General features: G+C 68.1%; 60 protein-coding genes and 1 tRNA gene (1 of these 61 cut by a window edge). 25 read left to right on the top strand and 36 right to left on the bottom strand.

Translation table 11 applies throughout. The features are described from left to right. Positions 1 to 7: 7 nt before the first annotated feature. A complete protein-coding gene (locus GM656_RS16945; protein WP_162414878.1) occupies positions 8 to 454 on the top strand; it encodes a DUF5799 family protein in 447 nt (148 codons plus the stop codon). On the opposite strand, the gene GM656_RS19190 is transcribed toward GM656_RS16945, so the two are convergent. Next, the gene (locus GM656_RS19190) at positions 451 to 600 is read right to left on the bottom strand and encodes a DUF7557 family protein (RefSeq protein WP_174243005.1); all 150 of its coding nucleotides are present in this window, start codon (positions 598 to 600) and stop codon (positions 451 to 453) included. The two genes, GM656_RS16945 and GM656_RS19190, sit on opposite strands and share 4 nt — an antisense overlap. Before the next feature lie 117 nt (positions 601 to 717). Here GM656_RS19190 and GM656_RS16940 point away from each other — a divergent pair, with 117 nt between their 5' ends. Beyond that, positions 718 to 1,500, top strand: a complete 783-nt coding sequence (locus tag GM656_RS16940) for a class I fructose-bisphosphate aldolase (protein ID WP_162414877.1) — start codon at positions 718 to 720, stop codon at positions 1,498 to 1,500. A gap of 2 nt (positions 1,501 to 1,502) precedes the next feature. Then, positions 1,503 to 2,618, top strand: coding sequence for a hypothetical protein (locus tag GM656_RS16935; RefSeq protein ID WP_162414876.1), 1,116 nt, complete (start codon positions 1,503 to 1,505; stop codon positions 2,616 to 2,618). Between the two features lie 66 nt (positions 2,619 to 2,684). Here GM656_RS16935 and pfkB read toward each other — a convergent pair whose 3' ends face one another. From pfkB to GM656_RS16880, 11 genes are all read right to left on the bottom strand, one after another. Continuing rightward, a complete protein-coding gene (pfkB, locus tag GM656_RS16930; RefSeq protein WP_162414875.1) occupies positions 2,685 to 3,593 on the bottom strand; it encodes a 1-phosphofructokinase in 909 nt (302 codons plus the stop codon). After that, entirely contained in the window at positions 3,590 to 4,351 is a 762-nt protein-coding gene (gene glpR, locus GM656_RS16925) for an HTH-type transcriptional regulator GlpR (protein WP_162414874.1), read from the bottom strand. The genes pfkB and glpR overlap by 4 nt, the downstream gene beginning before the upstream one ends. Positions 4,352 to 4,438: 87 nt before the next feature. After that, positions 4,439 to 5,422 (bottom strand): isocitrate/isopropylmalate dehydrogenase family protein, encoded by a 984-nt coding sequence (locus GM656_RS16920; protein ID WP_162414873.1) that lies wholly within the window; start codon positions 5,420 to 5,422, stop codon positions 4,439 to 4,441. A gap of 368 nt (positions 5,423 to 5,790) precedes the next feature. Continuing rightward, entirely contained in the window at positions 5,791 to 6,531 is a 741-nt protein-coding gene (locus tag GM656_RS16915) for an HFX_2341 family transcriptional regulator domain-containing protein (protein WP_162414872.1), read from the bottom strand. A gap of 164 nt (positions 6,532 to 6,695) precedes the next feature. Then, entirely contained in the window at positions 6,696 to 7,340 is a 645-nt protein-coding gene (gene leuD, locus GM656_RS16910) for a 3-isopropylmalate dehydratase small subunit (protein WP_162414871.1), read from the bottom strand. Continuing rightward, positions 7,337 to 8,758 (bottom strand): 3-isopropylmalate dehydratase large subunit, encoded by a 1,422-nt coding sequence (gene leuC, locus GM656_RS16905; RefSeq protein ID WP_162414870.1) that lies wholly within the window; start codon positions 8,756 to 8,758, stop codon positions 7,337 to 7,339. The genes leuD and leuC overlap by 4 nt, the downstream gene beginning before the upstream one ends. Next, positions 8,755 to 8,979 (bottom strand): hypothetical protein, encoded by a 225-nt coding sequence (locus GM656_RS16900; RefSeq protein WP_162414869.1) that lies wholly within the window; start codon positions 8,977 to 8,979, stop codon positions 8,755 to 8,757. Before GM656_RS16900 ends, leuC begins: the two co-directional genes overlap by 4 nt. Beyond that, positions 8,972 to 10,003 (bottom strand): ketol-acid reductoisomerase, encoded by a 1,032-nt coding sequence (ilvC, locus tag GM656_RS16895; RefSeq protein ID WP_162414868.1) that lies wholly within the window; start codon positions 10,001 to 10,003, stop codon positions 8,972 to 8,974. The genes GM656_RS16900 and ilvC overlap by 8 nt, the downstream gene beginning before the upstream one ends. Further along, positions 9,996 to 10,583, bottom strand: coding sequence for an acetolactate synthase small subunit (gene ilvN, locus GM656_RS16890; protein ID WP_162414867.1), 588 nt, complete (start codon positions 10,581 to 10,583; stop codon positions 9,996 to 9,998). The genes ilvC and ilvN overlap by 8 nt, the downstream gene beginning before the upstream one ends. Positions 10,584 to 10,597: 14 nt before the next feature. Further along, the gene (ilvB, locus tag GM656_RS16885) at positions 10,598 to 12,358 is read right to left on the bottom strand and encodes a biosynthetic-type acetolactate synthase large subunit (RefSeq protein WP_162414866.1); all 1,761 of its coding nucleotides are present in this window, start codon (positions 12,356 to 12,358) and stop codon (positions 10,598 to 10,600) included. Positions 12,359 to 12,697: 339 nt separating this feature from the next. Further along, positions 12,698 to 13,945: a LeuA family protein gene (locus GM656_RS16880; RefSeq protein WP_162414967.1), complete on the bottom strand. Its 1,248-nt coding sequence runs from the start codon at positions 13,943 to 13,945 to the stop codon at positions 12,698 to 12,700. Positions 13,946 to 14,074: 129 nt separating this feature from the next. On the opposite strand from GM656_RS16880, the gene GM656_RS16875 reads away from it, so the two are divergent. Then, a complete protein-coding gene (locus tag GM656_RS16875; protein ID WP_162414865.1) occupies positions 14,075 to 14,377 on the top strand; it encodes a DUF5779 family protein in 303 nt (100 codons plus the stop codon). A 51-nt stretch (positions 14,378 to 14,428) separates the two neighbouring features. On the opposite strand, the gene GM656_RS16870 is transcribed toward GM656_RS16875, so the two are convergent. Next, the gene (locus tag GM656_RS16870; protein WP_162414777.1) at positions 14,429 to 14,707 is read right to left on the bottom strand and encodes a hypothetical protein; all 279 of its coding nucleotides are present in this window, start codon (positions 14,705 to 14,707) and stop codon (positions 14,429 to 14,431) included. A 113-nt stretch (positions 14,708 to 14,820) separates the two neighbouring features. After that, positions 14,821 to 15,510 (bottom strand): VOC family protein, encoded by a 690-nt coding sequence (locus GM656_RS16865; RefSeq protein ID WP_162414864.1) that lies wholly within the window; start codon positions 15,508 to 15,510, stop codon positions 14,821 to 14,823. Positions 15,511 to 15,619: 109 nt separating this feature from the next. On the opposite strand from GM656_RS16865, the gene GM656_RS16860 reads away from it, so the two are divergent. Then, complete coding sequence (locus tag GM656_RS16860) at positions 15,620 to 16,300, top strand: hypothetical protein (RefSeq protein WP_206673731.1); 681 nt, start codon at positions 15,620 to 15,622, stop codon at positions 16,298 to 16,300. 46 nt (positions 16,301 to 16,346) lie between these two features. Then, a complete protein-coding gene (locus GM656_RS16855; RefSeq protein ID WP_162414863.1) occupies positions 16,347 to 16,757 on the top strand; it encodes a hypothetical protein in 411 nt (136 codons plus the stop codon). 4 nt (positions 16,758 to 16,761) lie between these two features. On the opposite strand, the gene GM656_RS16850 is transcribed toward GM656_RS16855, so the two are convergent. The 3 genes from GM656_RS16850 to GM656_RS16845 form a co-directional block, all read right to left on the bottom strand. Next, on the bottom strand, positions 16,762 to 16,971 hold the full coding sequence (locus tag GM656_RS16850) for a ribbon-helix-helix domain-containing protein (protein WP_162414862.1): 210 nt from the start codon (positions 16,969 to 16,971) through the stop codon (positions 16,762 to 16,764). Between the two features lie 81 nt (positions 16,972 to 17,052). Continuing rightward, the gene (locus GM656_RS19185; protein ID WP_174243004.1) at positions 17,053 to 17,223 is read right to left on the bottom strand and encodes a hypothetical protein; all 171 of its coding nucleotides are present in this window, start codon (positions 17,221 to 17,223) and stop codon (positions 17,053 to 17,055) included. A 227-nt stretch (positions 17,224 to 17,450) separates the two neighbouring features. Continuing rightward, positions 17,451 to 18,626: a M24 family metallopeptidase gene (locus tag GM656_RS16845; RefSeq protein ID WP_162414861.1), complete on the bottom strand. Its 1,176-nt coding sequence runs from the start codon at positions 18,624 to 18,626 to the stop codon at positions 17,451 to 17,453. 120 nt (positions 18,627 to 18,746) lie between these two features. On the opposite strand from GM656_RS16845, the gene aroA reads away from it, so the two are divergent. Both aroA and GM656_RS16835 read left to right on the top strand, forming a co-directional pair. Further along, on the top strand, positions 18,747 to 20,036 hold the full coding sequence (gene aroA, locus GM656_RS16840) for a 3-phosphoshikimate 1-carboxyvinyltransferase (RefSeq protein WP_162414860.1): 1,290 nt from the start codon (positions 18,747 to 18,749) through the stop codon (positions 20,034 to 20,036). A 108-nt stretch (positions 20,037 to 20,144) separates the two neighbouring features. Next, positions 20,145 to 20,345 (top strand): dodecin, encoded by a 201-nt coding sequence (locus GM656_RS16835; RefSeq protein ID WP_162414859.1) that lies wholly within the window; start codon positions 20,145 to 20,147, stop codon positions 20,343 to 20,345. A 1-nt stretch (position 20,346) separates the two neighbouring features. Here the strand turns inward: GM656_RS16835 and GM656_RS16830 are convergent, their stop codons facing one another. From GM656_RS16830 to GM656_RS16820, 3 genes are all read right to left on the bottom strand, one after another. Then, a complete protein-coding gene (locus tag GM656_RS16830) occupies positions 20,347 to 20,721 on the bottom strand; it encodes a HesB/IscA family protein (RefSeq protein ID WP_162414858.1) in 375 nt (124 codons plus the stop codon). A gap of 62 nt (positions 20,722 to 20,783) precedes the next feature. Continuing rightward, positions 20,784 to 22,055 carry a histidinol dehydrogenase gene (gene hisD / locus GM656_RS16825; RefSeq protein ID WP_162414857.1) on the bottom strand — a complete coding sequence of 424 codons (1,272 nt, stop codon included), beginning with the start codon at positions 22,053 to 22,055 and terminating at the stop codon, positions 20,784 to 20,786. A 51-nt stretch (positions 22,056 to 22,106) separates the two neighbouring features. Next, positions 22,107 to 22,793: a DnaJ domain-containing protein gene (locus GM656_RS16820; protein ID WP_162414856.1), complete on the bottom strand. Its 687-nt coding sequence runs from the start codon at positions 22,791 to 22,793 to the stop codon at positions 22,107 to 22,109. Between the two features lie 134 nt (positions 22,794 to 22,927). Here GM656_RS16820 and GM656_RS16815 point away from each other — a divergent pair, with 134 nt between their 5' ends. From GM656_RS16815 to GM656_RS16805, 3 genes are all read left to right on the top strand, one after another. Next, complete coding sequence (locus GM656_RS16815) at positions 22,928 to 23,473, top strand: DUF1684 domain-containing protein (RefSeq protein ID WP_162414855.1); 546 nt, start codon at positions 22,928 to 22,930, stop codon at positions 23,471 to 23,473. A gap of 70 nt (positions 23,474 to 23,543) precedes the next feature. Beyond that, on the top strand, positions 23,544 to 24,398 hold the full coding sequence (locus GM656_RS16810; protein WP_162414854.1) for a CPBP family intramembrane glutamic endopeptidase: 855 nt from the start codon (positions 23,544 to 23,546) through the stop codon (positions 24,396 to 24,398). 198 nt (positions 24,399 to 24,596) lie between these two features. Next, on the top strand, positions 24,597 to 26,243 hold the full coding sequence (locus GM656_RS16805) for a PAS domain-containing response regulator (protein WP_162414853.1): 1,647 nt from the start codon (positions 24,597 to 24,599) through the stop codon (positions 26,241 to 26,243). A gap of 205 nt (positions 26,244 to 26,448) precedes the next feature. On the opposite strand, the gene GM656_RS19390 is transcribed toward GM656_RS16805, so the two are convergent. The 3 genes from GM656_RS19390 to GM656_RS16790 all read right to left on the bottom strand — a co-directional run bounded on the left by GM656_RS19390 (position 26,449) and on the right by GM656_RS16790 (position 28,040). After that, on the bottom strand, positions 26,449 to 26,868 hold the full coding sequence (locus GM656_RS19390; protein WP_241692809.1) for a hypothetical protein: 420 nt from the start codon (positions 26,866 to 26,868) through the stop codon (positions 26,449 to 26,451). Further along, complete coding sequence (locus GM656_RS16795; RefSeq protein ID WP_367397970.1) at positions 26,849 to 27,130, bottom strand: winged helix-turn-helix domain-containing protein; 282 nt, start codon at positions 27,128 to 27,130, stop codon at positions 26,849 to 26,851. The genes GM656_RS19390 and GM656_RS16795 overlap by 20 nt, the downstream gene beginning before the upstream one ends. 370 nt (positions 27,131 to 27,500) lie before the next feature. Next, positions 27,501 to 28,040, bottom strand: a complete 540-nt coding sequence (locus tag GM656_RS16790; protein ID WP_162414851.1) for a winged helix-turn-helix domain-containing protein — start codon at positions 28,038 to 28,040, stop codon at positions 27,501 to 27,503. A 159-nt stretch (positions 28,041 to 28,199) separates the two neighbouring features. Here GM656_RS16790 and GM656_RS16785 point away from each other — a divergent pair, with 159 nt between their 5' ends. The 5 genes from GM656_RS16785 (at position 28,200) to GM656_RS16765 (ending at position 33,899) form a co-directional block, all read left to right on the top strand. Next, the gene (locus tag GM656_RS16785; RefSeq protein ID WP_162414850.1) at positions 28,200 to 28,415 is read left to right on the top strand and encodes a heavy-metal-associated domain-containing protein; all 216 of its coding nucleotides are present in this window, start codon (positions 28,200 to 28,202) and stop codon (positions 28,413 to 28,415) included. An 18-nt stretch (positions 28,416 to 28,433) separates the two neighbouring features. Beyond that, positions 28,434 to 30,329: a heavy metal translocating P-type ATPase gene (locus tag GM656_RS16780; RefSeq protein ID WP_162414849.1), complete on the top strand. Its 1,896-nt coding sequence runs from the start codon at positions 28,434 to 28,436 to the stop codon at positions 30,327 to 30,329. Positions 30,330 to 30,362: 33 nt separating this feature from the next. Continuing rightward, positions 30,363 to 31,004 (top strand): hypothetical protein, encoded by a 642-nt coding sequence (locus tag GM656_RS16775; protein WP_162414848.1) that lies wholly within the window; start codon positions 30,363 to 30,365, stop codon positions 31,002 to 31,004. Positions 31,005 to 31,167: 163 nt separating this feature from the next. Continuing rightward, entirely contained in the window at positions 31,168 to 31,596 is a 429-nt protein-coding gene (locus GM656_RS16770; protein ID WP_162414847.1) for a universal stress protein, read from the top strand. Between the two features lie 125 nt (positions 31,597 to 31,721). Next, a complete protein-coding gene (locus GM656_RS16765) occupies positions 31,722 to 33,899 on the top strand; it encodes a heavy metal translocating P-type ATPase (RefSeq protein ID WP_162414846.1) in 2,178 nt (725 codons plus the stop codon). Between the two features lie 410 nt (positions 33,900 to 34,309). On the opposite strand, the gene GM656_RS16760 is transcribed toward GM656_RS16765, so the two are convergent. Continuing rightward, complete coding sequence (locus tag GM656_RS16760; protein ID WP_162414845.1) at positions 34,310 to 35,668, bottom strand: NAD(P)/FAD-dependent oxidoreductase; 1,359 nt, start codon at positions 35,666 to 35,668, stop codon at positions 34,310 to 34,312. A 90-nt stretch (positions 35,669 to 35,758) separates the two neighbouring features. After that, a complete protein-coding gene (locus GM656_RS16755) occupies positions 35,759 to 36,280 on the bottom strand; it encodes a response regulator (protein ID WP_162414844.1) in 522 nt (173 codons plus the stop codon). A 182-nt stretch (positions 36,281 to 36,462) separates the two neighbouring features. On the opposite strand from GM656_RS16755, the gene GM656_RS16750 reads away from it, so the two are divergent. After that, positions 36,463 to 37,443: a D-2-hydroxyacid dehydrogenase gene (locus GM656_RS16750; protein ID WP_162414843.1), complete on the top strand. Its 981-nt coding sequence runs from the start codon at positions 36,463 to 36,465 to the stop codon at positions 37,441 to 37,443. 3 nt (positions 37,444 to 37,446) lie between these two features. Here GM656_RS16750 and asd read toward each other — a convergent pair whose 3' ends face one another. The 4 genes from asd to GM656_RS16730 form a co-directional block, all read right to left on the bottom strand. Beyond that, on the bottom strand, positions 37,447 to 38,484 hold the full coding sequence (gene asd / locus GM656_RS16745; RefSeq protein WP_162414842.1) for an aspartate-semialdehyde dehydrogenase: 1,038 nt from the start codon (positions 38,482 to 38,484) through the stop codon (positions 37,447 to 37,449). Between the two features lie 68 nt (positions 38,485 to 38,552). Then, positions 38,553 to 38,990 carry a hypothetical protein gene (locus GM656_RS16740; protein WP_162414841.1) on the bottom strand — a complete coding sequence of 146 codons (438 nt, stop codon included), beginning with the start codon at positions 38,988 to 38,990 and terminating at the stop codon, positions 38,553 to 38,555. A gap of 44 nt (positions 38,991 to 39,034) precedes the next feature. Beyond that, a complete protein-coding gene (locus GM656_RS16735) occupies positions 39,035 to 41,263 on the bottom strand; it encodes an AAA domain-containing protein (RefSeq protein ID WP_162414840.1) in 2,229 nt (742 codons plus the stop codon). Between the two features lie 83 nt (positions 41,264 to 41,346). After that, positions 41,347 to 41,709, bottom strand: a complete 363-nt coding sequence (locus GM656_RS16730; protein ID WP_162414839.1) for a hypothetical protein — start codon at positions 41,707 to 41,709, stop codon at positions 41,347 to 41,349. A gap of 216 nt (positions 41,710 to 41,925) precedes the next feature. Between GM656_RS16730 and GM656_RS16725 the strand changes: the two genes are divergently transcribed. The 3 genes from GM656_RS16725 to GM656_RS16715 all read left to right on the top strand — a co-directional run bounded on the left by GM656_RS16725 (position 41,926) and on the right by GM656_RS16715 (position 43,854). Beyond that, a complete protein-coding gene (locus GM656_RS16725; RefSeq protein WP_162414838.1) occupies positions 41,926 to 42,966 on the top strand; it encodes a tyrosine--tRNA ligase in 1,041 nt (346 codons plus the stop codon). A gap of 10 nt (positions 42,967 to 42,976) precedes the next feature. Beyond that, positions 42,977 to 43,651 carry a class I SAM-dependent methyltransferase gene (locus GM656_RS16720; RefSeq protein WP_162414837.1) on the top strand — a complete coding sequence of 225 codons (675 nt, stop codon included), beginning with the start codon at positions 42,977 to 42,979 and terminating at the stop codon, positions 43,649 to 43,651. 132 nt (positions 43,652 to 43,783) lie between these two features. Next, a tRNA-Gly gene (locus GM656_RS16715) sits at positions 43,784 to 43,854 on the top strand. A gap of 325 nt (positions 43,855 to 44,179) precedes the next feature. Here GM656_RS16715 and GM656_RS16710 read toward each other — a convergent pair. Further along, complete coding sequence (locus GM656_RS16710) at positions 44,180 to 44,494, bottom strand: hypothetical protein (protein ID WP_162414836.1); 315 nt, start codon at positions 44,492 to 44,494, stop codon at positions 44,180 to 44,182. A gap of 384 nt (positions 44,495 to 44,878) precedes the next feature. Between GM656_RS16710 and dinB the strand changes: the two genes are divergently transcribed. After that, positions 44,879 to 46,222, top strand: coding sequence for a DNA polymerase IV (gene dinB / locus GM656_RS16705; RefSeq protein ID WP_162414835.1), 1,344 nt, complete (start codon positions 44,879 to 44,881; stop codon positions 46,220 to 46,222). Positions 46,223 to 46,257: 35 nt separating this feature from the next. On the opposite strand, the gene GM656_RS16700 is transcribed toward dinB, so the two are convergent. Beyond that, positions 46,258 to 46,605, bottom strand: coding sequence for a hypothetical protein (locus GM656_RS16700; RefSeq protein ID WP_162414834.1), 348 nt, complete (start codon positions 46,603 to 46,605; stop codon positions 46,258 to 46,260). A 151-nt stretch (positions 46,606 to 46,756) separates the two neighbouring features. On the opposite strand from GM656_RS16700, the gene GM656_RS16695 reads away from it, so the two are divergent. After that, entirely contained in the window at positions 46,757 to 48,541 is a 1,785-nt protein-coding gene (locus GM656_RS16695; protein ID WP_162414833.1) for a helicase HerA domain-containing protein, read from the top strand. Positions 48,542 to 48,568: 27 nt separating this feature from the next. Here GM656_RS16695 and tpiA read toward each other — a convergent pair whose 3' ends face one another. Continuing rightward, on the bottom strand, positions 48,569 to 49,216 hold the full coding sequence (tpiA, locus tag GM656_RS16690; RefSeq protein WP_162414832.1) for a triose-phosphate isomerase: 648 nt from the start codon (positions 49,214 to 49,216) through the stop codon (positions 48,569 to 48,571). Between the two features lie 150 nt (positions 49,217 to 49,366). Here tpiA and GM656_RS16685 point away from each other — a divergent pair, with 150 nt between their 5' ends. Then, on the top strand, positions 49,367 to 49,927 hold the full coding sequence (locus GM656_RS16685) for a response regulator (RefSeq protein WP_162414831.1): 561 nt from the start codon (positions 49,367 to 49,369) through the stop codon (positions 49,925 to 49,927). A 28-nt stretch (positions 49,928 to 49,955) separates the two neighbouring features. Here GM656_RS16685 and GM656_RS16680 read toward each other — a convergent pair whose 3' ends face one another. The 4 genes from GM656_RS16680 to hisC are packed head-to-tail and all read right to left on the bottom strand — an operon-like array spanning position 49,956 to position 52,719. Further along, a complete protein-coding gene (locus GM656_RS16680) occupies positions 49,956 to 50,486 on the bottom strand; it encodes a multiprotein bridging factor aMBF1 (protein ID WP_162414830.1) in 531 nt (176 codons plus the stop codon). Positions 50,487 to 50,528: 42 nt separating this feature from the next. Further along, positions 50,529 to 51,137, bottom strand: coding sequence for a CDP-alcohol phosphatidyltransferase family protein (locus tag GM656_RS16675; RefSeq protein ID WP_162414829.1), 609 nt, complete (start codon positions 51,135 to 51,137; stop codon positions 50,529 to 50,531). Beyond that, on the bottom strand, positions 51,134 to 51,640 hold the full coding sequence (locus GM656_RS16670; RefSeq protein WP_162414828.1) for an adenylate kinase family protein: 507 nt from the start codon (positions 51,638 to 51,640) through the stop codon (positions 51,134 to 51,136). Before GM656_RS16670 ends, GM656_RS16675 begins: the two co-directional genes overlap by 4 nt. Next, positions 51,637 to 52,719, bottom strand: coding sequence for a histidinol-phosphate transaminase (gene hisC, locus GM656_RS16665; RefSeq protein WP_162414827.1), 1,083 nt, complete (start codon positions 52,717 to 52,719; stop codon positions 51,637 to 51,639). Before hisC ends, GM656_RS16670 begins: the two co-directional genes overlap by 4 nt. Positions 52,720 to 53,009: 290 nt before the next feature. On the opposite strand from hisC, the gene GM656_RS16660 reads away from it, so the two are divergent. Then, on the top strand, positions 53,010 to 53,708 hold the full coding sequence (locus GM656_RS16660; protein WP_162414826.1) for a chemotaxis protein CheC: 699 nt from the start codon (positions 53,010 to 53,012) through the stop codon (positions 53,706 to 53,708). Positions 53,709 to 53,781: 73 nt separating this feature from the next. Further along, on the top strand, positions 53,782 to 54,107 hold the 5' portion of the coding sequence (locus GM656_RS16655; RefSeq protein WP_162414825.1) for a transporter. Its footprint extends 127 nt past the window's final position; 326 of the gene's 453 nt are visible here — the first part of the coding sequence; it begins with the start codon at positions 53,782 to 53,784; its stop codon lies off the right edge, out of view.

Below are 54,107 nucleotides of genomic sequence, written 5' to 3'. Positions count from 1 at the left end.
TCCCGCCATGAGCGATTCAAACTGGACCGACCGCATCGCCGGCGAGCGGATGGCGGTCGATCAACTGTTCAACGACCAAGTGCAGGCGTCGTCGTTCTCGAGCCAGCAGTGGGGCCTCGTCATGACGGCCGTGGAGTTCGAGATCGAGGACCCCGACGACCCCGAGGAGGCACACATCGTCGCCGACACGTCGAAGCTCTCCAGCGTCATGCCGGAGATGGAACGCGTGGCGAATCAGAGCCCGATGGGCGGTCCGGGCGGCGACAGCTCGGGCGGCTCCGGCGGACTCCTCTCGGGCGTCAAAGACGCGCTGGGGCTCGGGGGCTCCGGCGGCGGCGACAAACAGAAAGAGGAGGAAGCGGCGAAGCTCGCACAGGCGTACGCGGAGAAGCTTCAGGAGAAACTGGAGTCCAACGGCCGCTGGGACACGATTCGCGAGCAGGCCCAGTCCTAGTACTCGTCGCCACCGTGAAACAGCGTTAGCTCCTCTGCCTCGTAGATGTTGATGAGTTCGGTGACGATCTCGTCGTAGGACTCGTCTTCGACACGGAGCTCGTCGAGTCGCTCGATTGTCTCGTCGTCGAGTTCGATCGATGACATGCCCGGACGTTCCCGTGGGACGCACTTAATCCCCATCCCCGATCAAAAGCGAACACGAACAGTAGTAACAAATCAAAACCGAAAACGGTTAATGGTCGTTCTCGGTACCAACACCACATGCGACCACTGGGTGACTCACCGCTCGTACGGAACGACAAGACGCTCGTCCTGGCCCACGATCACGGGCTGGAACACGGCCCCAAGCAGTTCAGCGGCGTCGAGGAGCGCCTCGACCCGCGCGAGGTGTTCGAGATGGCGACCCACGACGCCGTGACGGCGCTGGCCGTCGGCAAGGGCCTCGCCGAGACGTACTACCCGAGCTACGAGGACGACGTGAACCTGCTGGCGAAGCTCAACGGCGGGTCGGACCTCTGGATGGGCGACCCGTACTCGCCCCAGAACTGGTCGGTCGAGTACGCCGCGGAACTCGGTGCCGACGCCATCGGCTACACGATCTACCCCGGAGTCAACCGCGAGACGGACATGTTCGAGGACTTCCGCCCGGTCCAGGAGAACGCCCGCGACCACGACCTCCCGATCGCCATGTGGTCGTACCCGCGCGGACAGGCCATCAAGGAGCACCGCAGCCCCTCGACTATCGCCTACGCCGCCCGCATCGGACTCGAACTCGGCGCTGACTTCACGAAGGTGAAGTACCCCCGAGACAAGGAGGCGATGGCCCACGCCGTCCGCTCGGCCGCCGACAACCGCGTCCTGCTCTCGGGCGGGTCGAAGACCTCCGACCGCGACTTCCTCGAACTCGTCGAGGACTGCATGGACGTGGGCGTGGCCGGCCTCGCCGTCGGCCGCAACGTCTGGCAGCGCGACGATCCCTACGACATCCTCGACAAGCTCGAGGGCGTCATCTTCGAGGACGCGACGGCCGACGACGTGCTGTAGGCATGGACGAGGAGACGCGCCGAGCCGTCGACGCCGCCGCCGAGCAGTTGCCGGCGACGGACGAGTTCGCCCGCGGCCGGGTCGTCTTCGGCTTCGACGGCTACCTCGACCGCGTGCGCGAGGTCGTCGCCGACCGGAGCGACCCGGAGCACTACGACCGGCTCGACACGCTCGCCGGCTTCGGCGACCGCATCGAGCGCTCCGTGGCCGCCGACAGCTCGCTCTCCTTCGAGTGGCTGCAGGACGGCAACCGCACCGGCGGCCACACCAGCCACCTCGCGCGCGCCTTCGGCGTCTGGTCGTTCGACCCCGTCATGATCGGCATGTACGGCGACCCGGTCCACGAGGCCTTCGAGGCGGAGTTCGGCGCGTACGACCTCCACTCGCTGGGCGACCCGGGCGTCACCGACGCCGTCGAGTTCGACGACGGCAAGCTCATGCTGACCGAGATCGGCGACACCATGTCGCTGGACTGGGCGGCGCTGGACGACGCGTTCGGCCACGACCGGCTGGCCGAAAAACTGGACGGCGCGCGCCTGCTCGGGACGGGCTACTGGTCGGAGACGCCCGACCTGCCGACGGTCTTCGACGGCCTGTGTGACCTCTGGGGAGCCATCGACGACCCGCCCGAACGCGTGCTGGTCGACCCCGGCGACGTGCGGAAGCTCGACGCCGACCGCCTGCGCGCCGGCCGCGAAGCCATCGGTCGGCTGGACGAGGTGACCGACGTGGTGGTCTCCTCGAACCGCGCCGAGACGGACGTGCTCGCGGACGCCTACGCCGGCGAGGCCGAGCGCTCCTTCGAGGCGGCCGCCGAAGCCGTCGCCGAGGCGCTCGACCCGACGTGGTTCGTCGGTCACGGCGTCGAGCGCTCCGTCGTCGTCTCCGGCGATGGAACTGACAGCGTGGCCGTGCCCGCCGTGTCGGACCCCGAACTGACGACCAGTTCCGGCGACCACTTCAACGCCGGTCTCGGCCTCGCGCTCGTCGCGGGGCTCTCGCCCGCCGCCGCCGTCGTCGTCGGCAACGCCGTCGCGGGCTACTTCGTCCGCACGGCCGACCAGCCGTCGCTGGCGGACGTTCGTGCGTTCGTCGACGACTATATCGAGAAGTTCTGAGCGAACGGCGCTCGCGCGGGTCGAGGCGCTCGCCTGTTTTCGACGCCGCGCTCCAAAATTGACTGTCTACAGCCGTTCGACCGACACGCGCTCTCGCACCGACTCGATTTCGCTCAGGTCGGGGACCGCCGTCCCGGCCTGCTGAACGACCTGCGAGGAGACGGCGACGCCGGTCCTGAGCGCGGTCTCGTCGTCCGCGCCGGCCTCCCACGCGCCGAGCACACCGGCGAGCAGCGCGTCACCCGCGCCGACGGTGTCGACCACGTCCACGTCGAGCGCGCGGGCGAACAGCAGGCCGTCCTCGCTCGCGAGCACCGCGCCGTCGCCGCCCATCGAAGCCAGCACGCGGTCGAAGCCGCGGGCTCTGAACCGGTCGGCCGCGCGGGCACAGCCCTCCACGCTCGAGACGTCCGCGCCGGTGGCCTCGCCGAGTTCCTCGCGGTTCGGTTTGCACAGGCCGTAGTGGGCGTCGAGTTCGCGAAGGAGGTCGCCGCCGGTGTCGACGACAGTCTCCCAGTCGCCGCCCGCGGCGATTCGGTCGATGGCGTCGGCGGACAGCCCCGGCGGCAGGCTCCCACCGACGAGCACGCGGTCGGGGTCCTGGGCCGCGACGCGGTCGAGCAGGGCGTCGACGACGGACGCGTCGACCGCTGGGCCGGACTGGTTCAGCTTGTACTCCTCGGCGTCGGCGATGGCGGTCGTGTTGAGCCGCGTCGTCCCGCCCACGTCGGCGAACGCCGTCTCGACGCCGTCGGCCCGGAGTTCGTCGCGGATGAACGCACCGGTGAAGCCCCCGAGCAGGCCGGTCGCGACGCACGGGCGGTCCATGGCTGTGAGCAACTGGGCGGCGTTGATCCCCTTGCCGCCGGCGTCGAAGTGCGCGTCGGTCGCGCGCAGCACGCGGTCGGGGGCCATCGGCTCGTCGAACTGGACGGTCTGGTCGACTGCTGGGTTGTAGGTGACTGTGACGATCATGGGATGACTCCTGCGACGGTGACGTCTGCCTCTTCGAGGGCCGCGGACAGGGACTCGGACGGGCGGGCGTCGGTGACGAGCAGGTCGACGGCCGACAGGTCCGCGAAGGTCATGAAACTGCGCTCGCCGAATTTCGTCGCGTCGGCGACGAGCACGACGCGGCTCGCCTGCTCGACCATCAGCTCCTTGATCGACGCCTCGCCCTCGTTGGGGGTCGACAGCCCGGCGACGCCGTCGAGCGCGTTGGTCCCCAGAAAGAGCAGGTCGAAGTTCGTCCGCTCGATGAACCGCTCCGCGGTCGGGCCGACGAGCGCGCGGGTCCGCGGCCGGAAGCTCCCGCCGGTGAGCTTCGTCTTCACGTCCCGGTCGGCCAGTTCGGTGGCCAGTTCGGGCATGTTCGTGGCCGCGACGTAGTCGGTGTCCGTGATGGCGCGCGCGACCTCCATCGTCGTCGAGCCGGCGTCGAAGAAGACGACCTGCCCCTCGCGGACCTCCTCTGCGGCCCGGTCGGCGATGGCCTGCTTCTCCGCGAGCTGTTCGACCTCGCGCTGCCCGTAGGGGCGCTCGGTCCCGACCGAGGTGGCCGGCACCGCACCGCCGTGAGACCGCTCGATGCGGCCCTCGGCCTCCAGATCGCGGAGATCCCGTCGGATCGTCGCCTTGGAGAACTCGAGTTCAGCGGCCAGTTCCGACACCGAACAGCCGTCCCGCTCTGTCACCAACTCGACGATAGTGCGCTTTCGCTCGGCCGGGAGCATTCTCTCGCTCGTGATTGTTTCGCTTCGGATTTACCTCTTTCTATCGAGAAGATGCTTGTTTCTGCTCGAAGTCGAGGAGAGAAACCGTTACAGTTCGTCGATGACGGCGGCCGTCACGTCCCCGGTGGAGGCGTCGCCGCCGAGGTCAGGGGTTCGGGGTCCGTCGTCGAGGACCTGTTCGACGGCCGCTCGGACGGCGTCGCCCTGCTCGTCGTAGCCGAGGTGATCGAGCAACATCGCGGCCGAGAGAATCATCGCGGAGGGGTTGGCGATGCCCTCGCCGGCGATGTCGGGCGCGGAGCCGTGGACCGGTTCGAACAGCGCGTTGTCCTCGCCGACGTTCGCCGACGGGAGCAGGCCGAGGCCGCCGACGAGGCCGGCGGCGAGGTCCGACAGCATGTCCCCGGCGAGGTTCGGGCAGACGACGACGCCGTAGTCCTCGGGCGACATGACGAGGTGCATCGCGAGCGCGTCCATCAGCGCCGTGTCGTAGTCAGCGCCGCGGTCCTGGCCCACGGCCTCCGCGGTGTCGAGGAACAGGCCGTCGGTGGTGCGCATGACGTTTGCCTTGTGGGCGATGGTCACGTCGTCGTAGCCGTTTCGCTTCGCGTAATCGAAGCCGTACTCGGCGATCTTCTCCGAGGCGTCCTCGGTGATGACCCGCGTGCAGGTCGTGACGCCGTCGGCGATCTCGCTCTCGATGCCCTTGTAGACGCCCTCGGTGTTCTCGCGGATGAACACGATGTCGGTGTCCGGCTGGACGGCGTCCAGGCCGGGATACGACCGCGCCGGGCGGACGTTGGCGAACGAGCCGACGACCTGCCGGAGCGGCAGGATCACGTCGGCGGCGGTCTCGCCGGCCGCGCCGAACAGCGTCGCGTCGGCGTCGGCCGCCAGGTCGCGCGTCTCCTGCGGGAGCGCCTCGCCCGTCTCCGCTTCGACGGCGTCGCCGGCCTCGCCCTCGACGAAGTCGAAGTCGACGGCGTCGAGCGCCTCCAGTACCTCGACGGCGGCGGGCGTGACCTCCTGTCCGATCCCGTCGCCGGGGATGACGGCTATCTCGTGTGTCATGGCGGGAGGGACGTGGGCGGCCGGTGAAAGTGGTTCGGTTCGCCGTCGCGCGTTCGAACAGCGTCAGCGGGGACCGTCTCGAACGGGGGGACCGCGGGGTCGCCCCGGAAACGTCAGGGACGACAGCAAGATGGCACGGGCCGCGACGACGGCGTCGACTCGATGGAGGGCCGAAGCGGGGGAGGGCAGCGACGCGTCGCCGGGGACCGTGCGCACCCGAGTATTTCGGGGGTTGATATGTAGCTACTATCACGTTACTATCGATACCGAAGATACTATCAAAACAATCTATACTATCGACACAGCGTACGCTATCGCAACCGAAGGGACAGTCGAGAATCAGGTAACTGGCACGGGTCGCTCGTCGTTCAGAGCTTGTGCCGGAAGGCGTGGAGCACGTTCTCGCCGGTTTCGGTCAGTTCCACCTGCTTCGTTCGGCCCACGTCCCGGACGGTGATGTAGCCGTCTTCGACCAGCGGGTCGACGACGTTCGCGTTCAACAGCGCGAACTTCGCCTTGTCGTTGGCCGGGTCCACGTCGTCGATGAACGCCAGGCCCGCGTCCTCGGCGAACTCGATGAGGTCGGACTTCTTCGCGGTGTAGCGCTCGCTGTTGGTCCGCTTCAGGTAGTCGAGGACGGCCACCTGATCGCGGGAGATGGCTTCGATGGGGTACGACGGGAGGACCTCCGCCTCGTCCATCCCGCTGGTAAGCGGTTCCTCTGACACCGCCGGAACGTGGCGCTCCGGGTGGACGTAGTAGGCGGTCGCCGGCGTCGCCATGCACGCGATTGCGCTCCCGATGGCGGCCACCTTCGGCCCGCTGGAGACGTTGACCCGCACGATGTCCTGGGGGTGGTCGGCGGTGAGCGTCGTGACGACCGCCAGCACGTCGTAGAGGTCGTGGAGGTCCGTCCGGCGCATCTCCACCGTGACGCCGTCCGCGTCGAGGTCCTCGATCAGCGCCTGCTGGTAGGGCGTCAGGCGCGCCGGCTCAGCCCTCTCGGAGAGCAGGTACACCTCGTCGGCGTTGTGCGTGCGTATCGGCTCGGCGATACGGTCGCGCTCGTGGCCGAGCGGCGCGATGTGGATCTCCCGTATCTCTTCCATGCGCCATGACGCGACGCGCAGGCGCATTGCTCTTGGCATCTCGCGGGACGACCCGGCCGCCGCTCGTGGGTCGACCGCTCACGGCTCGAAAATGTATGTCTCGCGGCTACTCGTCCGCTTCTGCGAACCAGATGCTTACGCCGGAGAGATAACACTCTCCGCAGCTAATCGTCCGCTTCGATGTCCGACCGCGTCTGGTCGAGATACGGCAACTGCGCGGCCGTCTCCTCGATGGCGTTGCGGTTGGCCTTCATCAGCGCGGTCGTGTCCCAGATGCCCTCGACGAGGGCCTGACGCTGGGCGTCGTCCACGGAGACGTTGGCTTCGTTGCCGCCGTAGCGAACCGTCTCGGCCGCCACGTCGACTTCGATTTCCTTGCTGGGGTTGTCGTCGACCCACTGCTGGAGCGCGTTGATCGTCTCGTGGTCGGCCGTGACGGTCGGGATGCCCAGCGCCAGGCAGTTCCCGGCGAAGATTTCGGCGAAGCCCTCGCCGATGATGGCGTCGATGCCCCAGCGCATGAGCGCCTGGGGCGCGTGCTCGCGCGAGGAGCCACAGCCGAAGTTGTTGTTGACCACCATGACGTTGGCGTCCTGGAAGCGCTCCTCGTTCATCGGGTGGTCCTTCTGGTTGTCGTCGTCGTCGAAGCGGACGTCGAAGAACGCGAACTCGCCCAGGCCGTCGAAGGTGACGACCTTCATGAACCGCGCGGGGATGATCTGGTCCGTGTCGATGTCGTTCCCGCGGATGGGGATGCCGGTCCCCTCGACGTAATCGACCTCGGGGATGTCCTCGGTCGCGTCGCTCATTGCAGCGCCACCTCCTTCAGGTCGCGCACGTCAGCGACCTCGCCGGTGATCGCCGCGGCGGCGACCATCCGGGGGTTCATCAGGACGGTGCGGCCGTCCTTGCTCCCCTGCCGGCCGACGAAGTTCCGGTTCGAGGAGGAGGCACAGGCCTCGTCGCCCTCCAGTTGGTCCTCGTTCATGCCCAGACACATCGAACAGCCGGCGTTGCGCCACTCGAAGCCGGCTTCCTCGAAGATGTCCTTCAGGCCCTCCTCCTCGGCGGCGCGCTGGACGCGCTGGCTGCCGGGGACGACGAACGCGCGCACGTCGTCGGCGACCTGTCGGCCCTTGACGATGCGGGCCGCCCGTCGCAGGTCGGGCATCCGAGCGTTCGTACACGAGCCGAGGAAGGCCACGTCGATGTCGTACCCTTCCATGCTCTGGCCGGGCTCGACGCGCATGTGCTCCTGGGCGCGTCGCGCCGTGTCCTGCTTGTCTTCGGGCAGGTCCTCGGGGGCCGGAATCGGGTCGTCGATGCCGATGCCCTGGCCCGGGGTGGTCCCCCAGGTGACGACCGGGTCGAGTTCGCTCGCGTCGATCTCGACCACGTCGTCGTACTCGGCGTCGTCGTCCGAGCGGATGGACTCCCAGTACGGCTTGAGGTCCTCGAATTTCTCGGGATGTTCCTGGAAGTAGTCGGTCCCCTCCAGCCACTCGTAGGTGGTCTCGTCGGGGTTGACGTAGCCCGCGCGAGCGCCGCCCTCGATGGACATGTTACAGATGGACATCCGTCCCTCCATGTCGAGGTTCTCGATGGTCTCGCCGGCGTACTCGTAGACGTAGCCGACGCCGCCCTCGGTGCCGAGCCGGCGGATTATCTCGAGGATGATGTCCTTGGCCTCGACGCCCTCGTCGAGTTCGCCGGTGACCTCGATCTTGCGGACCTTCTGTTTCTCCATCGCGATGGTCTGGGTGGCCAGCACGTCGCGAATCTGGCTCGTCCCGATCCCGAACGCGAGCGCGCCGAACGCGCCGTGGGTGGAGGTGTGGCTGTCGCCACAGACGATGGTCTTGCCGGGCTGGGTGATGCCCTGCTCCGGCCCGATGACGTGGACGATTCCCTGATCGCCCGTCGTCGGGTCCGAGAACTGGATGCCCGCGTCGCGGACGTTCTCTTCCAGTTCGGCCATCATGCGCTCGGCCGCGTCGTCCGCGTACGGCCGGTCCTGGTTCGCCGTCGGAACGATGTGGTCGACCGTCGCGTGGGTCAGGTCCGGTCGCGCGACCTCGAGACCGCGCTCCTGGAGCATCCCGAACGCCTGCGGGCTGGTGACCTCGTGGATGAGGTGGAGCCCGACGAAGAGTTGGTCCTGGCCGTTGGGCAGGGTGGTGACTTTGTGCCGATCCCAGACCTTGTCGTACAGGGTGCCTCGACTCATACTGTCTCGTCCCGTCCCTCGGTCCCGCGCTCGTAGGCGCGGGTGACGCCCTCGCCGGGCGCTTCGTGGTCTACGTCTTCCATCGTCTCGTCGGCCTCGGGGTCGCCTCCGTCGGCGGCCACGACCGGGCCGCGCCGGAACGCCGCGCCGAAGGTGGCGTTCGTCTCCGGGTGGGTGTGGTCGACGCTTCGCATCGTCTCGTGTGTGTCGTCGTCAGTCATCTGCTGGTGCTTCCTCTTTCTGCTGGTCGGCCTGCTCGCCCCACGCGAACAGTTCGCGCAGACGACCGCCGACCTCCTCGATCTGGTGGGTCTGTTCGGCGTCTCGGTACTGCTTGTAGGCGGGCCGGTTGGCCTGGTTCTCGTTGATCCACTCGCGGGCGAACTCGCCGTTCTGGACCTCTTCGAGGATCTTGTCCATCCCTTCGCGGTCGATGACGTCCTCACCGCGGGTCAGGCCGCCGTACTCGGCGGTGTCGGAGACGGAGTTCCACATCTCCATGTGGCCGCCCTCGTACATCAGGTCGACGATGAGCTTGAGTTCGTTCAGGCACTCGAAGTAGGCCATCTCCGGCGCGTAACCGGCGTCGACCAGCGTCTCGAAGCCGGCCTTGACCATCTCGGTGACGCCGCCACAGAGGACGGCCTGCTCGCCGAAGAGGTCCGTCTCGACCTCCTCCTGGAAGGTCGTCTCGATGACGCCGGCGCGGGTGCAGCCGACGCCCTTCGCGTAGGCCAGCGACTCCTCTTTCGCGTCGCCGGTCGCGTCCTGGTAGATCGCGATGAGGCCGGGCGTCCCCTCGCCGCGCTCGTAGGTCCGGCGCACGAGGTGGCCGGGCGACTTCGGCGCGACCATCGTCACGTCCACGTCCTCCGGCGGCTCGATCTGGCCGTAGTGGATGTTGAAGCCGTGCGCGAACTGGAGCGTGTCGCCGGCGTCGAGTTCGTCCTCGATGGCCTCGTACACAGCGGGCTGGACCGTGTCGGGGACGAGCATGACGACGCGGGCGGCCTCTCGGGCCGCCACGTCGGGCGTCTCGACGCGCAGACCGGCCTCTTCCGCGGCGTCGCGCGAGGAGGAATCCTCGCGGAGCCCGACGACAACGTCCACGCCGGATTCGTGGAGGTTCAGCGAGTGAGCGTGGCCCTGTGACCCGTAGCCCAGCACGGCTACGGTCTCGTCGTCGAGTGTCGATACGTCGGCGTCGTCGTCGTAGTAGACGGTGGTGGTGAATTCGTCAGACATCTTTATCGAGTGTCGTGGGGCCGCGTTCCAGTGCGGCGGCCCCGGTCCGCACGATCTCCTGCACGTCGAACTGCTCAAACGCCTCGACGGCAGCGTCGATCTTCTGTTTGCTGCCCGTGATCTCGACGGTGACGGAGTCGGTCGACGCGTCGACGGCCTGACCGTCGTACATGTCGGCGACGGCGTTGACGTCGTCGGGCTTCTCGCCGCTGACCTTCACCAGCGCGAGTTCGCGCCGCACCGACTCGCCTTCGAGTTCGGTGACCGAGATGACGGGCACGAGCTTTCGCAGTTGTTTCTTCGCCTGGTCGATTCCCGGTTCCGGTTCCTCGATGAGGATCGTCATCCGGGCTATGTCCTCGTCGACAGTCGGGCCGACGGTGAGGCTTTCGATGTTGAACTGCCGGCGACTGAACAGCGCCGACACCTCCGAGAGGACCCCGGGTCGGTGCTTGACCAGCGCCGAGAGCACCGCCTGTCGGGGCTCGTGAGTCACTTCTGCCTCGGGGTCGACGCGGATACCCTGCGTGTTGCGTCGGCCCGCGGGGCGCATCCGTTCGTCCGGCGCGGGGCCTGGCATTCCTCCTGTCATAGTTAGATCATGTCCAGATGGTCTTCTTCGAGCGCGAACAGGCCGTTGTCACCGCCGCTGGGGACCATCGGGAAGACGTTCTCCCCGGGGTCGATGTGGGCGTCGATGACGCTCGGGCCGTCGTAGTCGCGCGCTTCCTGAATCGTCTCCTCGACGTTCTCGTAGGACTCCAGCGTGAACCCGCGAGCGCCGAAGGCCTCGGCGAGCTTGTCGAACTGCGGGATCCACGGGTACTCCGAGGCCATCCGGCGGCCCTCGTAGAAGCCGTCCTGCCACTGGCGGACCATCCCGACGGCCTCGTTGTTGAGGACGACGTAGGTGATGTCCAGTTGCTCGCGGACGGCGACCGAGAGGCCCTGGACGGTCATCAGGAAGGAGCCGTCGCCGTCGAAGCAGACGACCTCCTGGTCCGGGGCGGCGAGCTTCGCGCCGATGGCGGCCGGCACGCCGTAGCCCATGGTCCCCAGGCCGTGGGAGGAGACCCACGTCCGGGGCTCGGTGAACTCCCAGAACTGGGACGCCCACATCTGGTGCTGGCCGACGCCGGTACAGACGATGGTGTCGTCCGGCGTCACGTCGGAGAACGTCTCGACGACGTACTGGGGCTTCAGCGGCTCGTCGTCGGGCGTGTCGTAGCTCATCGGGTACTCCGACTTCCACGCCTGGCACTGGTCGCGCCACTCGTCGGCGTCGGGCGCGCTCGGCATCGCGTCGAACAGTTGGCGGAGCACCTCGCGGGCGTCGCCGACAAGCGGGTAGTCGGCGTAGATGTTCTTGCTGATCTCCGCGGGGTCGATGTCGACGTGAACGACCTCCGCGTCGGGCGCGAAGGAGTCGACGCCGCCGGTCAGGCGGTCGTCGAAGCGCGTCCCGACCGCCAGCAGGCAGTCGGTGTTCGTGATGGCCATGTTGGCGTAGCCCGTGCCGTGCATCCCCGCCCACTCCAGCGAGAGTTCGTGGTCCTCGGGGAAGCTCCCGATGCCGGGCATCGTCGTGACGACCGGGACCTCGTACTCCATCGCGAACTCCCGCAGCGCGTTCGAGGCGTTGGCCTTGATGACGCCGCCGCCGGCGAGGATGACCGGGCGGTCCGCCGCGGCCACCGCGTCTGCGGCCTCCTGGACGGCCGCGTCGTCGGCCTCCTCGGGCACGTCGTACGTGTCCGGCGTCTGGGGTGCCTTCGGTTCGACCTCGGTGCCGCCCTGCGTCACGTCCTTGGGCAGGTCGACGAGCGTCGGGCCCTGCCGGCCGGCGTTGGCCAGCGCGAAGGCCTCGCTCACGTTGTCGCCGACGGTATCGGAGTCGGCGGCGAAGTAGCTCTCCTTCGTGATGGGCTGGGTGATGCCCACCGTGTCTGTCTCCTGGAAGGCGTCGTTACCGACGAATTCGGTGGGGACCTGGCCGGTCAGCGCGATGACCGGATCGGAGTCCATGTTGGCGTCGGCGATGCCGGTCACGAGGTTCGTCGCGCCCGGTCCGGAGGTGGCGAAACAGATACCCGGGTCGCCGGTGACGATTCCGTAGGCGTCAGCAGCGTGCGAGGCCCCCTGTTCGTGGGCCATCGTCACGTGCGTGATATCGGAGTCGTACAGCGCGTCGTAGACCGGCATGATGGCCCCGCCCTGGACGCCGAAGACGTAGTCCGCGCCAGCGTTTTCGAGCGCCCGGATGACCGACTGCGCCCCCGTCGTGACGGGAGACTGCTCGTCGGTCGACTCGGTCGATTCTTCGTCCTCTTTCGGAACGGACGCACGCTCGCTCATGCGTTCGTCCCTCCCTGCGTTCGCGTTCGATACGTCGGTGCGGTGTGTGCTGTATGCATGACTCGTGACTCTGTGGTGTTGTTGCGAAACGGTTCGACCGGGGGTGAAAATGGGAAGTGAGGGGCTATACGGCCCCTACAATACCCGTGCCGAGAATAGCGAACGCGGCGCTGTCGGAGGAGCGAACCGCCGATCCAGCGCTCGCGGGCATCACGTCCGATAGCTGTTCGTCCCCGATAATAAACGTTCTGTGATAGCTGCTGACGGGCGACGCGGGGGGAGTCCGTGCTCACCCGCCGCTGGCGGCTCACGGTGTCGACCGGAGACGAGGACATCGGCCTACGCGCGGACCTCCTCGGTCTCCTCGGTCACGCCGACCTCCTCGGCGAACCGTTCCAGCACGCTCATGGTGACCTGTTCCTCCGCGCCGTACTCCTTGACGCGGCGGGTCACCTCCCGGACCTCGGCGTCGGTCGGGTCGTAGCCCGCGTCGACGAGGCGCTCGCGTACCGAGTGCGCGCCGGTGTGTTTCCCGAGCACCAGTTCGCGCTCGGCACCCACCATCTCCGGCGTCATGACGCCCGGTTCGAACGTGTCGGAGTTCTCGATGACGCCCGCGGCGTGGATGCCGCTCTCGTGGGAGAAGGCGTTGCGCCCGACGACGGGCTTGTTCGCCGGCACCGGGATGTCGGACTTCTCCTCGACGATGCGGGAGAGCTCGGTGATCCGGGTCGTGTCGATTCCGGTGTCGACGTCGTACAGCGACTCCAGCGCCATCACGACCTCCTCGTAGGCCGCGTTGCCGGCCCGCTCGCCGATGCCGTTGACCGACACCTGCGCCTGGCTCGCACCGGCCTCGAAGCCGGAGATGGCGTTGGCCGCCGCCAGCCCGAAGTCGTCGTGCGCGTGCACGTCGATGTAGGCGTCGGTGCTGTCGTCCACGATCTCGATGAGGTCGTAGAAGCGCCGCGGCGTCGCCACCCCGCAGGTGTCCGGGATGTTGATCCAGTCCGCACCCGCCTCGGACGTGGCCTCGATGACCTCGACGAGGAAGTCCTCGTCGGTCCTCGTGGCGTCCATCGGCGAGAACATGCACTCGACGCCCGCCTCTTTGATCATCTCGACGCACTCGACGGCGGTGTCGAGCGCCTCCTGACGGGTCGCGTGCATGGAATCCTGCAACTGTACGTCCGACGTCGAGACGAAGGTGTGGACCATGTCCACACCCGAATCCAGAGCCGCCTCGATGTCTTTCTCGACCACGCGCGCCAGCCCGCATGTCGTCACTTTCGTGGACTCGGCGATGTCGCGCACTGCCTCGAACTCCGCGTCGGAGTTGACGGGGAACCCGGCCTCGATGACGTGGGTGCCCATCTCGTCGAGCAGCGCGGCTATCTCGCGCTTGTCCTCGTAGTTGAACGACGTGCGTGGTGACTGCTCACCGTCGCGCAGCGTGGTGTCGAAAATCCGTGCGTCTGTTATCTCAGACGTGGAATCCAGTGTGCCCTGGAAGAACTCGATCCGCCGGAGATCCCGACGTGCCCTCGTTGTTGGACATAAGCACCTGTATCTGGACGCTTCCGATATTTATAGTTGTCCATGAAACCGGTGGCACGTGGACACGGCACACGCCCGGTGCCGTGCGGTTCCGGCGCGCGACTGCCGCGCGTCAGACGGGGAGACAGGGTTTTTGCGGTGGACGCGCATGGGTAGCCCATGAGCGACTTCGAGGGACTGGACCTGCAGGCCGTAGAGGACCAGATGGACGACGGTGGCGACGGGAGCGGGAGCGACCGCGTCGTTCTCGGCGTCCTGGACGGCTCCGAACCGGCCGACCAGTGGATCGAGACGATCGAGAACGGGTCGGTGCTCGTCCTCAACGTCGACGGCGACCTGAACGAACTCGCCGCCGGGTTCGCCCGGCCGGTCAAAGAGGCCGGGGGCGAACTGATGCACTTCCGGGGCTTCCTCGTGGTGACGCCGCCGGGCGTCAGCATCGACGCAGACTTGCTCGAGTAAAGCGGCCGCTGGAGCGAGACGGAAGCCCGTGTCCCGCGAGACGCGTCCGGCTCAGGACGCGAGGAACCGTCGCCACAGCCCCTGCCAGGCGCGAAGGGCCGTTCGCCACTGTCGCCACGGATCGACGCCGGCTCGCGGCGGACACCGCGCCGAATCGGGCCGACGGACGGTGATCTCGGTTCGACACGTCGGACACAGGTAGCGAGCGCCGCGACGGCTCTCGACGACGCGCCAGTCGCCGTCGTAGCGGCTCCGATGCCCGCAGTCCGGACAGAAGAGGGTCGTCTTCGGTGGCGGGTCTGGATCCACCCCTGGATCAGTCGCTGTCATCGGTCGACGATACGCGCTCGACGGGTAAAGAATCGGCCTATGAGGGGTCTATAGGTCTAGTAGCACCCGGTAACTCATTATATTCCTTTACCGCGTCCGACGGCGAGGGCGACCTATCCGTCCGAGACCAGCGTCAGGTAGTGCCCGTCGGGGTCCCGGACTCGCACGCCCTCCTCCACGGACGTGACCGCGAGCGCGTCGTCGGCGACTTCCCGTGCCGTCGATCTCGGCGAGTCCGCGACCACGCCGAAGTCGACGTGGACGCCGCCGCGGGCGTCGGCGATGCCCAGTCGCGGCGACCACAGTTCGAGGTCCAGTTCGCCGGTCGACAGCCGCACGCGACCTTCCTCGCGGCCGTCGTCGACCACCTCGAAGCCCAGCGCGCCGTAGAACTCGACGGCCGACGACAGGTCCTCGACTTCGAGGACGAGTTCGAACAGGCCGGTCACGCCGTCCCCGTCGACGCTGCGCTCCCCGAGTTCGACGCAGTTGCCCTCCGGGTCGTAGAAGTACAGCGAGCGGGCGTCGCCGAACGCGTGTTCGACCAGGTCGAAGCGCTCGTCCAGTCGGTCGTACCAGTCGTCGTACTCCCGCTCGGGAATCGTCATCGCGTAGTGGGTGTGCAGGCCGCCCCGCGGAACGGGACCGGGCGCCCGCAGTCGGAGCTCCGTGTCGCCGACCGCGAGCACGGCCGCGTCCTCTGTCTCGGACACCACGTCGAGTTCGAGGAAGGCGTCGTAGAACGCCGTCGCGCGGTCCGGGTACTTCACTTCCAGCGTGAGCCAGGCGGGCGCGGAGAGCATGCCGATGGCTTCGACCGCGACGGACAAAGACGCTGGGGACCGCTCGGTACCGAGGACGGGAGTGTCCGCTTCTCGACCATTTATTCCGGTCAGGCCCCTACGGCGCGGTATGCCAATGAAAGGCTCGGGAGCGGCGACCGGCTGGGCGGAGAGCGGCCGCTGGGACCGCGGCGCGAGCTGGATCGCGTACCCACACGAACGGATGCAGCGCGCGAGTCACGCACTGGCGACCGACGCGGGCGTGTTCGTCGTCGATCCGGTCGACGCCGAGGGAGTCGACGACCTGTTCGCCGAGTTCGGCGAGGTCGCGGGCGTCGTCGTCCTGCTGGACCGCCACAAGCGCGACAGCGCCGCCGTCGCGAACCGCCACGACGTTCCCGTGTACCTCCCCGAGGCGCTCTCGGGCATCGCGGACGACCTCAACGCGCCGACGGAGACGGTCCATCGACAGCTCCCCGGTACGGACTACGGCGTCCACACGGTCGTCGAGAACCCGTTCTGGAAGGAAGCAGCCATCTACGGCGACGCGGACGACACGATGGTCGTCACCGAGGCGGTCGGGACGGCGGAGTACTTCCGCGCCGGGAACGAGCGTCTCGGCGTCCACCCGATGCTCCGCCTGCTCCCGCCGAAGAAGCTCGGTCGGCTCGACCCCGACCGGCTCCTCGTCGGTCACGGCGAGAGCGTGATGGACGACGCGACGGAGGCGCTCGCCTACGCGCTGCGCGGGTCCCGCGGCCGGACGCCGGGCCTGTACGCGAAGAACCTCAAGTCGTTCGTGTTCGACTGACCCGGGGCGGCGACGGTGTTTTACCCGCACCCTGCGAAATAGTACCGTGGTATATGTCACCCGCGGACTGGTCGAGACGCTGTTGCGACTGGCGAGAGAGGCCGAACCGGACGACGTGACGATCTCGCTGGCCGTCACGCGGGCCGAGGACATCCCCGACGCCGAGCTGCCGCCCGAGACGCCGGTGTTCACCGACTTCTACCTCCCCTCCGCCGGCGCGTCCGTCAGGGCAGTGTTCGGGATGGACCTCGGGACGCCGGCCGGGCAAACCCAGGGCCGGTTCGTCTCGCACCCCTCGGGGTACATGGGCGTCGACAAGACCGACGACCTCCACGAGGTGATCTTCGTCGCCGTCCCGCCGTGGGACACCGACTCCTTCGGGGCCTTCGACCGAGCGGGTCAGCCGAAAGAAGTGGCCATACTCGACGTGGAACCGCCCGAGGAGTACCCGCAGTAACGGTCTACTCCAGATAGCCCAGGTCGCGGAGCTGGTCGGCGATGTCCTGGAACTGCGCCTCCGTCAGCTCGCCCTCGCGCTGGTGCTGGACGACGATGCTCCGCAGCAGGAACCGGACGAGGTCGGACGTGCTGGAGAAACTGGTCCCCTCGATGGTGTCCTCGACGCGCTCTGCGAGGTCTTTCGGGATGGATACCGTCGTGTAATCGGCCATGTCGTCACGGAGGCAGTCGGGCGGGAAATGCGTTGTGTCCCGCGCCAGCGCGGCCCGGTCCGTCGCCGAAGCGTCGCCTCGTCAGCGAGGGTCGGTGGCCTCGGTGTCGAACTGGCCCATCGTCGACTGGCTGGTCGGGGAGAACATCATCGGCGCGGCGCGACTGCGCGAGCGGCCGTCCGTGTCGCCGAAGGTCGGAATGGTGGTCGGGTACGCTTCCTCGTCCGTGGGGTTCGTGATTCGTGTCGTCATCCTGGGGGTCGTGTGGGTGGTGTGTGGTCGGCGGCCGGTGTCGTGTGCGAGTCGAGCGAACGGCGTGCTTTGGGTACAAGCATAGGGTATCACCACCTTTCGACCAATCCATAATAAATGTTCATGATGTAGTGGCGCAAAAATACTGTGACGAGGTACCACACGACGCCCGAATCGATCGGGGCGGCCGGCGGGAGACGGAACCCGGCCGCCGTCGCGGGCCACGCTCAGACGACCAGGGACATCTCGTAGTCGGTCAGGTTCTCGTAGCCGTCCTCGGTGACGACGACGATGTCCTCGATGCGGACGCCGCCGACGGCGGGGTCGTACAGGCCCGGTTCGACCGTGACGACGTGTCCGGGTTCGAGGTCGCCGCCGGTCGGCGACAGGCGCGGGAGTTCGTGCACGTCCAGGCCGACGCCGTGGCCGGTGCTGTGGATGAACCCCGTCTCGGTCCGCTCGTCGTCGCGTAGGGTCGGCTGACCGGCCTCCTCGTACACGTCACAGACGGCGTCGTGGACTCCCTCGCCGGTCGCGCCCGCTTCGAGCGCCTCGAAGGCCGCGTCCATCGCCCGCTCGGTGAGGTCGTACCACTCCCGGACCGTCTCGCTCGGCTCCCCCTTCGAGAACGTCCGGGTCATGTCGGCGTGGTACTTCGTCGCCTTGTCCCGCGGGAAGATGTCGACGATGATGGGCTCGGCGGCCGACAGCGGTCCGCTCCCGCGGTCGTGCGGGTCGGCCGCGTCCGCGCCGCAGGCCACGATGGTCTCGTCGAGCGAACAGCCGTGGCGCAGCAGCGTCACCTCGATCTCCTCCTTGACGCGCTCGCTCGTCAGCGTCTCGCCGTCGACTTCGAGCGTGTCGTCCGCGGCGACCGTCGCCGAAGCCAGCAAGTCCTCGGCGGCCTGCATGGCCGCCTCGTTCGCCCGCTGTGCCGCCCGCACGTGTTCGATTTCGGCGTCGGTCTTCGTCGCGCGGATCTCCGTGACGACGCCGTCGGTGTCGGCCGTCACCTCGACGCCGCGGGCTCGCAGGCCGTCGGCGGTCCGGAGCGGGAACCGCGGCGGGACGGCGACGCTGTCCACGTCGTACGAGCCGAGGAAGTCAGCGAGGACGTACGAGACGGCGTCCTCGGTGCCGTGTTCCTCGATCTTCGACTGGTGGTCGAAGTCGACGTAGCGCTCGACGGTGTCGGCCCGCGACTCGCGCTTGGCGCGGCCGAACTCCAGGCTCCGCGGGAAGAGCAGGTGCGTCTCCCCGTCGTACAGCGTGACGAACGGGTCCGGCGCGTCGAAGCCCGAGAGGTAGTACTGGTCGGACGCCTCGGAGTCCGCGTCGAGCAGGTAGCCGTCGACGCCGGCCTCATCGAGATACGCGTCGAGCGCGGAGAGATCGGGTTTCATGCGAGGCACTCCGACCGCGAGACTCAAATACGTCTCCCTCGGGGCAGTCGGCGAACGCGGCACCGGGCGGCGGTCGCGGAGAGCGGTAGCCTCTTGTCGCGCGGCCGCAACCGACCGGGCATGGACGTCACCATTACTCCGTCGACGGTCTCGGGGACCGCACAGGCTCCGCCGTCGAAGAGCTACACGCACCGAGCGATTCTCGCCGCGGGCTACGCCGACGGCGCGGTCGTCCGCGACCCGCTCGTCAGCGCCGACACGAGGGCCACGATGCGGGCCGTCGAGGCCTACGGCGGGTCCGTCTCGCTCTCGGCCGACGAGCGCGAACTGGACGTGACCGGCTTCGACGGCCGCCCGGACACGCCCGATGACGTGATCGACTGCGCCAACAGCGGCACGACGATGCGCCTGGTCACCGCGACGGCCGCCCTGCAGGACGACCTGACAGTGCTGACGGGCGACGACTCGCTCCGCTCGCGCCCGCAGGGGCCGCTGCTCGACGCCGTCGAACAGCTTGACGGCGAGGCCGAGTCGACCCGGCGGAACGGACAGGCCCCGCTGGTCGTCGGCGGCGGCGTCGACGGCGGCGCGGTCGAGATTCCCGGCGACGTGTCCTCGCAGTACATCACCGCGCTGCTGATGGCGGGGGCCGTCACGCCCGACGGCGTCGACATCGACCTGACGACCGACCTCAAGTCCTCGCCGTACGTCGACATCACGCTGGAGGTGCTCGACGACTACGGCGTCGCCGCCGAGCGGACCGCCGAGGGGTTCACCGTCGCCGGCGGGCAGTCCTACGCGCCGACGGGCGGCGAGTACAGCGTCCCCGGCGACTTCTCGTCGATGAGCTACCTGCTCGCGGCCGGCGCGCTCGCCGCCGAGGACGGCCTGCTGGTCACGTCCGCGTTCCCGAGCGCCCAGGGCGACTCGGCCATCGTCGACGTCCTCGACGAGATGGGGGCCGCGCTCGACTGGGACCGCGAGAACGGGGAAATCGAGGTCTCGAAGTCCGCGCTGTCGGGCGTCGAGGTCGGCGTCAAGGACACGCCGGACCTCCTGCCCACCATCGCCACGCTCGGGGCCGCCGCCGACGGCGTCACGCACATCACCGACGCCGAGCACGTCCGCTACAAGGAGACCGACCGCGTGAGCGCGATGGCCGAGGAACTGACGAAGATGGGGGCCGAGGTCGAGGAACGGCGTGACGAACTCGTCGTCTACGGCGAGGAGAGCGACCTCACCGGCGCGACCGTCGACGGGCGCGCGGACCACCGCATAATCATGTCGCTGGCCGTCGCCGGCCTCGTGGCCGACGGCGAGACGACCGTGACCGGTGCGGAACACGTCGACGTGTCCTTCCCGGACTTCTTCGACGTGCTCGACTCGCTGGGCGCGTCGGTGCAGCGATAGGCCGACGCCACCGGGCCCCCTGCTAACTTATATCACCCCTCCGAGAGAACGCGGAGCTAGGGCGGCCCCGCATCGCGACGAGGGCGCCCGGATCAACGACAGATACACATGGTTTTCAAGAAAATCACGCTCATCGGGACCAGTTCGGAGAGCTTCGACAAGGCCGCGGACGACGCCATCGAGCGCGCGGAGGCGACGCTCGACAACGTCAAATGGGTCGAGGTGGAGGAACTCGGCGTCGAGATCGCGAGCGTCGAGGGCCGCGAGTACCAGGCAGAGGTGGTCGTGGCGTTCGAACTCGCAGAATAGGCTACGTCCGGAACGACTCGCCGCAGCCGCACTCGCTGACCACGTTCGGATTCTCGACGTGGAAGCCGGCCCCCTGCAGGCCGCCTTCGTAGGCCAGCACCGAGCCCTCGATGTAGTCGATGCTGGCGTCGTCGACGAACACCCGGAGTCCGTGGCGCTCGAATATCTCGTCGTCGGGCTCCGGTTCGTGCTCGAACCGCATTCCGTAGGAGAGGCCGGCGCAGCCGCCCTGCTGGACGTACAGGCGGAGCCCGGACTCCTCTATGTCCATCCCCTCGCTCTCGAGGAGGTCCAGTGCCTCCGCCGCCGCCTGCTCGGTGACGCCCACGTCCTCGCCGCCGAGATCGGGGTCGCCGTCGTCCGCAGTGCTACTCATACCGAAAAGTGGGAGCCCGAACGTGTTAACAGTGACGCCGTCGACAGCGACGCCAATCCAGCTCAGTCCTCGAACCGCTTGCGGACGCTCTCGGCGTGTGCTTCGAGGCCCTCGGCTTCGGCGAGAGTCGTTATCGTCTCGCTGATGTCTCCCAGCGAGTCCTCGGTGAGGCGCTGGACCGTCGTCGACCGGACGAAGGTGTCGACGGAGAGGCCGCCGGTGACGCGTGCGCTCCCCCCGGTCGGAAGGACGTGGTTCGTCCCGGCGGCGTAGTCGCCGGCCGCGACGGGGCTGTACGGGCCGAGGAACACCGATCCCGCGGAGGGGATGCGCTCCAAGAGCGCCTCGTCGTCGTCGGCCTGGATCGAGAGGTGCTCGGCGGCGTACTCCTCGGCGAACAGGACGGCCTCGCTCATCGAGCGGGCGAGGAACACGCCGGAGGCGTCGTGTTCGAGCGCGCCGCGGATGACCGCCTCGCGCTCGCGGCCCGCGGCCTGCTCGTCGACGGCGGCCGCGACGGCCTCGGCGAGGCCCTCGTCGTCGGTGACCGCGACGACGGAGGCGTTCTCGTCGTGCTCGGCCTGCGCGACGAGGTCGGCGGCGACCAGGCCGGGGTCCGCGTCCCCGTCGGCGACGACCATGATCTCCGAGGGGCCGGCGAGGAAGTCGATGGCCACGTCGCCGCGCACCTCGGCCTTCGCGGCGGTGACCCAGCGGTTGCCCGGCCCGACGACGATGTCGGTGGCCGTCACCGTCTCCGTGCCGTAGGCGAGCGCCGCGATGGCCTGCGCGCCGCCGACCTGGTAGACCGCGTCCGCGCCGGCGGCGTGGATCGCCGCCAGCGTGACGGGGTTGACCTCGTCCGCGGGCGGCGTCGCGACCGCGACGTGTTCGACCCCGGCGACCTTGGCCGGGATGACCCCCATTAGAGCGCTCGAGGGGTACGCCGCCGTGCCGCCGGGCGCGTAGACGCCGGCGCTGTCCAGCGGTCGGAAGCGCCGCCCGAGTTCGCGGCCCTCGAAGTCGGCGCGCCAGTCCTCGGGGACCTGCCGCTCGTGGAAGGCGCGGATGTTCGCGGCGGCGTCCTCGATGGCCTCACGGACGGGATCGTCGATCTCCTCGTAGGCCCGCTCGGCGGCGTCGGTGATATCGATGTTCCCCACCGAGACGTGGTCGAACTCCTCGGCGAAGCGGCGAAGCGCCACGTCCCCCTCCTCGGCGACGGACGAGACGATGTCGGCCACGTCGTCGCGGACCGCCTCGACGCCGGCGTCGCGGTCGAACAGCGCCGCCCGCTCCTCCGGAGCCAGGTCGGCGACCGTGCGTACGTTCATACGTCCGGTTCGAGGCGCGGGGAAAAACGGGTTTGGGTTTCCCGCCGCCGGTCAGGCCGAGAGCCGCGAGAGGACGTGGGTCGCCGAGACGAGGAGCGAGATGCTCACCGTCGAGAGCGCCATCACGCCGGCCACGACCGGCGAGAACCGGCCGGTGAGGCCGCCGACCGCGAGAAGGAGGGCCACGGCCACCGTGCATGCGAACAGCGCGAGGTGGACGAACAGCCACGGGCCGACCCGGCGGAACGACGCGAGAACCGACCCCGCCCCCGCCGTCTCCGCCGACCCGACCCGCTGGCCGGGCCGGTAGTAGTCCGCGGCGGTCCCGTAGCCGGTGGCTCCACCTCGGGTCTGGCGCGGGCGCTGGGCCGTTGTCGCGGACGGGCCGCTCCGGCCGCGTGCCGCCGAGCCACTGCTTCCGGTGCTCGCGCCACCACCGGCTACGTACTGCCGGGCGGCCTCGCTGACGCCGCCCGTGTCTGTACCGTCGTCCACGCACATCCCTTCGAGATTCCGCCGCACGTACGTCTCGTGGCCGAGCCGATCGTACCGGGCCCGCTCGGTCTCGTCGGTGAGCACCTCCTTCGCGGTCGTGAGCCGCTTGAAGCGCTCGCCGGCGTCAGGGTCGTCGCTCACGTCCGGGTGCGCCGACTTCGAGCGCTCCCGGTAGGCGCGGACTACCGTCTCCTCGTCGGCGTCGGGGCCGACCCCCAGCACGCCGTAGAACGTCGCTTCCATACACACCCCTGTGTATGATTTCGTTCATCCTCGGGGTATAATAAACCCGGCACGGTTTCGGCGCGCGATACGGCCCCGGTCGCAGCGGACCACGAGTCGCCGGACTGAAACTGCTCGACCGCCTCTGTTCCGCTATGACCACCGACGACGCCTGGACCGACCGCCTCGAAGCCAACCGCGACGAGAAGGACCGCTTCTTCGCCGAACACCCGCAGTCGCCCGTCCCACCGGAGGAACGCGAGGACTTCGACGGCCTGGCGTACTTCGACCCGGACCCGGACTACCGCGTCGAGGCGACCGTCGCCGTCCACGAGACGCCCGACTCCGTCGACATGGAGACCAGCGACGGCCGGACGGTCCGCTACCTGCACGTCGCGACGCTGTCGTTCGACCTCGACGGCGAGGCCCGCGAACTGCACGGCTTCCGACAGGCCGCCGACGAGTCGCGGACGCTGTTCGTCCCCTTCCGGGACAAGACGACGGGCCAGCAGACCTACGAGGGCGGCCGCTACATGGAGCTAGAGCCGGACCGCGACCTCGAAGACGGCGACGAGATCACGCTCGATTTCAACCTCGCGTACTCGCCGTTTTGCGCCTACAGCGACACCTTCTCCTGCCCCTACCCGCCGGAGTCGAACTGGCTGGAGACGGCGGTCACCGCCGGCGAGCGGATCGAGTGAGGGGCCCGCGAGCGGCGGCGACCGCCGCGGCAAGCGAACTGTTTACCCATCGTCACGACCAACGAAGCGTATGGCGACGGCATCCCGCGAACGCAACGTCCTCCAGTCCGGCCTCGCGCTCGTCTCGGCGCTCCTCCTCGGAGTCGGCGGCCTCGTCTTCGGGGTCGCGCTGACGGGCCTGGTCGGCTTGCTGCTCGTGCTCGGTTTCGATTTCTCGATCACTCCGGTTCGGACGCTCGTGCTCGGACTGATAACCGTGCAGGGGATCGCCTTTCCACTGATCGCGTTCGCGTACGTCAAACTCAGGCCGACAATCGGTGAGTTCGTCCACGAAAAGCTCTCGCTACCGGGCCGACAGCAGTTCAGCATCGGTGTCGACGTCCCGGATCTCCGCGACCTCGGGGTCGTCGTCCTCGGCTACGGAACGGCCATCGGCGGGCTGATCGTCGCGTCCATCGTCATCTCTATCATCGTCGCGGCGCTCGGCGTGGAGCCCGGCCGGAATCAGGCGGCGGAGATCGGGATGGAGAACCCCGAGGTGCTCCTGTTGCTGATTCCGGCGTCGTTCCTGCTCATCGGGCCGGGCGAGGAACTGCTGTTCCGCGGCGTCGTGCAGGGGCGCATTCGCGAGGTGTTCGGTCCGGTTCCGAGCGTCGTCACCGCGAGCGTCTTCTTCGCCGGGATTCACTACTTCGCGCTGACCGGCGGGTCCGCCTCGGGGAACCTCGTCGCCCTCGGCGGACTGCTCATCCCCTCGCTCGTCCTCGGTGCGGCCTACGAGTACACCGACAACATCGTCGTCCCGTCGCTCATCCACGGGGCGTACAACGCGACGCTGTTCTCGCTGCTCTACGTCGTCGTCAAGTACAGCGACCAGCTAGAGGCAGCAGGTGCCGCGACCCTCGCTCCCGGGGTCGGGGTCTGACTCCGACGGACGGCCGAACCGATTTGCCGACCGGCGACGACTGACGGCTGGGCGTCGCACTGGTCTCCTAGCCCTCCTGAACAGTCATGGTGGATTCGCTGTGAGAGGGTCGCTACGTCGGGTATTTCCGACCCCTCCGCGGAAAGTCCTCTCAGTTGACAAATGTCTTTTCCGTTTCCTTACGTTACGTTGACAGAGATGGGCGACGAAGTCTCTGTGTTACACGTCGACGACGACCCCGATCTCGCGGACGTGACGGCGACGTTCCTGCAGCGGACCGACGATCGGTTCGACGTGGAGACGGCGGCACGGGCCGCCCCGGTTCTCGACCGCGCGCTCGACGACAGCTACGACTGCATCGTCAGCGACTACGACATGCCGGAGATGGACGGGCTGGAGTTCCTCAGAGCCGTCCGTGACAGGTCACCGAAGCTCCCGTTCATCCTCTACACGGGCAAAGGGAGCGAGGAGATCGCGGCCGACGCCATCTCCGCCGGCGTCACGGACTACATCCAGAAGAAGACGGGCACAGTCCAGTACGCCATCCTCGCCAATCGGATCCGAAACGCCGTCGAGGCGCGCCGGAACGAGCGCCAGGTCGTCCGCGACTACCACGCTATGGACGCGGCCTGGGACGGTATCGGCACGATCGACGCCGAGGGACGGTTCACGTACGTCAACGAATCCTACGCGGAGACCGTCGGATACGACCGCGAAGAACTGGAAGGGAGTCCGTGGCAGATGGTCTACAGCGAGGCCGGACGGGAGGTCGTCGAGGACGAGATCCTCCCCGCGGTACGCGAGAACGGAACGTGGACGGGCGAGACGCGCCTCCGACGCGCCGACGGGACGGAGTTCGTCGGCGAACACACCGTCGGGGACATCGACGGCGACGGCGCAGTGTGCGTCCTTCGGAACCGGACCGAACGGGAGGAACTCGACACGCAGCTCAGACACGAGCGCGAGCGGTTCCGCCTGCTGGTCGACGCCGTCGAGGAGTACGCGATGTTCGTTCTCGATCCTGACGGGCGAATCCGATCGTGGAACGCCGGCGCCGAGCGCATCACGGGCTACGGAGAAGCCGAGGTCGTCGACGAGCCGCTCTCGACCTTTCACACGGCCGAGCAGATCGAGGCGGGGCTGGCCGACGATCTGCTCGAAGCGGCGGCCGAGGCCGGGCAGGCGACCGATCAGGGACTCCGCGTTCGGAAGGACGGTAGCGCGTACTGGGCAGACGTGACCATCACGGCGCTCCGTGACGACGACGCCCTCCGCGGGTTCGCGGTCGTGACCAGGGACATCTCCGACCGGATCGACCGCGAGCACCGGCAGGCGCGCACCGAGCGCTACCGCGAGGACCTCTACGCGCTCACGACCGACGCGGAGCGTCCGTTCGAACGGCGCGTCGTCGACGTGCTCGACCTGGGCGTCGACTACTTGGGTCTCGAAGACGGCTGTCTCCTCTCGCTCGACCCGGCGGACGGCTCCCACGAGATTCTGGCGACCAGCACCGATCCGACCCTCGTCGAACCGGGTACGGACTCCGCCGTCGCAGCCTACGCCCGCCGGACCGTCGAGTCGGACGGCCTCTTGACGGCGTTCAACGCCGACGACCCGGACCGGACCGAGGCGTCGGCCCGGGAATCGTACGGCTTCGGGTGCTACCTCGGGGCTGCGCTCGAATCGGACGGCGACCGCTTCGGAGCCGTCTGTTTCGTCGGCCGGGAGCCGCAGTCCGAGCCGTTCGGCACCGACGAGAAGACCGCGGTCGAACTGCTGGCCCGGTGGCTCACCCACGAACTCGACCGGCGCGGAGAGCACGACCAGTTGTCGCTTGTCTCATGATGCTCCCCGAAGTGGAACGCCAGCGTTCCGAGAGTGGGTGGGGAAGTGATCCGTGTTCTGGACCGAAAATCCCCGCAGACGCGTCGCTGACTACTGAAATCGGTCTCGTCGCCGCTGGAACACTCCTCGTCGATTTCACCAGTCGGGTAGCGCTCGCTGAGCGTCGCGATAGCCGAGTCGACCGCGGCGGCATCCGCACCAGCCGTCACGTCTGGCTCTGGTAGTACAGGACGACGATGGCGAGGCCGACGAACAGATCGGGCAGGAAGAGAAACACCCCGAACGAGGGGCGCGGAGACAGTCCCAACAGGAGCGGAAGCAAGGGGTTGCTCGTGGCGGCGTACAGACCCAACAGCACGCTCAGCGCGATGAGGCTCCGGGTGTACTTGTTCGCCAGCCCGCGGTAGATCGCCAAGTAGGATCGCATGAGCGCGAGCAACACGACGAGGTTGAACGTCGTGACGAACAGTTTGGCCTTGACCACCAGTGCCAGCGCCGGCGGGAGCCCGCCTTTCGGTCCGTATGCAAAAGCCGGATCGAGACAGGGAAAGAAGACGGCGCCGAGGAGAGCGCAGACGAGTCCGGCGAACGTGACGCCGAGCGTCTTAGCGAGCGGCGTCCTCATTGCCGACATCGATCTCAGCGGCGGCGACGACCTCGTCCAACACGTCGAGGTTCGCTTCCAGCCGGTCCGAGAGGAAGTACATCGTCCCGTACTCGTCGCCGTTCGCCAACAAGACGCCGTGGTCGACGAGGCGCTCGAGATGGTGTTCGACCGTCTTGTAGTTCAGGTCGAGGTCCTCGGAGAGCTGATTGGTGTTTCGGGGCTGGTCCTCGATGGCGTGGATGATACGGAGGCGGTTCTCGCCGCCCCGCGAACTGCCGATGAGCCACCAGAGGACGCGCCGGACCGCCTTCTCCGATTCGCTTCGTCCCGTCCCAGTCCCCGTTTTGTTGTCCGCTGCGCCCCCGAAACCGGTGTTGTGGCTGTGTATCGTCATTGCTGGTGTCGCTGGCCGGTGGCCGACTGCGGTCTCGTGATCCGAACGGAACGCGGTTCGGCCGGTCGCACACAGTATCATTGCCGGAGGCGGCGGATAATGATTCGCCGAACTAGCGCATACAACAGCTGAAACTTAGACCCAAATTCGACGGAAATCCGCGTCGGCCGCCCGCGCTTCCCGACTGACGCGTGCGCTGTATTCGGGAGGCGACACCCTGGTACGGGGCGAAAGTGCGTCCGTCCGCACCGGTGCGTCACTGATCGCCGCGCTCCGGACCTCCGTACGCATCGACGAATCCACGACGGAGGACGGTGAGGAGGAGATACGTCTCGAACTTCTGAGTGGTGCAGTGTTCGCACGGCGCCATCTGGTCGGCGATCCGTGTGAGGTCTGCCTCGTATCTCTCCCGCAGTTCCCCGATAAGAGGCTCCAGTCGAGGACTCATCCAATCGGCCATCTCGGCGACTTTCTCCCGGGACCCGTCCGGAACCGAGTAGGAGAGGACGATGGTGTTCGCCCGATAGAACTTCAGCGTCCCACCGCGGCGCTCCTCCATCCGCTCGACTTCGACGAGGCCGGCATTACGAAGCTCGTTAATGTGGTGGCGGATCGTGTTCACCGTCCGCTCGAAACCGCGGCCGCCGAGTTCCTCGTGTACCGCCTCGACCGTCATCGCCTCTTCCGCGAGCATGTCGAGAATCATCGCTCGAACGGGTTCGTCGACCGCGCTCGACACGTCGGTGTCCCGGACGACGATGTCAGCCAGTTCAACGTCGGATTCGAAGGCACTCATCGGACTACATTTTGGAGCGCACCGTAAAGTACGGACGGTTGGCGTGACCGTTCAAACGGGTCGTTGGACCGGTACAACGGCTCCGGCCACGACCCAAATATATCATTTTATTAATACTTATTCGGACACGGGGCGTAGGTGAGCGTGAGGAGATCCACGATGACCGAACGCACCCAGTTCCGCGTCAGGGACTTCGACTGTCCGACCTGTGCGAGCACCGTCGAGCGTGTGCTGAGACGGGCGGACGGAGTCGAGCACGTGGCGGTCCACTACACGACCGGCCGCGTCGAAATCGAGTACGACCCGGCCGTGGCCGACCCGGCCGACTTCGAGTCCGCCATCGAGAGCCAGGGGTACACACCCCAGGTGACGTAAGTGGGAGAGTCCACGTTCATGACCGTCCGAGAGTACTACCGCAAGCACCGCACGGCCGTCGTCACCGCGACGAGTGGCCTCCTGTACGCCGGGGGTTGGAGCCTCGGCTACGCCACCGGATACGACACCGCGAGCGCGCTCGTCCTCGTCTTCGCGGCCGTCATCGGCGGCTACGACGTCGCGAAGCACGCCTACTACGAGCTCCGGAGCTGGACGATCGGCATCAAGACGCTCGTGACTCTGGCTGCCGTCGGTGCCGTCGCCATCGGCGAGTACTGGGAGGCCGCGGCGGTCGTCTTCCTGTTCAGTCTCGGGAGCTACCTGGAGGGGCGGACGATGCGCAAGACGCGCACCGCTCTGCAGGAACTGCTCGAACTGACGCCCGCCACGGCGCTCGTCCGCCGCGACGGCAACGATGTCGAAGTTCCTGCTCGAGAGGTCGAGGAGGGCGAGACAGTGATCGTCAAGCCGGGGGCGAAGATTCCGGTCGACGGCGAAGTCGTCGCCGGCGAGAGCGCCGTCAACCAGGCACCGGTCACCGGCGAGAGTGTACCCGTCCACAAGACCGCCGGCGACGACGTGTTCGCGGGGACGGTGAACCGAGAAGGGGCACTCGACGTCGTGGCGACGGGTACAGGGTCGGACACGACGCTCCAGCGCATTATCCGCCGTGTCGAGGCGGCACAGGAAGCCCAGTCCCCGACCGAGCAGTTCATCGACCGCTTCGCCCGCTACTACACGCCCGCCATCGTCCTGCTCGCCGTCGGTGCGTTCGTCGTCACCCGTGACGTGCTCATGGCGCTCACGCTGCTCGTCATCGGCTGTCCGGGTGCGCTCGTCATCGGCCCGCCGGTCAGCGTCGTCTCGGCTATCGGGAACGCCGCCCGCAACGGCGTCCTGATGAAGGGCGGCGAGCATCTCGAACGCGCCGGGCGGATCGACCTCGTCGCGTTCGACAAGACCGGGACCCTCACGAAGGGCGAGACCACCGTTGCCAGCGTCCAGGGATTCGAATGCGACGCCGAGAAGACGCTCCGCCTGGCCGGCATCGCCGAGAAGAAGAGCGAGCACCACCTCGCGGACGCTATCCTCGACGCGGCACGAGAGGCCGACGTCCCGGAGAGCGTCGCTGCCCACGGAGCGCCCGTCGTCGGGTCGGCCCGCGTCCCGGACCCGGACGACTTCGAAGTTCTCGCCGGGAAGGGCGTCGTCGCCCGCTACGACGGCCGGGAGATCGCCGTCGGCAACCGAGCGCTGCTCGACGAGCGCGCCGTCGCCGTTCCCGAGCCGGTCGCCGCGTCCGTCCGTGAGCACGAAGAAGCCGGCGAGACGGCGGTCCACGTCGTCCGCGACGGGACCGTCGTCGGCGTGATCGCGCTCCGCGACGAACTCCGCGAGACCGCCCCCCGAGTCGTGCGGGCGTTAAGGGACGCGGGCGTGCGGACGGTGATGCTTACCGGCGACAACGAGCGGACCGCCCGCGCCGTCGCCGAGCGGGTCGGCATCGACGACTACCGAGCCGAACTGCTGCCGGAGGACAAGCAGGCCGCCATCGAGGCGTTCCGCGAGGAGGGCTCCGTCGTGGCGATGGTCGGTGACGGCATCAACGACGCGCCCTCGCTGGCGACCGCCGACGTGGGGATCGCCATGGGCGCTGCGGGCACCGACACCGCCATCGAGACGGCGGACATGGCGCTGATGGCCGACGACCTCGAACGAATCCCGGACGCGGTCGGACTGAGCAAGGCGACGCGCCGGAACGTCCTCCAGAACGTCGGCATCGCGGTCCTCACGGTGACCGTCCTCTTGGCGGGAGTATTGACAAGTAACGTCCACCTCGCCGGCGGAATGCTCGTCCACGAGGGCAGCGTCCTGCTGGTCATCCTCAACGGAATGCGCCTGCGACGGTGGTAGCTATCGACCACACCCTGCAACCGATCACAACCAATGACCGAAACGACCAATCAGCGCGACCTGACGAACTGGAACGTCGAATACGAGACCGTCGAACCGATCCGCATCCGCGACCCGGTCGCCGAGGCGCTGACCGTCCTGGGCCCGGGCGAGCCGTTCGGTATCAGCTACGCGGACGTCGTGAAGGCGGCCGGCCACTCCTGTCCGACGGCGGCGGGCGCGTTTCGGCTCACCCAGCTCGCGCTCGCCGAACTCTACCCGGACGAGTGCCCCGTTCGAGGCGACATCGAGGTGACCGCCGGCGGGCCGAAGTCCGACGCGACCTACGGCGTGATGTCACGGGTCGTCTCGTACGTCACGGGTGCTGCCGAAGAGGACGGCTTCGGCGGACTCGCCGGCGGCTACGGCGACCGAAGACACCACCTCCACTTCGACCGTGCGGACGAAGCCGACCCCACGTTCACGTTCGAGCGTACGGACACGGACGACGCGGTTCGAGTCACCTACCACGTCGGGAACGTCCCCGGTGCCGGGCCCGCTTCACAGTATCTGGACGCACTGATCGAGGGGACCGCGACGGACGAGGAGCGGACGGCCTTCGCGGCGGCATGGCACGGGCGGGTTCGAGCGGTCTTGACCGACGACGACCTGTTCACGATTACGGAGGCGGAGTGACCGGGAACCGAGGGAAGTGACTGCCGGGCGGTCGTCGTCCAACCGTCGAATCGAGGTTCGTGTCTCCACCGACCCGAGTCGTCTGAAGGCCTTTCCGACGCGAATCACTGCGCGCTATCCGCGGAGGAGTACGTTCATTTCACTCCCCCACGAACCGCTTCGCATGCCTGCCACTGTCCTCGTCGCCTTCGACGGGTCCCCGCTTTCGGAGCGCGCGCTCACGTACGCCATCGAGACCTTCCCGGACGCGTCCATCACGTCGATATACGTCATCAACCCTTTCGACTCGGTCATCGACATCGAGGCCGGCGGCTTACCGGTCGCCGAGGACTGGGAGGAGAACGCGAGAGAGCGAGCGGACACCATCCACGCGATGGCCACGGACCTCGCGGCAGAACGGGACCGCGAACTGGACGCCGTGACCGAAGTCGGCAAACCGGCACGAGCGATCCTCGAATACGCTGGTGACCACGATGTCGATCAGATCGTCATGGGCAGTCACGGCCGCTCTGGAATCGACCGGACGCTCCTCGGGAGCGTCGCCGAGACGGTCGCCCGCCGAGCGCGAATCCCGGTGACGATTGTCAGCTGACTTGTTCGGACCGGACGGACGGGCGGGTGTTCCAGCGGGTCGATCGCCCGTCCGGAGGAGCGCCGACGAGGACGCGGTGACGGACCGACGATACAAAAACGACACACACCGTATGGAGAGATAGCGTGACCGTTACTGAATCACCCCCGCTGTCGACGTGTACCGTCCAGATCGAACGACGAGGCGGGCGCGGCGACGCGGGAGCGCGCGCACTCGAACGACACCTCAGTGATACGCCCGGCGTCCACGACGTCGACGTCTCGTTCCGGACGGGGAGCGCTCGGATCACCTACGACGAGAGTGTCACCTCAGAGGAACGGCTTCGAGACGCGGTCCGCGACCGTGACGTCTCGATCCGGGACGAGCGCGACACTGATTCCGACGAGGTGACCTCCCGCTCGGAACTCAGGCGGGAGGCAGTGTTCGTCGGACTGACGCTGGTCGGCATGGTGACCGGCTTGGCGACGGGATGGCTCGACGGCCCGCCGCTCCTGATGTGGGCCGGCTACGGCGTCGCGTACGTCTTCGGCGGGTGGTACGGCCTCAAGGGGGCCGTCGAGACGCTCCGCCACCGCGCGGTCGACATCGACCTGTTGATGATCGTCGCCGCGCTCGGCGCGCTCTCGATCGGGGCCCCGTTCGAGGGTGCGATGCTCCTCTTCCTGTTCTCGCTGTCGAACACGCTCCAACACTACGCGATCGGCCGCTCGCGCCGAGCGATCAAGTCGCTCGTCGAGATGCGGCCGGACGAAGCGCAGGTTCTGCGTGACGGTGAGGAGGTCACGGTTCCCATCGACGATGTCGCCGTCGGTGACGTGTTCGTCGTCCGTCCGGGCGACAAGATTCCGCTCGATGGCGTCGTCGCGTCCGGTGAGGGAACGGTCGATCAGGCCTCGCTCACCGGGGAGTCCGTCCCCGTGCCAAAGGACCTCGGCGACGAGGTGTTCGGGGGGACGATCAACGAGAGCGGGAGCCTCGAAATCGAAGTCACGCGGCAGGCCCACGAGTCGGCGATCAGCCGCCTCATCACCATGGTCGAAGAAGCCCAGAGCGAGAAGGCCCCGACACAGCGGCTCATCGACCGTCTCGAACAACCGTACGTCCTCGGCGTGTTCGGACTGACGGTCGCGGCCATCGCGATCCCGCTCGCACTCGGGAGCGAGTTCACGGGGACGTTCTACCGGGCGATGACGCTCATGGTCGCCGCGTCGCCGTGTGCGGTCATCATCTCCACGCCCGCGGCGGTCCTCTCGGCGATCGCCTCCGGCGGGCGGCAAGGCGTGCTGTTCAAGGGCGGCGAACACGTCGAGACCGCGGCGCGCATCGACGCTGTCGCCTTCGACAAGACCGGGACGCTCACGCAGGGCGACACACAGCTGACCGACGTGGTCGTCAGTGACGAGACGGCAGACACGCAGACAGAAGACGGCCTGCTCTCCATCGCGGCGGCGGTGCAGGCCCGCTCCGAGCACCACCTCGCTCGGGCGACCGTGCGGGCGGCAGAGAGCCGGTCGCTCGACGTTCCCGACACGGAGCGGTTTCAGTCGGTCGCCGGGAAAGGGGTCCACGCGGACGTCGAGGGCAGCACGCTCCACATCGGGAATCGGAGTTACTTCCAGAGCGTTCTCGGAGACGTGGCGATCGACGGTCTCGAACCCGGTCTCGATCGCCTCAAAACGATCGAGGCGGAGGGGAAAACGAGCGTCCTCGTCGCCCGAGAGCGCGGCGGCGACGTCACCGTGCTGGGGTGGCTCGCGTTCACCGACACCGTTCGCCCCGAAGCGACCGAGATGATCGACGACCTCCGCTCGCTCGGCGTGGAACACATCGTCATGCTGACCGGCGACAACGAGCGCGTCGCACAGCGCATCGCCGACGAGGTCGGCATCGACGAAGTCCAGGCGGAACTGCTGCCGGAGGAGAAAGTGGCGACCATCGAGGACCTCGTCGAACGACACGAGAACGTCGCGATGGTCGGTGACGGCGTCAACGACGCGCCAGCCCTCGCCACAGCGACCCTCGGCATCGCGATGGGCGGCGCGGGGACCGACGTTGCCCTCGATACTGCCGACGTGGTCCTGATGGGCGACGACCTCAGCAAGATTCCCTACGTTCTCGGCCTCGGACGGAGGACCCGCCGGACGCTCACCGTCAATCTCGCCATCGCGTTCGGTGCGATTGCACTCATGGTCGGCACGATCCTCCTCCGGGGCATCCCGCTGCCGCTCGCAGTGATCGGTCACGAGGGCTCGACGGTCATCGTCTCGCTGAACGGCCTTCGGTTGCTCGGCTTTCGCGGCTGACCGATCGGCCGATCCGGTCCCGTCCGACGATCACGGACGCCAAGTACGTCACGGCGACGGCTATCGAATCGCTGAATGTGCGCCCGGAACACTAACGTCCGGCATCATCCTCGGCGGCGTGCCACGTCAGCCGGCAAACCCTCGTGCCGGGCGGGTGATTCCGTCGTAATCACCGAACGGCCAGGCGGTCGAGACCGTCTGGCGGGTCGTCGGAAGACGACCAGATGCGCGAGCGGCGTCAGCCGCGAGCGCGGGCGATTGCGGTGCAACCGCCGACTGCAAGTGCGGTGTTACCCGCGGAATGTCGCGTGCCCGGGTTCTCCGGATCGTCATCGTCCCGGTGACGGGCCTCGGCCGGGGATTGAAGGCACGCAGTCGAACTTCGCCGCTCGGACACCTAAGGCTGACGTTCAGACCGCGTAGTCGTCCTCGCGTAGCTGGACGTACTTGCCGTTTCTGTAGCCGAATTTCCCCCACTTGTAGCGGGCGACCAGTTCGAGGCCGTGGAGGCCGCCCTGCAGCGCGGCGTCGGCCTTGATTCCGCGGGCGTCCATGAGGTCGTTGGCGGTCGTGAAGGCCCGGTCCCAGTCGGTCGGTCCCCAGTCGCGAACCATGTCGGCGAACGTGACGTTGCGGAGGATCTCGTCGCCGATGGCGCGGTGCCAGGCGTCGTTGTAGCGTTCGAGGCGATCCGTCGCGGCGAGTCGCCCGGCGAGCGTGCCGGTGCGGACGGCGACGTGGTCGCCGCCCTCGTGGAAGGCGGAGGTCGCGCCCATCGCGCCGCCGGTGACGGCGATGCCCGCTCCGACCGGGGACTCGATGGGGCGGGTCGAGGAGATGGGGTACGTCTCCGTGCCGCGGGCTTTCCCGCGGTCCTCGACGAGCGGGAAGTCGTCGAGGTCGTAGGCCTGGAACTCCCGTTCGAGCAGGCGCTCGACGTACTCGCGGCCCTGGGGAATGCCTTCGTCGGTCTCGCGGAGGAGGTCCCACTCGCTCCGGTCGTAGTCGTCGATGTCCAGGCCGATGGGCATCGTGAGCCCGATGCGGGCGACCGGCGGGTCGTTCGGGAAGATCCACGGGTAGGCGGTGTGGCCGGGCATGACGCCCCACCAGAACTCGATGAACTCGGGGGTGAACAGCTCCTCGGGCATCCGGCGGTGTTCCTGATAGGCGATGTGGTTCACCTCGTTCGAGGGCATGATGTCGCCCATCGACCGCCCCACGGGGAGGAACTGGTCGAGCGTCTCGCCGGTGACGGTCCGCTGGGGGCCGTCGGCGAGGACGACGTAGTCGGCGGCGAGATCTTCGCCGTTGGCCAGGCGGACGGTGTGGCGCGGCGAGCCGTGCAGGTCCGTCTCGACGCCGGTGACGCTGACGCCGACGCGGTAGTCCGCGCCCGCCGCTTCCGCCCGCTCGCGGAGCCAGTCGTCGAACCGGGCGCGATGGAAGGTGACCCCGAAGGTGTCGGCGGCCGCGTCGATGCCCGTCTCGGTGAGCGTCATCTCGGTCGAGGGGCCGTAGAACTTCGCGCCGTCGAGTTCGCTCAGTACCACGTCCTCAGGGAACTCCGAGCGCGGGATGCCCATGATCTCGAACCAGTAGTCCAGCAGTCCGGCGGCGTCCGTCGAGTCCGGCCCCCGCCCCTCGCGGTCGGCCCGGGGGACGCCCTTCTCCAGGAGGACGGCGTCGGCCCCGTGGTCGGCCGCGGCCCGGGCTGCCGACGAGCCGGCCGGGCCGCCGCCGACGATGGCGACGTCTACGTGTTCCATACCCGCTACCGTGTCCCGCGCCCGCTAAAACCTATTGTCTTCGGTCGGTTCGTCCGTCTCACGCGCTCACGCGAACGGAGACGCCAGTCCTCACCGCTCGATCGGCAGGTCGATGGGATCGAGCTGGTGGTCCGCGAGCCGCTCCTCGGCGCGTCGGTAGGCCTCGCTCTCGGCGAGCGCGACGGCCCGTTTCGCCTCGGAGACGGCCGCCTTTCTCGCGGCCAGTCCGAGCAGGTCCCGGCGCTCCGGCGCGTACTCGCGCCACGAGCGGACCGTCGAGATAACTGACAGTAGCGCGTCCCGAGTGGCGGGCTTCGTGAGATACGAGTCGACGGGGATATCGAGAATATCGACGTCTGGTTCGACGCCGCTGACCATCACGACCGCGGGGTCGACCGAGCGCTCGCGGAGTTCGGCCGCGACCGTCTCGCCGTCGGCGTTCGGCATCTCGCGGTCCAGTACCACCACGTCGACCGAGTCGTCGACCAGATCGAGCGCCTCGCGGCCGTCTGCGGCCTCGATCACGTCGTATCCCTCCGGCAACCACAGCCGATACAGCTGTCTGTAGTCGCTGTCGTCGTCCACGAGTGCCACCCGCGTCGATGTCCCCATTCCGAGACGACCCTACGCAGGGCATCGTACAAATATACTTAGATATTCTCGGACTATTACTAGAATATTAGCAATTCTTGCTGTCACCTCTCGCGCGGTCGTAGCCGCGCCGCGAACGGACTCGGAGGTGTCGACACTCGCCCGCCGGCAGCGTTTTGAGGCCACCGAGCGGACCACCGGACATGAGCTCCACAGCCACCGGAGACGCGACGGCCGACATCGTCGTGACGCGGTACAACGTCCACGGGATGCCAATCGACCAGTACGCGAGCGCGCTCAGGGAGCGACTGCCCGACTGGGAGGTGGCCGTCGCCGAGACGCCGGCCGCGGAGCGCGAACTGGTCGCAGGGGCGACGGTCCTGACCGGACAGACCGTGTCGTCCGAACTGCTCGATACGACCGACTCGCTGCGACTGTTTGCAGGGACGTACGCTGGATACGACCACCTCCCGCTCGACACATTCGCCGAACACGAAGTGGCGCTCACCACGGCTTCGGGCGTCCACGGCCCCAACGTCGCCGAGAACGTCGTCGGATCGTGGCTGGCGTTCGCGCGCGGCTTCTTCACCGCCCGTCGCCAGCAGCACGAGAGCGTCTGGCAGTCGTTTCACACGTCGGACTTCGCCGGCAGCCGCGTCGTCGTCGTCGGGCTGGGGGCCATCGGCGAAGCCATCGTCGACCGGCTGGAGGGCTTCGACGTGGAGACGGTGGGCGTTCGCTACTCGCCCGAGAAGGGCGGCCCGACCGACGAGGTGTACGGCTTCGACGAGATTCACGAAGCGGTCGTCGATGCAGAGTACGTCGGCCTCGCCTGTCCGCTGACCGACGCGACACGACACCTCTTCGACGACGAGGTGTTCCGGACGATGCATCCCGACGCGGTGCTGACGAACGTCGCCCGCGGCCCGGTCGTCGACACCGACGCGCTCGTCGACGCGCTCCGGCGAAACCACGTCGGCGGCGCGGCGCTCGACGTGACCGACCCCGAGCCACTCCCCCCCGAGCACCCGCTGTGGGACTTCGAGAACGTGCTGATCACGCCCCACAACGCCGGGCACACGCCGAGCTACTACGAGCGGCTGGCCGACATCGTCGCGGAGAACGTCGAACGGGCCGAACGCACCGGCGAGTGGGACGGCCTGAAAAATCAGATCGAGCTCTGAGCGCTACAGGTAGCCGCGCTGGCTCAGCAGTTCGCCGTTCAGCACGCTCGCGCCGGCCGCGCCGCGCATGGTGTTGTGAGCGAGGCAGTTGAACTGGACGCCGTCGTCCGTCTCGCGGAAGCCGCCGACGGCGACGCCCATGCCGTTCTCGATGTTGCGGTCGAGGCGTGGCTGCGGGCGGTCGGGTTCGTCGAAGACCGTGATGAGATTCTCGGGCGACGACGGCAGGTCGATGCCGGTGACGGTGTCCATCGCGTCCTCGGCGTCGGCGACCGTGATGTCCTCGGCGGTCTCTGCCCAGACGTTCTCCAGGTGGCCGTCGAGCGTGGCGATACGGTTACAGGAGGCCGCGACGCTCGCGTCGTTGAGCGTGACCTCCGCGCCGTCGAACGAGCCCAGTAGCTTGCGGGACTCGCTCTCCATCTTCTGCTCCTCGCCGCCGATGTGCGGGATGGCGTTGTCGATGATCTCCATCGAGGTGACGCCGGAGTAGCCCGCGCCGGAGACGGCCTGCAGCGTCGAGACGTGCACGTCGGTCAGGTCGAACTCGCCGTCGAGGGCGGCCAGCGGCGGGACCATCGTGATGGTCGAGCAGTTCGGGTTCTTCAGGAGCGCGCCGTCCCAGCCGCGCTCGTCGCGCTGGACCTCGATGAGGTCGACGTGATCGGCGTTGACCTCGGGGATGACGAGCGGCACGTCCTCGTCCATCCGGCCGTTCGAGGAGTTCGAGGAGACGACGTAGCCGTCCTCGCAGAACTCCGGTTCGACCTCCGCGCCGACGCTCGACGGGAGCGAGGAGAAGATGAGATCCACGTCGTCCGGGACCGACTCGGGCTCGGTCGCCCGGACTTCCGTCTGGGCCACGTCCTCGGGGATCGGGGAGTCGACGCGCCACTTGGCGGCGTCCTTGTACGTCTCGCCGGCGCTCGATGCGCTGGCGGTCAATGCTGCGATTTCGAACTCGGGGTGGGGGTCGAGCAGTTGGATGAGCCGTTGCCCGACTGCGCCCGTCGCGCCGAGAACGCCTACGCGTACAGTCATCGGTTCACACACGGCAGTGGGTGTTCAAAACAGTTTGGATACGGAGCGGTCCGACTGCCCTCGTGGGATTATCGCGCCGGGTCCGTGTCCTCGAACGCCCACTGTATCACGCGGGCCTCGACGAGGTCGCGCTCCTCGACGTAAGGATCGTCGCGGTTTTCGAGCGCCGCCTCGGCGTCGGCCAGCATCTCTCGTTCGAGGTCCGTGTGGTCCGGTTCGTCGCGGACGTCGTTCAGCAGCGCCTCGAAGTCCTCGCGGAGGTCGAACGACGCGCGGGCGACGTTACAGCGCGACAGCGGACTCATCCCGGTTTCGAGGACGAGGTCGCGCACCGTCCGCCAGTCCGACTCACAGAAGTAGATGGACACTTCGCCGACGATGTCCCGCCAGGCGATGGCCTCGGCGTGCTTCAACAGCGGGACGGCCCGCGGCGGCAGGTCGATCCGGGTTCGGATGTCTGGATTCCCGCAGAGGCAGCAGGCCTTCTCCGTCTTCCCGGTGTACATGTGAGACAGTTGGACCGGACGTATTTGGACCCGTCGCCGGCGGCTCACACGGGGATGAACTCGGGGTCGACGTCGCTCAGCCGGTCCGTGTTGGCGAAGAACTGGTAGAAGTCGTCGTAGAGGTCCGTGCACTTCCCGTCGGCGTCGTAGCGGAGCGTGTGCCAGTCGGCGACGACGGCGCAGTAGCGCTTTGCCCGCGTGAGCGCGACGTTCAGCCGCCGCGGGCCGTCGACCGGCCGCCCGAGGAAGCCCACGGTCCCGTCGGCGTTGCTCCGGACGAGCGAGAGGACGATAGCCGTCCGCTCGCCCCCCTGAAAGGAGTCGATGGTGTCGACGGTCACGCCCTCGGCGGCGTCGGTGTGGGCCGCGAGGGTCTCGCGGATGCGGCGCACCTGTGCGCTGTAGGGCGTGATGACGCCGATCTCCTCGGCGGGCACGTCCGACAGAAGGTCCGAGACGAGGTGGGCCACCAGCCGGGCCTCGGTGGGGTTGGCCTTAGAGTGGCCGACCGTCTCGACGGAGCCGCCGACGTTGTACCCCTCGACGGCCGGCCGGTCCGGGAGGGGGTCGACGGTCCGCCCGTTCCGGAGCGTCCGATCGTAGAACCGCCGGTTCGGGAAGTAGGCGATGTCACGGTGCATCCGGTACTGGGTCTGGAGCTGGAGGCCGACGCCCGCGTAGACGCCGCCGTCGGCGTAGAGGTGCTCGAACAGGGAGTGGCCGTAGCTCGACTCCGGCGGGCCGTCGCTCGCGCTGTAGGGCGGGAGCTGTCGGTGGTCCCCGGCGAGGACGACGCGCTCGGCACGGACCAGCGGGATGCACGACGCCGTGCAGGTGGACTGCGTGGCCTCGTCCAGCACGAGGAGGTCGAAGTCCCGCGCGAGCGTCGCGGCGGAGTTGTTCGTGACCGCGACCACGTCCGCGCGCTCCGGCACGTCGGCGTAGGCTCGCCGGACCGCGTCGTTGGCCGACTGGCTCGCGTTCACGCGGTCGAGCACGAACTCGCCGTCGCCGTGCTGGCCGTAGGCGTGCAGCGACTGCGGGTCCGCCGCCTCCCGCGTCGAGGAGCCAGCGACGAGGTTGTCGACGGCCTGGTTCGAGTCGGCGCAGACGAGCACGTCCTCGCCGGCCTGCGCGGCCCGCCGGACGATCTCGACGAGCGTCCGCGTCTTGCCGGTCCCCGGCGGGCCGTGGACGCAGAACAGGTCGTCGGCCAGCAGCGCGTGCTCGACGGCGAGCCGCTGCTCCTGGTTCAGTTCCGCGTCGAATCGGTCGCTGCGAGCGGCCGCGCCGTTCGAGAACGTGATCGGGCGCTCGCCGGCGAGCACGCCCCGGAGCGGGTGGTCGGCCAGCGCCTCGACCGCCTCGCGCTCGCGGTCGAACGGGACGGGGTTCAACAGCGCCGTCAGCCCGTAGGTGGCGTCGCCGTCGGTCAGCGCGCTCCCGAGGCTCGTCGCGCCGTCGACCCGCGCCCAGTTCACGTCGAGCCAGACGCTCCGCCCGCGGATGCGCTCGACCGTCGCGGGGACCGGGAACGGGCCGTCGTCCCCGTTCGCGCCGTCGTCGCGGTGGACCAGCACCTCGTTCCCCTGGTGGACGCCGAACTCGGACTCGACGACGAAGGCCCAGTCGCCGCGCCACTCGGCGGCCACGTCGGCGGGCGGGTCCACGCGGAAGTGAAAGCGCCCGTCGTCTCGTCCGGCCGTAGAGAGTTCGGGGACCGCGTCGCCGCCGCGCTCGTACACCGCGGCCGGCGTGCGCCCCGCGGCTCGCTCGCGGTTCGCTGATCTGGTCGCATCGCGCTCGCGCTCGACGTGGTCGCGCAGGCCCTCGATCAGTTCGTCGGGGTCCACGGGACTGCGCGGCGGTTCGCTGTCGTCGATCGGCGAGTCGTAGGAGGGCGGGTACCTCTCGGGCACGTAGTCCGAGTGCCAGAAGCGGAGTCGGTCGGCGAGCGCCGTGGTCCCGAAGGCGTCGGCGTCGACGAAGTCCCGCTCGCCGCCGCGCTCGAAGACGAAGATCTGGCCGTGCAGCGAGTGGTCGGTGAAGGCGACGTACTCCCCCGTCAGTCGCGCCGAGTCGAGTTCGTGTAGCGGGATGCACACCCAGTCCTCCTCGGGATGGGCGAGTTCGTCGTGGTGGCTCGCGAACTCCGCGACGGGGCGCACGGGGACGGCGTCGCCGCGGTCCTCGAGGGCGTCCTCCGCGACGGCACACAGCGAGGCGTCGTCGAGGTCGAACGACCCGATGACGTGGTCGAACAGGAGGGACATCTATCGCCGTCTTTGCCCCTATCCCCTAAATGTGTGACCCTCGCACAGTATCGTGTCTTATCGGTAGCCGCTGGAGTGAGTGCTCAGTAGCTGGAGCGTGGACTACGCGGCGGTGTCGGGTCGTCCTTCTGCCCACCGACGACGATCAACAGCGCCGCGATACCAACGACGGAATAAAGCACTAGCTGGTTCTGAATCCCGTGCCCGGAGAGGGTCTGGATGGCGAATGCAATCGCCATCACTCCGAATCCGGTCGCCGTCCACCGAGCCCTATAGACGAGTCCGACGACGGTTCCCCACGCGAGAAACATCGTCATTGTTGCCCCTACGACTGTCGAAACCGGGAGACCAGCTATCGCCGACGGAGCGACTATCTGAAGGAGGACGAGAACGCCGATAGCGGGGTATCCGACGACCGCGATCGGACGGTGCAACGCCGCCGTCATCGGTGACTCATTGAAACCCTGCCATTATGAAGGTGTTGTGAGAAGGATCCCATTGCGATTATCACGCTCTCTAGCGTCCAGTCGCCGGCTCACACCCCCGAGACTATTCGAACCGCGTTTGTCTGCAATCGCCGAGTGACGGCGCGACCGCCCGGCGTTGAGGGGGCGTCGCACCGGACAGGAACGTTTTAATCGGCGGACCGGCGACACATCGGTATGGATACGGCCGAGCGACTCGACCTGGTGACGCGACACACCGAGGAGGTCGTCACCGAGGACGAGCTTCGGGCACTGTTCGAGGACGGCGACCCGTCGGCGTACATCGGCTACGCGCCGACCGGCGAGATGCACATCGGGCACTTCACGACGATGCGAAAGCTCGCGGACTTCCTGCGGGCCGGCGTCGAGGTGACGGTGCTCATCGCGGACCTCCACGCTCACCTCGACGACAACAAGTCGCCGTTCGACCTGCTCGACGTCCGTTCGGCCTACTACGAGACGGCCATCGAGGGGATGATCGAGGCGGCCGGGGCCGACCCCGAGGACGTGGAGTTCGTCCGCGGGACGGACTTCCAGCTCGGCGAGGAGTACACGCTGGAGATGTACCGGATGGCCGCGGAGACCACCATCGCGCGCTCTCAGCGCGCGGCCAGCGAGGTCGTCCGCGAGTCCGACAGCCCGAACCTCGGCGGGCTCATCTACCCGCTGATGCAGACGCTGGACGTGAAGGCGCTCGACGCAGACATCGCCTACGGCGGCGTCGACCAGCGCGGCATCTACATGCTCTCGCGCGAGGTCCTCCCGGACCACGGCGGCGAGTCGCCGGTCTGCCTGTTCGCCCCGCTCCTCTCGGGGCTCTCGGGCGGGAAGATGAGCGCCTCTGACGAGGCCTCGAAGGTCAACCTCACGGACGATCCCGAGACGGTCGAAGAGAAGATCGGTCAGGCGTTCTGTCCGGCCGGCGAGGTCGAAGGCAACGGCGTCCTCGAGTACCTCGAACACCTCGTGTTCCCGGTGCTCGACGTGCGCGACGAGTCGTTCGTCGTCGAGCGCCCCGAGGAGTACGGCGGCGACCTGACTTACGAGACCTACGAGGAAGTCGAGGCGGACTTCGTCAGCGGGGAACTCCACCCCGCCGACCTCAAGCCCTCGGCCGGGGCCGCCATCTCGGAGGTCATCGACCCCGTCCGCGAGCACCTCGCCGACGAGGGCGACCTGCTCGCAGAGGCGTACCCCGAGAAGTACGGCGCGGAGTGACCGCGGAGGGATGCCGGAGCGTGACTCGGACGCCGACCGCTCGCGCGCGGCCGTTCGCCGGACCTACGAAGACATCGGCGCGCACTTCTCGAAGACCCGCGAGTACGCCTGGCCGGAGGTCGAGTCGTTCGTCGCCGCGTTCACGGACTGCGGGACGGCGCTCGACCTCGGCTGTGGCAACGGCCGCCACGCCGAACTGCTGGCCGGCGTCGCTGACCGCGTCGTCGGCCTCGATGCCAGCCGCGCGCTCCTGAATGCCGCCACCGAGCGCGTCGGCGACGAAGTCGCGCTCGTCCAGGGCGACGCGGTCGAATTGCCGCTGGCCGACGACTGCATCGACCTCGCGGTGTACGTCGCGACGTTGCATCACCTCCCCTCGCGAGACGCACGCCGCGCCAGCCTGGACGACCTCGCTCGCGTGCTCGCGCCGGACGGTCGCGCGCTCGTCAGCGCCTGGAGCACGGCCCACGACCGCTTCGACGCCGAGGCCGACGCAGAGACCGGCTTCGACACAACCGTCGACTGGACGCTCCCCGGCGGCGAGACGGTTCCCCGGTTCTACCACGTCTACGCGCCGGCCGAGTTCGAACGCGACGTGGCCGCCAGCGACCTGCGGTTGGTGTCGGTCGAACTCTCCAGCGGCAACTGCTACGGCGTCGTCGAACCGGAAGGGAAACGCACTTAATCGCCTTCCCTCTATGGGGGAGTACGTTCGCGCTCCGGCGATCCTCGCCGCGCGCGAACACAGTGAGCGCGCGGCGGTGGTGAGCGATTCCGGAGGAATCGCGAGGCCCGCCGTGAAGACGCGAAGCGATGAGCGGCGGTGGTCTAGTGGTAGGACCTGAGCCTTCCAAGCTCATGGCCCGGGTTCAAATCCCGGCCGCCGCATCCTGCGAGGAACGGACGTGACGAGCGGATGCTGTACTGAGAGATTTGAACCCTACAAGTCGCAGTGCGCGCAGCGAACGGAGTGAGCGAGCACAACCGTCTTGGTCCGGTTCAAATCCCGGCCGCCGCATCCTGCGAGGAACGGACGTGACGAGCGGATGCTGTACAGCGGGATTTGAATCACGCGAGACGAGCGCAGCGAGTCTCGCCGTCGGGTTCAAATCCCGACCGCCGCACGCTGCGTCGAAACAACCGACGAGTCCGAACTGTGCGACCCAGCGACGCCACGCAGCCGTCGCGAGCGGCGCGAGCGACTCCGACCGACTCACTCCGGTTCGGCCGTGCCTTCCTCGAAGTCCGCCCAGTCGTCGCCAAGCCACTCCTGGAGGCGGTCGGTGACGCCGGCGAAGTCCTCGCCGTCGTCGAAGGACTCCACGACGACCCAGCCCTCGTCGTCGCGGTCGAATCCGAGGCTGTAGCCCCGTTCGCCGTCGACGATGACGACGAACGCCGCGACCACGTCTAGGTCGGGAAAGAACCCCACCGGGGCGAAGCCGTAGTCGTCGTGCTGGGCTTCCAGCGCGGAGATCTCGTTCGTCGAGAGCGGCCGATCCGGCAGCGAGTCCGTCAGCGTCGTCATTGTGCCGTCGTGGGGGTGAGAGGACCGAAAGGGTTTCGAGCGACGACGACGCGGGCGGCTGATCTGCTGCCCAACATTGAAGTGTTACCATGTTTAAAGTTAACACGGAGCCCCCGACGCTCCCGGCGGGAACCACCGTCGCACCATCCGGGATTGGCATCGGCGGACGACCACGGCCGGCGGAGCGATGGCCACTCCGTCGGCCGCGGCATCGTATTCGAACTACGGCGGATCCGGAGCATCTGACGCCGCCACCCCCACTACCCTTTCTGCACAAGCGACAGACGGCGGTCGCGCGGAGACGTCGTCGACGGGGACCGGTGAGTCCGCGCGCGTTCGCCGGGGCCGGTGGGGTTTTTTTTGCGAGTACGCGTAGAGACGGGTATGGACGCCGCGCGGCTCCCCGGGACGAATCGGCCCGAGCAGGTCGTCGCGCACGTCGATATGGACTGCTTCTACGCGGCCTGCGAACAGCGCCGGGAGCCGGCCCTCGACGGCGAACCGCTGGTTGTCGGAATGGGCTACGAGAGCGGCGACGCCCACGGGGCCGTCGCCACGGCGAGCTACGAAGCGCGAGAGTACGGCGTCGAGTCGGCGATGGCCATCTCCGAGGCGCTGGAGCGACTGCCCCGCAAGGTCGACGCCGTCGACGACCCCGAACTGGACGTGGACGACGCGGGGTTCTACCGCCCCGTCGACATGGAGTTCTACGAGTCCGTGGCCGCCGACGTGCGGGCGATCCTCCGCGAGGAGGCGGACGTGGTCCGTGAGGTGAGCATCGACGAGGCGTACCTCGACGTGACGGACCGGGTCGGCTGGGACGGCGTCGAAGCGTGGGCGGACGACCTGAAAGCCAGCGTCGAGTCGGAGGTCGGAGTCGCGGCGAGCGTCGGCGTCGCGCCGACGATGAGCGCGGCGAAGGTGGCGAGCGACCGAGACAAGCCGGACGGCCTCGTCGTCGTCGAACCGGGGACCGTCCGCGAGTTCTTCGCCGACCTCCCCGTGGAGGACGTTCACGGCGTCGGCCCGGTGACGGCCCGCGAACTCGACGAACTGGGCATCGAGACGGCGGGGGACCTGGCGGCCGCGGACCCGGAGCGACTGGACCGGCGCTTCGGCGAGCGCGGCCGCGAAATACGCCGGTACGCTCGCGGCGAGGACGAGCGCGCGGTGACGCCGAAAGGCGACCCCAAGAGCCTCTCGCGGGAGTCCGCGTTCACCGAGGCGACCGACGACTCGGCGACCACGTACCGGCGGGTGAACACCCTCGCGGCGGCCGTCGCCGACCGCGCCCGGCGGAAGGGCGCGCGCTACCAGACAATCGGTATCAAGGTCGTGACGCCGCCGTTCGACGTCCACACACGCGCTCGCTCGCTCCCGGGGCCGATCGACGAGCCGTCGCTGGTCCGCCGGACCGCGCTCGACTTGCTCGGGGAGTTCGAGGGCGAGCGCGTCCGCAAGGTCGGCGTCCGCGTCTCGAACCTCGACTTCTCGGCCGGCGAGCAGGCCAGCCTCGGGGGCTTCGGCGGCGAGTCCGGCGACACAGCCGACGGGACTGACGACGCTGAGGCGACGGACGAAGACGGACAAGCGGGCCTCGGCGCGTTCGCGGACGAGGCCGACGACGACGGCGGCGAGGATACCGGCGGCGATGTCGATGGGACGAGCGCCGACGCTGGGGCGGTCGCACTCCCCGCGGGACAGACCACGCTCGCGGATTTCCGCTGACCGGGCGAGCGGTGACCGACGACGACCCGCCGTGGTCAGGACACGCCGTTTTCGAGGTTCTCCAGGAGTTTCCCGACGAACAGGCCGGCCCGCGGCGAGATGGTGTCGTCGGCCGGAACGGCCGTCGGGTGGGCCGCGAGCGTGTCGACGAACCGCTGGCTGTGGGTCATCGCGTGGAGCATGTCCACCACGTCGACCACCAGCCCCTCGTCGCTGGTGTCCATCCCGGCGTAGCGCTCCTTCTCGGCGTCGGAGTAGGTAACCGTCCACGCCGGGCCGCCCACGGCGTCGAGAACGTCCTCGACCGACGCGATTTCCAGCGGGCCGTCGTCGCTCCCGACGTAGACGGTCCCGTCCTCAACGAACGTTTCGTAGCGATCCATAGGCTCCCCCAGTCGTCGACTCGACTACGACAAGGCGTGCCACGGCAATAGCCGTTCCCCCGGTCGCGGCGGTCCAGCGACCTGTTGTCCTGTTGACTGTCGTCTGACGGAGAGTTATGGGCCGCGCGCGTCTCCCTTTGGACAGAAACGCATGGCAGAGACCGAACAGATAACCGTCGCGACGACGAGCGCCGGGCCGGGTGGGAACGGGGAACCGGGCGAGACCGTCGATTTGCCGGTCGTCGAACTGCTGACCGGCCGCGGCTTCGTCACCGGCAAGAGCGGCTCGGGCAAGAGCAATACGGCGAGCGTCATCGCCGAGAAGCTGCTCGACAACGGATTCGGCCTGCTCGTCGTGGACATCGACGGCGAGTACTACGGGCTCAAAGAGGAGTACGAGATCCTCCACGTCGGCGGCGACGAGGAGTGCGACATCCAGGTCACCGAGGAGCACGCCGGCAAGATCGCCTCGCTGGCGCTCGAACAGAACGTCCCCATCATCCTCGACGTGTCCTCCTTCCTCGACGAGGAGGAGGCCGAGGCGCTGCTTACCGAGGTCGCCAAACAGCTGTTCGCCAAGGCGAAGAAACAGAAACAGCCGTTCCTGATGCTCGTCGAGGAGTGCCACGAGTGGATCCCCGAGAAGGGCGGGATGGGCGAGGTCGGGAAGATGCTCATCAAGATCGGGAAGCGCGGCCGGAAACACGGCCTCGGCATCGTCGGCATCAGCCAGCGACCGGCCGACGTGAAGAAGGACTACATCACCCAGTGCGACTGGCTGGTGTGGCACCGACTGACGTGGAACAACGACACGAAGGTCGTCGGGCGCATCCTCGACAACAAGTACGCCGACGCCGTCGAGGACCTGGACGACGGCGAGGCGTTCATGATGAACGACTGGGCCGAGGAGGTCCGGCGGGTCCAGTTCCACCGCAAGCAGACCTTCGACGCCGGCGCGACGCCGGGACTGGACGACTTCGAGCGCCCCGAACTCAAGTCGGTCAGCGAGGACCTCGTCTCCGAACTGGAGACCATCAGCGAGGAACAGAAGGCGACGGAGAGCCGCATCACGGACCTTCGTGAGGAACTGGACAAGAAGAACTCGCGCATCGCCGAACTGGAGACGGAACTGCAGGACGCCCGCGACCTCTCGCGGATGGCCGAGCAGTTCACCGAGGCGATGCTGACCCAGGCGGAGGGGTACAACCCCGGCCGGACCGAGCAGGAGAACATGCGCCGACGCCGTCATCGGTTCTCCGACGACGCGGACGCGACCGGGACAGACGCGACCGACGGCGAGGCGGGCCAGCCCGACGGTGCGGCGGACCAGCCGGCGGACACGACCTCCGGCGGCGGTTTCGGCGACGCCTTCAGCGCGTTCGAAGACGGCGGGGCGGCGATGAACGGCGGGAGCGACGGCCCGTCGACGAACGGCGACGCCGCGGCGTCCGACGGTGCGAGCACCGACGGCGGCACGACGGCCGCGTCGACCAACGGACACGCCGATGGGTCGGATTCAGACGCCGCGTTCGCGGCGGCCATCGCCGACGCCGTCGAGGCGGAGCAGTCCAACGACCGAGGGGGCGAGGAGGGCGACGACGACTTCGACGGGCCGCCCGTCTACGAGGCGGTGCTCGCGGCTATCGAGGACCTGGAGCCCAAGACCCGCCGGATGCTCGCCTACTACGGCGAGCAGGGACCGGGAACGCCGTTGAACGCCCACTTCTCTGCCGGCGGCTCGGGCGACCGCACGGCCGCCTACGCCCGCAACCGAACGCTCCGGCTCGAAGGGTTCGTCGAGCACGTGGGCCGCGGCAAGTACGGCTACCGACTCCGGGACCTCGTCCGCGAGGAGAGCGAGCGCGACCTGGACGACGACGTGGTGGAGACGGTGGTCTCGCGACTCGAATCGGCGTTTCTCGACGGCGAGAACTGAGCGGTAAGCCGGCGTTTTTCCGGTCGGTCAGATCAGCGGTTCCACGAGGTCTTCCAGCGCCGCCCGCGGGTCGTCGGCCTTCGCGACGCCGCTGGCCAGCAGGACGCCGGTCGCGCCGAGGTCGCTCGCGGAGACGAGATCCTCGCCGGTGGAGATGCCCGCGCCACAGAGCACGTCCACGTCGCCGTTGACGCGGGCTGCGGCGTCGACCGCGCCGGTCACGATGTCCGGGTCGGCCTTGCTGACGGGCGTGCCGGTCCCGATGAGCTCCGGCGGCTCGACGGCGACGGCGTCGGGATCGAGCGCGGCGGCCGCGCCGATCTGTGCGGGGTTGTTCGCACACACGATCGTTTCGAGGTCCGCACGATCGGCCGCGTCCAGCGCGCCGTCGATGTCGGCGAGCTTGAGGCGGTTCTCCGAGTGGTTCAGCAGCGTCCCGACCGCGCCGGCGTCGGCGACGGCTTCGGCGAGCGTGCTGCCGGTGTGGCTGCCGTGTTCGACGGCGCTGACGTGCTGGGCCCAGGTCTCGACGCCCGTCTCGGCGACGGCGTCGATGTGAGCCGCCTGCGGGGCGACGGCGACGCGCACGTCCGCGTCGTCGCTCACGTCGGCCGCGGCGGTCGCTACCTCTACCGGGTCACACGGGTACGCCTTCAGATTGACAAGGACGAACATACCGGAAGCACCGGCTGGGGCCGGCAAATAGGTTGCGAAGCCGACCGTGGCGCGGGCGAGTCGGGCACCTGGTGTGAGCTCGCGAAAACCAGCGCTGAGCCGAGGGAGACAATTATTACCGTCGAGCCGATACACGATAGGAGACAAGCCGTGACTGCAGGGGACTCGGACACACCGACCGTACTGATCGTCGAGGACGAACAGCATCTCGCGGACCTCTACACCGACTACCTGCGCGACCAGTACGACGTCCAGACGGCCTATAGCGGCGAAGAGGGGCTCGAACTCCTCTCGAACGACGTCGACGTGGTCCTGCTGGACCGCCGGATGCCCGTCGTCTCCGGCAACGAAGTCCTCGCAGAGATCGAGGAGCGGGGCCTCCGCTGTCGCGTCGCGATGGTCACCGCGGTCAACCCCGACTTCGACATCATCGAGATGCGCGTCGACGACTACCTCGTCAAGCCCGTGACGCGCGACGACCTCCGGGACGTGGTCGACCGTCTGTACAAGATCCGCGAGTACAACGACCGCCTGCAGACGCTCACGTCGAAGAAGCTCAAGCGGAACGTCCTCCGAGTCGAGAAGTCGAAGGCGGAGCTACAGGAGAGCAAGCGCTACCAGCAGTTACAGGCCGACATCGACGAAATCTCGGCGAACGTCGACTCGCTCGCGGCGGAACTCGACGTGGACAAACACGACCTCCAGCTGTAGCCGTCACCGCCTGCCGACGACTGCCGTCTCAGTCCTTTCGCTTGACCACGTCGCCGAGCGTGTACTCGCCGCTGCTCTCGCCGCTCGACCACTCGGTGTCGTCGGCGCTACCGCCAGCGCTCAGGGAGATGTCGAGCGCGCTTTCGAGCTTCTTCTGGACGGTGTCGCTCGGCAGGGAGTTGCCCTGTTCGAGCTTTCGGATGAGGCTCGCCTTCTCGTTGAGCTGTCGGGCGAGGTCCTCCTGGCTCAGGCCCTGCGCCTCGCGACCCTCCCGGATGCGCTCGTGGTAGTCCTGTGCGACCTCGTCCATCTCGTCGAACATGTCGCGACGGCGGCGCGAGGAGCCGCCGGAGGACGAGCTCGACGACGAGGACGACGACCCGCTCGACGACGACGAAGACGACGTCGAGTACTTCGTCGACGCGGACGACGACGAGTCCTCCGTCTTGACCTCCGTGCCGAAGTCGGTGCACTCGTCGCAGACGTCGAGTTCGGCCCCCTCGATTTTGACGCGGTTGGGAGATGAGACCTCCTTGCCGCACATCTCGCACTGAACCATACCGACGGCTTGGACGGGCCGCGGTATAAATGGTGCGCTGAGCTACTCGAGCGCGGCCATCGCGTGATAGAACCGCTGAGCCGCGGTGACGTGGCCGACGACGGCGAAGACGACCAGCAGCCAGCCCACGAGCGTCAGGTCCGCCAGCGACGGCCGAACGAACGCCGCGACGCCGGTGACCACGCCCACGAGGGCGAGTCGGTCGGCGCGCCCGAGCAGGCCGCCGTACACGCGGTCGAGGCCGACCGCCTGGGCCTGCGTCCCGAGGTAGGAGGTCATCAGGACGCCGGTGACGGCGGCGATGCCGAGCACCCACTGGCCGACGCCGGCGGCGAGGCCGACGATGATGCCGATGTCGGCGTAGCGGTCGAGGACGTGATCCAGCAGGTCGCCGCCCGAGGAGGCGACGTTCAGTTCGCGGGCCAGCGCGCCGTCGACGAGGTCGAGCCAGCCGTTCAGGAAGACGAGGACGGCCCCGACGAGGTACAGCAGGGGGTCACGGGCGGCGACGGCGTAGACGCCCCCGGCCCCGAGCGCCAGCAGGAAGGCGATGACGCTGACGCCGTTCGGCGACAGGCCGACGCCTTTGGCGGCGCTGACGAACGGCGCGAGCATGCGGTCGGCCAGCGGTCGGAATCTGTCGAGCGTCATAGCCAGTCGATGTACGAGACGGTCCCCGCGCTCGGTTCGCGCTCCCCGGCGACGACGGCCTCGATCTCGGCGGCCACCGCGTCGGGGTCGCGCTCGGTCGTGTCGACCTCGTAGACCGACTCGACGCCGTGTTCCTCGACGGCCTCGCTCAGAACCACGTCGAGGGCCTCCGACTCGGCGTTCTCGTAGGCCTTCGCGTCGTCGTCGCCTCGCTCGCGGAGCCGCTCGACGACGGTGTCGGGATGGGCTCGGAGGACGACGACGCGGTCGGCGTCGAAGTGGTGGGCGAGGTGGGACTCGAACAGCACGTCCTCCCGGTCGCTCAGCCACTCGGCCAGCGCGTCGAGGTCGGCGACGAGGCTCCCGCGGTCCTCGTCCACCCCAGTCGAGAACCCCTCGTCTTTGATGACTTCGTTCAGGTGACACACCTCGAGGTCGGTGGTGAGGCGGTCCGTGGCCGTGGTCTTGCCCGTGCCCGGCGTGCCGGTGACGGCGACTCTCACGCCTCGACCACCTCGATGACCTCGTTCAGGACCGACACCGCGCGCCTCGTGTCCTCGCGGGTCCCGCAGGTGACCCGGATGCACTCGGGGAGGCCGAAGGAGGAACAGTCGCGGACGATGACGCCCGCTTCCTGTGCGGCGTCGGCGACGGCGGAGGCGTCACCGACCTCGGCGAGGACGAAGTTCCCCGCGCCGTCCCAGGTGTGGGCGGCGAGCTCGCCGCGGATGTACTCGCGGGCCCACGTCGCCGTCTCGACGGATTGCTCGACGTGTTCGTCGTCCTCCAGCGCGGCCAGTCCGGCCCGGCAGGCGAGTTCGCTCGCCGAGAAGGGCGTGTTGACGCGGGCGTAGGCGTCGGCCCACTCCTCGGGGACGACGGCGTAGCCGAGTCGGACGCCGGCGAGCCCGTAGGCCTTCGAGAACGTCCGCAGGAGCGCCACGTCGTCGCGCTCGGACAGCAGCGGGCGCTTGCTCGGCGTCTCGGTGAACTCGCCGTAGGCCTCGTCGACGACGACGAGGGTCTGCTCGTCGGTCTCCTCGGCGATGGTCCGCACGGCCTCGGTCGTGAACTCCGCGCCGGTGGGGTTGTGCGGGCTGGTGAGGTAGACGATGCGCTCGCCGTCGTAGTCCGTCAGGACGGTGTCGGCCGTCTGGGCGAAGTCGTCGGCCTTCGAGAGCGCGTACTCCGAGACCTCGCCGTGGTGGTAGCGCGCGCTCATCGCGTAGTACGCGAAGCCGGGCGACGGGACGAGCACGTCCTGTCCGGGGTCGAGCATCGCGCGGGCGAGGCAGTCGAGCGCGCCGTCGCCGCCGTTGCCGAGCCACACCTGTTCGGTCGTCACGTCCCAGCGCTCGGCCAGCGCCTCTGCGAGGTCGGCGTGAGAGGCTTTCGGATAGGAGTGCATCCGCGCGGCCGAGTCGCGGATGGCCTCGACGGCCTTCGGGCTCGGCCCGTACATGTTCTCGTTCGACGCCAGTTTCACCATGTCGTCCGGGTCGAGACCGAGTTCCCGGGCGACCTCCTCGATGCCGCGACCTGCCCGGTAGACAGTGTGAGCGGAGAGGTCCCGTGGTTCCATGGCTGTGCAAAACGGACGGGGCGGCTTAAGCGTGCTCACATCGGGCGTCCGCGGACGGCGCGGCCGCTCGCCGTCGGCACACGCCCGCAGGAATCGACTGGCGCGCCCACCGTGTGAATCCCGGTCCGAACGAGTGGGACACGGAGTAGCACGCTCCCCATCGATACGGTGTCAGTCAGTCGTAATTAGCGTTACGGTGGTCGCAACGGTCGCCCCGTCCAGTGGTCGCGCACCGGTCGACGGCCCACCCACCGAAAACGGTAACACCCGACAGGTACTGTTGAGGGGCAATGCCGCTCCTCATCGACATCAGGAAACTCACGCTCATCACGCGTCTGATCCAGGACGGGGCCGAGCAGGTGGCGGACTCGCTCGCCACCCTCGCCGGAGTCGACGCCGCCGTCGAGATCAAGAGCCTGTCGTTCGTCCAGCCGGGCGACATCGCGACGGAGATGGGCGGCGGCACCATCTACAGCGCTCGCGTCCGACTGACCGAGCCGCCGTACGGCGTGTTCCTGATGACCTTCGAGACGGAGACGGCCGCGGAGATCGCCGGGCTGATGACCGGCACCAGCGTCGACTCGGAGTTCACGCAGCTCCACGAGTCCGCGCTCCAGGAGATGTGCAACATCCTCACCTCGGGGTTCATCGACGGCATCGCCAACACGCTCGACGCGACCATCGACATGGGCACCCCGACCGTCGTCGAGGACGACGCGGCCGAGATTGCCGACACCGCGCTCTCGCACGTTCGACGGGACTCGCTGACCATCGTGCTCGACTCGCTCGTCGACATCAAAGAGAGCGACGTGGCGTTCTCGCTGCGCATCTTCCTCGTCCCCGATCCCGGATCGTTCGTCCACCTCATCGACCAGCTCGACTACGACGTGGACCGCGAGACGCAGATCGCCGCGGACACGGACGCCGTGAAAGAACTGGACATGTCCGCCGACGTGGACGCGTTCGACTCGCTCGACACGACTGAGTGAGGCGGGCGGACCCCGCGAGAGTGAGACGGCACGAACCCGCGACGTTGAAATGGCTCGCGCCTAACGACCGCGTATGAGTGTCGTATCCGCCGCGGTGTTCGGGGTGCACCTGATCTTCGCGGCGCTGTGGTCGGGAACCGTGCTGTTTACGACGTACGCCGTGCTGCCGACGGCGCTGAACGGCGACGCCTCGCCCGGGCCGCTCGCGGCCATCACCCGGAAGCTCAAACTCGTCTCGCGGGCGAGCGCCCTTCTGCTCCTCCTCACCGGCGGTCACCTGGCCGCGACCTACTACACCGCGGAGACGCTGACTGGGTCCGGACCCGGTCACCTCGTTCTCACGATGCTCGTGCTGTGGTTCGTCCTCGCCGGACTGGTCGAGGTCGCCGCGTCGAAGCT

The sequence above is a fragment of the Haloarcula salina genome (genome assembly GCF_010119195.1).
GTDB lineage: Archaea > Halobacteriota > Halobacteria > Halobacteriales > Haloarculaceae > Haloarcula > Haloarcula salina.
Note: the sequence above shows the minus strand (reverse complement) of the source record. Positions and strands in the feature narration are given on the sequence as shown.

Excerpts from the sequence above, each read along its gene's own strand:
- GM656_RS16945 (WP_162414878.1), top strand. The coding sequence starts at position 8 with ATGAGCGATTCAAACTGGACCGACCGCATCGCCGGCGAGCGGATGGCG.
- GM656_RS19190 (WP_174243005.1), bottom strand. The coding sequence starts at position 600 with ATGTCATCGATCGAACTCGACGACGAGACAATCGAGCGACTCGACGAG.
- GM656_RS16940 (WP_162414877.1), top strand. The coding sequence starts at position 718 with ATGCGACCACTGGGTGACTCACCGCTCGTACGGAACGACAAGACGCTC.
- GM656_RS16935 (WP_162414876.1), top strand. The coding sequence starts at position 1,503 with ATGGACGAGGAGACGCGCCGAGCCGTCGACGCCGCCGCCGAGCAGTTG.
- pfkB (WP_162414875.1), bottom strand. The coding sequence starts at position 3,593 with ATGATCGTCACAGTCACCTACAACCCAGCAGTCGACCAGACCGTCCAG.
- glpR (WP_162414874.1), bottom strand. The coding sequence starts at position 4,351 with ATGCTCCCGGCCGAGCGAAAGCGCACTATCGTCGAGTTGGTGACAGAG.
- GM656_RS16920 (WP_162414873.1), bottom strand. The coding sequence starts at position 5,422 with ATGACACACGAGATAGCCGTCATCCCCGGCGACGGGATCGGACAGGAG.
- GM656_RS16915 (WP_162414872.1), bottom strand. The coding sequence starts at position 6,531 with ATGGAAGAGATACGGGAGATCCACATCGCGCCGCTCGGCCACGAGCGC.
- leuD (WP_162414871.1), bottom strand. The coding sequence starts at position 7,340 with ATGAGCGACGCGACCGAGGACATCCCCGAGGTCGATTACGTCGAGGGG.
- leuC (WP_162414870.1), bottom strand. The coding sequence starts at position 8,758 with ATGAGTCGAGGCACCCTGTACGACAAGGTCTGGGATCGGCACAAAGTC.
- GM656_RS16900 (WP_162414869.1), bottom strand. The coding sequence starts at position 8,979 with ATGACTGACGACGACACACACGAGACGATGCGAAGCGTCGACCACACC.
- ilvC (WP_162414868.1), bottom strand. The coding sequence starts at position 10,003 with ATGTCTGACGAATTCACCACCACCGTCTACTACGACGACGACGCCGAC.
- ilvN (WP_162414867.1), bottom strand. The coding sequence starts at position 10,583 with ATGCCAGGCCCCGCGCCGGACGAACGGATGCGCCCCGCGGGCCGACGC.
- ilvB (WP_162414866.1), bottom strand. The coding sequence starts at position 12,358 with ATGAGCGAGCGTGCGTCCGTTCCGAAAGAGGACGAAGAATCGACCGAG.
- GM656_RS16875 (WP_162414865.1), top strand. The coding sequence starts at position 14,075 with ATGAGCGACTTCGAGGGACTGGACCTGCAGGCCGTAGAGGACCAGATG.
- GM656_RS16870 (WP_162414777.1), bottom strand. The coding sequence starts at position 14,707 with ATGACAGCGACTGATCCAGGGGTGGATCCAGACCCGCCACCGAAGACG.
- GM656_RS16865 (WP_162414864.1), bottom strand. The coding sequence starts at position 15,510 with ATGCTCTCCGCGCCCGCCTGGCTCACGCTGGAAGTGAAGTACCCGGAC.
- GM656_RS16860 (WP_206673731.1), top strand. The coding sequence starts at position 15,620 with ATGCCAATGAAAGGCTCGGGAGCGGCGACCGGCTGGGCGGAGAGCGGC.
- GM656_RS16850 (WP_162414862.1), bottom strand. The coding sequence starts at position 16,971 with ATGGCCGATTACACGACGGTATCCATCCCGAAAGACCTCGCAGAGCGC.
- GM656_RS19185 (WP_174243004.1), bottom strand. The coding sequence starts at position 17,223 with ATGACGACACGAATCACGAACCCCACGGACGAGGAAGCGTACCCGACC.
- GM656_RS16845 (WP_162414861.1), bottom strand. The coding sequence starts at position 18,626 with ATGAAACCCGATCTCTCCGCGCTCGACGCGTATCTCGATGAGGCCGGC.
- aroA (WP_162414860.1), top strand. The coding sequence starts at position 18,747 with ATGGACGTCACCATTACTCCGTCGACGGTCTCGGGGACCGCACAGGCT.
- GM656_RS16835 (WP_162414859.1), top strand. The coding sequence starts at position 20,145 with ATGGTTTTCAAGAAAATCACGCTCATCGGGACCAGTTCGGAGAGCTTC.
- GM656_RS16830 (WP_162414858.1), bottom strand. The coding sequence starts at position 20,721 with ATGAGTAGCACTGCGGACGACGGCGACCCCGATCTCGGCGGCGAGGAC.
- hisD (WP_162414857.1), bottom strand. The coding sequence starts at position 22,055 with ATGAACGTACGCACGGTCGCCGACCTGGCTCCGGAGGAGCGGGCGGCG.
- GM656_RS16820 (WP_162414856.1), bottom strand. The coding sequence starts at position 22,793 with ATGGAAGCGACGTTCTACGGCGTGCTGGGGGTCGGCCCCGACGCCGAC.
- GM656_RS16815 (WP_162414855.1), top strand. The coding sequence starts at position 22,928 with ATGACCACCGACGACGCCTGGACCGACCGCCTCGAAGCCAACCGCGAC.
- GM656_RS16810 (WP_162414854.1), top strand. The coding sequence starts at position 23,544 with ATGGCGACGGCATCCCGCGAACGCAACGTCCTCCAGTCCGGCCTCGCG.
- GM656_RS16805 (WP_162414853.1), top strand. The coding sequence starts at position 24,597 with ATGGGCGACGAAGTCTCTGTGTTACACGTCGACGACGACCCCGATCTC.
- GM656_RS19390 (WP_241692809.1), bottom strand. The coding sequence starts at position 26,868 with ATGAGGACGCCGCTCGCTAAGACGCTCGGCGTCACGTTCGCCGGACTC.
- GM656_RS16790 (WP_162414851.1), bottom strand. The coding sequence starts at position 28,040 with ATGAGTGCCTTCGAATCCGACGTTGAACTGGCTGACATCGTCGTCCGG.
- GM656_RS16785 (WP_162414850.1), top strand. The coding sequence starts at position 28,200 with ATGACCGAACGCACCCAGTTCCGCGTCAGGGACTTCGACTGTCCGACC.
- GM656_RS16780 (WP_162414849.1), top strand. The coding sequence starts at position 28,434 with ATGACCGTCCGAGAGTACTACCGCAAGCACCGCACGGCCGTCGTCACC.
- GM656_RS16775 (WP_162414848.1), top strand. The coding sequence starts at position 30,363 with ATGACCGAAACGACCAATCAGCGCGACCTGACGAACTGGAACGTCGAA.
- GM656_RS16770 (WP_162414847.1), top strand. The coding sequence starts at position 31,168 with ATGCCTGCCACTGTCCTCGTCGCCTTCGACGGGTCCCCGCTTTCGGAG.
- GM656_RS16760 (WP_162414845.1), bottom strand. The coding sequence starts at position 35,668 with ATGGAACACGTAGACGTCGCCATCGTCGGCGGCGGCCCGGCCGGCTCG.
- GM656_RS16755 (WP_162414844.1), bottom strand. The coding sequence starts at position 36,280 with ATGGGGACATCGACGCGGGTGGCACTCGTGGACGACGACAGCGACTAC.
- GM656_RS16750 (WP_162414843.1), top strand. The coding sequence starts at position 36,463 with ATGAGCTCCACAGCCACCGGAGACGCGACGGCCGACATCGTCGTGACG.
- asd (WP_162414842.1), bottom strand. The coding sequence starts at position 38,484 with ATGACTGTACGCGTAGGCGTTCTCGGCGCGACGGGCGCAGTCGGGCAA.
- GM656_RS16740 (WP_162414841.1), bottom strand. The coding sequence starts at position 38,990 with ATGTACACCGGGAAGACGGAGAAGGCCTGCTGCCTCTGCGGGAATCCA.
- GM656_RS16735 (WP_162414840.1), bottom strand. The coding sequence starts at position 41,263 with ATGTCCCTCCTGTTCGACCACGTCATCGGGTCGTTCGACCTCGACGAC.
- GM656_RS16730 (WP_162414839.1), bottom strand. The coding sequence starts at position 41,709 with ATGACGGCGGCGTTGCACCGTCCGATCGCGGTCGTCGGATACCCCGCT.
- GM656_RS16725 (WP_162414838.1), top strand. The coding sequence starts at position 41,926 with ATGGATACGGCCGAGCGACTCGACCTGGTGACGCGACACACCGAGGAG.
- GM656_RS16720 (WP_162414837.1), top strand. The coding sequence starts at position 42,977 with ATGCCGGAGCGTGACTCGGACGCCGACCGCTCGCGCGCGGCCGTTCGC.
- GM656_RS16710 (WP_162414836.1), bottom strand. The coding sequence starts at position 44,494 with ATGACGACGCTGACGGACTCGCTGCCGGATCGGCCGCTCTCGACGAAC.
- dinB (WP_162414835.1), top strand. The coding sequence starts at position 44,879 with ATGGACGCCGCGCGGCTCCCCGGGACGAATCGGCCCGAGCAGGTCGTC.
- GM656_RS16700 (WP_162414834.1), bottom strand. The coding sequence starts at position 46,605 with ATGGATCGCTACGAAACGTTCGTTGAGGACGGGACCGTCTACGTCGGG.
- GM656_RS16695 (WP_162414833.1), top strand. The coding sequence starts at position 46,757 with ATGGCAGAGACCGAACAGATAACCGTCGCGACGACGAGCGCCGGGCCG.
- tpiA (WP_162414832.1), bottom strand. The coding sequence starts at position 49,216 with ATGTTCGTCCTTGTCAATCTGAAGGCGTACCCGTGTGACCCGGTAGAG.
- GM656_RS16680 (WP_162414830.1), bottom strand. The coding sequence starts at position 50,486 with ATGGTTCAGTGCGAGATGTGCGGCAAGGAGGTCTCATCTCCCAACCGC.
- GM656_RS16675 (WP_162414829.1), bottom strand. The coding sequence starts at position 51,137 with ATGACGCTCGACAGATTCCGACCGCTGGCCGACCGCATGCTCGCGCCG.
- hisC (WP_162414827.1), bottom strand. The coding sequence starts at position 52,719 with ATGGAACCACGGGACCTCTCCGCTCACACTGTCTACCGGGCAGGTCGC.
- GM656_RS16660 (WP_162414826.1), top strand. The coding sequence starts at position 53,010 with ATGCCGCTCCTCATCGACATCAGGAAACTCACGCTCATCACGCGTCTG.